This is a genomic window from Bacillus sp. MBGLi79, from assembly GCF_002953915.1.
On record NZ_CP026521.1, the window covers coordinates 3,545,493 to 3,603,163 of the forward strand.

Below are 57,671 nucleotides of genomic sequence, written 5' to 3' on the forward strand. Positions count from 1 at the left end.
AGCTCCCATCTGTCCGCTCGACTTGCATGTATTAGGCACGCCGCCAGCGTTCGTCCTGAGCCAGGATCAAACTCTCCGATAAAGTAGTTTGACTGACTACGCACATCGCTGTGCGATTTATAAAAATGAATTAACAGGTACGTTTTGTCTTGTTTAGTTTTCAAAGATCATTTCGTCACTTCTTAATGAAGCAGCTTTACTAATATAACATTCAGCTTCTTTTTTGTCAACAACTTTTTTGCGTTATTGTTGAAGTTTTTTGTTTGTGTCCGCTGTGCATCAGCGACGTTTAATAATATAACACCTGTGTTTATTTATTGCAATAGTTTTTTAAAAAAAATCTATAAAACAAATAAACTATAATCCTCGCCATGATTTCTAAAGCGTGTGTATCATATAATTTTCTTAAAAGAACATATATATCAGTCATGCGATCTTGTTGTTTTTTTCGTTTTCTTGTATAGTAGAAACGAACTAAATACTGATGACCACAAGGGGAGCATTAAAGCTGAGAGTGAGCGGTTTCGTTCTGACCCTTTGAACCTGTTAGTTAACGCTGGCGTAGGGATGTGGCAAAGTCAAATGAATTGCAGATCGTAAAGCAGTGCGTGGAACTTTTCTCATCCTTCCGCGTGCTGCTTTTTTGTTGTCCTTTTGGTTGTCTGTCAATGGAAGGAGATATTTATGGATCAATCTAAGCAACTGGTTCGCCTTATTGAAATTGCCATTATGACAGCAGCAGCCGTTATTTTAGACATTGTCTCAGGAATGTTTCTTAGCATGCCTCAAGGAGGCTCGGTCTCCATCATGATGATTCCGATCTTTTTGATTTCGTTTCGCTGGGGTGTCAAAGCGGGCCTTACTACCGGTTTGTTGACAGGCCTCGTACAAATAGCGATCGGAAACCTGTTTGCACAACATCCTGTACAGCTATTATTGGATTACATTGTCGCGTTCGCAGCAATCGGCATAAGCGGCTGTTTCGCTTCTTCTGTCCGTAAAGCCGCTGTAGCAAAAACAAAAGGGAAATTGATTGTTTCAGTGGTCAGTGCAGTTTTTATCGGCAGTTTCCTGCGCTATGCCGCGCATGTCATTTCAGGAGCTGTGTTTTTCGGCAGCTTCGCTCCAAAAGGAACGCCGGTATGGATTTATTCTTTAACTTATAATGCGACTTATATGGTTCCTTCATTCATTATTTGCGCCATTGTCCTATGTTTATTATTTATGACAGCACCACGTTTACTCAAAGCTGACAAAGCTTAAAAGTGACAATCCCCCAGCGAATTCCGCTGGGGGATTTTTGTTATCTGTTAAGGAGTGTTTTTAAAGCAGAAAGATCCGGCCAGCCAAGGCCCGCTTCTTTCAGCCTTACTCCGGCAATTTCAAAGCTGTCCTCCGATACTCTTTCAGGAGAATAGGACTGATAAAATATAATCGAGGGGTTCTGCTCAATGACCCAAACAAACATGCTCGAAAAGCCATGTTGAAGCAAAAACTCTGCTCCTTTTGTTAAGAGCGCCCTCCCTGCACCTTGCCGCTGGTGCTCTTCCAGAAGGTAAATAGCATATAGCTCGCCGTCATAGCCTTCTTGTTCAGAGCGAATAGGTCCAAATGAAGCAAAGCCGAATACTGAACCCTTTTCATCCTGGGCAACAAATACTCCCTTTAACGAGCGGCTTTTCCATTTGTCTTCAAATTCCTTATAGTTCAGGCTGTTTAAATAATCAGCCGGGATAATTTCGTGGTATGTTGTCCTCCAACTGTCTACATGCACCTTTGCAATGTCCTTTATATCATCTAACCTCGCTTCACGTACAGTTACCATCCGGTTATGTCCTTTCCTTACTCTGATTTTTGGACCGTTTTGGCTTCTTTGATTTCATTTGTTAATTCATTAATGCTTTGTTTTACGTTTCCTTTTCCTGAAAAGTTCTCAATCATTTCTTTTACGTCAATTCCTGAGGATGCTTTTAAACTTTCTTGCAGACTTGACATTAGGTTCGTCGCATAGCTGGTTACTTTGTTTGCGCCGCTTGATTCACCGCTTCCTCCTGTATCTACAACGGTGATTTTATCAATATTTGAAAGAGGAGCCGCTGCTTGTTTCGCGTATTCCGGAAGCATTTTGACGATCATATCGAAAATCGCCGCCTGCCCGTACTGTTCAAAGGCAGCCGCAATTTTCTCTTTTGCTTCCGCTTCCGCAAGACCTTTCAGGCGGATAACCTCAGCCTCTGTTTCTCCTTTTGCCTTTTCAGCTTCTGCTTTGGCTAGCCCGTCAATTCTTACTTTTTCCGCCTCAGCCTTTGCCATTGCTTCTATACTGTACTTCTTGGCATCGGCTTCCGCTAGCTGTTTGGCTTTCTCAGCTGCTGCGGACTGCTCAACAGAATAACGGTCTGCATCGGCTTTTTTCTTCACCTCTGAGTCGTATTGACGTTCACGGCGAAGAATTTCTTTTTCTTCTAGTTCTATTTGCTTTTGGCGTTCGATAATTTTAACCTGCATTTCCTGTTCTGTGACTTGCTGGCGCGCTCTGGCTGTCTCTAAATCATATGCTTGGTCAGCATTCGCTTTTGCCGTATCTTGGTCTCTGCGGAATTCAGCCATTTTGAGCTGATTGATTTTTTCAGCTTCAGCGATTTCCGTCGCCCGTTCAAGTTCAGATTTCTTTGCATCTTTATCGGCTTCTGCCCGCTTAATCCGGGTTTCTTTATCAGCCTCTGCTGTTGCGATATCAGCATCGCGTTTTACTTGGGCAATTCTCGGTTTCCCTAATGATTCAAGATAACCGTTTTTATCACGTACATCTTTAATGGTAAACGAGACGATTACAAGCCCCATTTTCGCGAGATCCTGTGAAGCGACACGCTGCACCTCTTGAGAGAATTTTTCTCTGTTTTTATAGATTTCTTCTACTGTCATTGAGCCGAGAATGGAACGAAGGTGGCCTTCTAAAACCTCTCGCGCTTCCTGCTCACGATCGTCTTTTGATTTCCCTAAAAATTGTTCAGCTGCTGTAGCTATTTCGCCTATAGAACCGCCGATTTTAATAATCGCAGTTCCATCGGCCATTACAGGCACTCCTTGCTCTGTATAGACTTCAGGTGTCGAAACATCAAGTTTGCTTGATAGTAAGCTTAGCGGCTCTGCCTGCTGGAAGACGGGAAAGACAAAGGTTCCTCCGCCGCGGACGATTTTGAGACGGTTGCCGCCTTCGTCGACATGAACATTTTTATTGCCCAGATAACTCCCCGTTACGATTAACGCTTCATCAGGCCCTGCTGTACGATACTTTGTAATAAACACAGCTATTAGTGCAATTAATAAAAAGAATACAACTCCGATGATCATTATAATCGGCATTGTCATATCAAATTCCTCCTTGTGTTTTAAATGGATTCATGCGGAGTAACAGAAAGAACTCCACTGCTAATATCTACGACCAACACTGTTGTCCCGTAACTGATCTGCTGATTATCAAAACTGACCGCTGACTTTGAAATGGTGCCGCCTATTCCTTCAATGACCACTTCGCCAAACCCGTCAACTGGAACAGCTGTAATGACTTTACCGACTCTCCCTTTTAGATCATCTTCTCTATATGCCAATGATTCTTCCGCGGATGATAATGGAACCAGCACAAAGATATGAAGCAATATCACCAGCATGATTGAAAGGATGCAAGATAAAAGCGCAATCAGCAAGCTTGACAGCGGCAATACGAGCTCGCCTATATATCCTCCTGCTGAAAAACATGTGAAAAATGAGAGCACTAATGTCGGATTTAGAAACGGAATACCTTCCGACAGTCCTGCAAATACATCTCCGAAAAACAGAAATAACAGCGTAAGACTGCCGGCAATCATAAGCGTATAAAGATAAATCGTTTGTATAGGTACACCAAATAACTCCAATTCCCTCATCCTTTCTTCATCAATGCATTGATGAACGGCTGCCGTTACCATTTATACGAGACAACGCAGGAAAGGTTTCAAAATTTTAAGACAAATAACCCATTTTGAAGTGCTTTATAAATGATAATTGCTTATATATATGGTAATGTCATTTTAGGAGGAGATATGATGAGTATCTTTAATGAAGCCAGATTAGAAACGTGGAACGAATTGAAAGGACTTTCTGACGAAAAGCTGAACCAAAAGCCTTCTACTGATGAATGGAGTATACGGGAAGTTCTTGACCATTTGAAAAAAATCGATATAACAGCACAAAAAATGCTGAAGGAACGTGTAAAGGACGCTCCGATCAAAGAAATTGAAGAAAAACCGCTTGAGGTGGCACAGAACAGAAATAATAAACGGAAAGCTCCGAGTCATCTTGAGCCTGCGCATGATTTTATTTCAGGCAGCCAAATGAAACGCGAGCTTGATGTGGTAAGAGAGCAGCTGACAGCCACGATCGCCTCTCTGAAAGAAGAAGATTTTGAAAGAGTGCTTCCGCATCCTGTGTTTCAAGAGCTGACTGTCAGACAGTGGATCGATTTTATCGGCCATCATGAAAAACGGCACCTCAGCCAAATGAAAGAAATTAAAGAAAAGATAGAAAGGGCCTGATTTGATCAGACCCTTTCTGCTTTTCGTTTAACTTTTCGCTGATAGGAATGAACTTCTATTTCATCACCTGCGTAAACAGCTCCGGGTCTTTCAACAATGCACACAATCCCTCTTATGCCCAGTGCGTGACGGACAAAAGCCGGCGCCAGCTTCGGTTGCTCCGGATAATAAGACTGAATGACTTCTCCCGGCTGAATGCACGGATCATTTTCGCCCTCGCACAGCAGAGCGGCTCCGCTCGGAAAAATAATCCGGCTTCCTTCTTTTAATGTAGTAAGATCTGGCATACCGCTAACTGCCACATTCGCCCCGAGCCATTCCGGCAAAATCCTCGGCACTCCCATTTTTAAAGCGATTTCGTTGCATTCCTCTATAGAAACAATTGAAATTTGTCTTCGGTTGAAAATTTCAGTCCCTCTTGAAAACATTGGTTCTCTGGCTCCCGCTTTTTTGGTCAGGCCAAAATGCAAGTCTCCAGGGATGCCGCCATAATCAAAATCAAGCTTGTCCATTTGCTTTGTTACGAAGCTTTCTGTATCTGCGATATATAAGCCTTCCGCTTTTGCGGTCATACGCTTCCACATCAGCTGGCACCTTCCTTCTCATATAAAATTTCCACCTATGCTTCATTATCCCAAAAAATCCCGCTCTGTAAAGGAGCGGGATTTTGATTATACCGTTTTAGGCGTAAGGTTAAAGCAGCGCTTGTAGATCCAGTTGTATGCTTTTTCATTTAAATCTCTAGGATTTCCGAAGGTTTGCGGGTCTTTCATTGCTTCTTTAGACAAGCGTTCGATCATGTCAGGTGACACTCCCTGCTCTTCTAAAGTCGGCACTTCTAATTCTTTGACCAGATCATACATCCAATTGACAGATGCTTTCGCAGCTTCTTCTGTTGTCATCTTGCTTGTATCGATACCGAAGGCTTTCGCAATCCGTGCAAACTTCTCAGGATAGCCCTTCCAGTTGTATTCCATGACAGGACCCATCATCGCCGCCACGCATTGGCCGTGAGCGACTGGGATAATCCCGCCAAGCGTTTGGCTCATCGCGTGAGCCGCGCCAGCTGATTCACTGCCGTAAGAAAGACCGGCAAGCATTGCAGCCTGCGCCATTCCGTATCTTGCTTCCAGATCCTCTCCGTCAGCAAATGCCCTTTTAATGTAATGAGCGGCATATTCAATTGCCATTAAGGCAACTGCATCCGTAATTGGCTGCGCAAACTTCATTGTATAGCACTCAATGGCATGAGCAAGCGCATCAATTCCCGTCATGGCTGTTACATGCGGAGGCATTGAAACATGAAGCTCAGGATCAATGATGGTCAAGTGCGCTGCAATCAGCGGACCGCCCGTGTTGAATTTGAATTCTCTTTCTTCATCTGTGATCACCGCCCATTGCGTTACTTCTGATCCTGTTCCAGCCGTAGTGGGAATTGTCGTCAGTGGAGGAATGCGGTTTTCCAGCGGTTTTTTCCCATCTGCTGCTTCATAATCAAGCACGCTTCCTTCGTGAGTTGCTTCTACTCCGATTGCTTTTGCTGTATCCATGGAGCTTCCGCCTCCAACTGCCACCAAGCCATTACAGTTCTCTTTTTTGTAAAGCTCAGATCCTTCATTCACCAGACGGACAGGCGGGTTTGGCTCCACTTTATTAAAGAGCACCACTTCAATGCCTGCTTCTTTAAGTGATTCGATAACAGGATCAGCTACGCCCGCTTTATAAATCCCTGGGTCTGTGACAAGGAGCGCTTTTGAAACGCCTAGTGCCGCTACTTCCTCCCCCGTATGCTTGATGGCTCCGATTCCGTGCTTAATGACAGTCGGAATTTCAAATGTGTGGAATTTCTGCATACTTTCTACCTTCATATTTAATGTCATCATCAATCTCCCCCTCTTATGAATTGAACCAATTAACCGCTGCTGGTTTTGTATTGCGATATACGTGCTTGACTTCTGTGTATTCTTCAAGGCCTATTTTTCCAAGCTCGCGTCCGAACCCGGATTGCTTATAGCCGCCCCATGGCGCCTGTGCAAAGTACGGATGAAAATCGTTGATCCAAACGGTTCCCATTCTCAAACGGGCTGCTACCCGTTCACATTTTTCAATATCTTTTGACCATACCGCTCCGGCCAAGCCGTAGATGGTATCATTCGCAAGCTCAATTACCTCTTCTTCAGAGCTAAAGGTTTCGACTGTCAAAACAGGACCGAAAACCTCTTCCTGAACGATTCTCATGTCAGATTTACAGTTTGAAAAAATAGTAGGTTCATAGAAAAAGCCATTTTGAAGCGCTGGGTCTTCCGGGCGTTTGCCTCCTGTCTCCAGCTTCGCGCCTTCTTCTATTCCGATTTCTACATATTTTTCTACCTTTGCCCTGTGCTCCGCCGAAATAAGCGGACCGCTTTCTGTCTCTGCGTGAAAACCGTTTCCGAGTTTTATGCGTTTTGCCCGTTTGACCAGCTCCGCCAAAAATTGATCATGAATGGCGTCCTCAACAAGCAAGCGGGAGCCTGCAGAGCATACTTGGCCAGCGTGGAAAAATACAGCGTTTAATGCCTGATCAACCGCAACTTCTAAATCCGCGTCCTTGAAAACGATATTTGGGTTTTTCCCGCCAAGCTCAAGGGCGATTTTTTTGACATTTCCGCTTGCCGCCCGCATGATTTTTTTGCCTGTTTCGATTCCGCCTGTAAACGAAATCAAATCGACGTCTTTGTTTGCGGCAAGCTCATCGCCCACTGTAGCTCCCGGTCCAAGGACAAGGTTCGCGACACCTTTTGGTACGCCGGCTTCTTCCATCAGCTTAAAGACTTTGATTGTCGTCAGCGGCGTAATCTCACTCGGCTTCATGACGATTGTGTTTCCTGCAGCCAGTGCAGGTGCGATTTTCCAGCTCGCTTGAAGAAGCGGATAATTCCATGGAGTGATCTGGCCGCAAACCCCGATCGGCTCCCTAATGATTTTGCTTTCTGAATCAGGAATCGGAGATGAAATGATTTCTCCGCCATCTTTGTCAGCCAAGCCGGCGTAATATTGAAAAACATTGGCGATATCGTCCATATCGGCTTTGCTTTCTTCGAGTGTTTTTCCTGTATCAAGAGATTCAAGCTCTGCCAGCTCCTCGAGATCGCGTCTGATTAATTCCGCAATTTTCAGAACAATCTTCCCGCGTTCAAGCCCGGATAATGAAGACCATTCTCCTTTGTCAAATGCTCTGCGCGCGGCTGCGATTGCCTTGATGGCGTCCTCTCGCCCTCCCTCGCTTACAGTTGCAATTTCTTCTTGATTAAATGGATTGATAATGCTCCGGATCTGTCCTTTTTCGGCACTGATCCATTCTCCGTCAATGTAAAATGTTTGACTCATATAAGCCTCCTTGACGTAAATAAAGTTTGTTAAATAAAAATTTAATGTTTTTAACAACCTTAATCTAACATACGGTTTTTAAACTGTCAAAGCCCCTTTTCAATTTTTCTTTTTGACTTTTCCTTATGTTTCGTTAAGATAAAGAACATAAAGAAATAACTTAACGAATTTAACTTTCTAAAGGAAAAGAGGGTCAGTATGGATGAAAATCCAGAATTTGCAGCTATAGAACAGGCTCGGGATCTTGTTATTGACTCCATTGCTGAAACGATGGATCTTTACGGAATTACCCGCAGTGTCGGGATTTTATATGGGACGATGTATATGAGGGATGAGATGACGCTTGACGAAATGCGCGAGGAGTTGCAAATGAGCAAACCAAGCATGAGCACAGGTGTCAAAAAGCTTCAAGACTTAAACGTAGTGAAAAAAACATTTCACCGGGGCATCCGCAAGCATACATTTGTAGCTGAAAAAGATTTCTTTAAATTTTTCACAAATTTCTTTCCCCCTAAATGGGAGCGGGAGGTTCAAGTGAATGTAGCAGCGATCGAAGAAGCACAGGCTGATTTACAAAAGGTTTTAAGCAAGGAAGATCTCGATGAGGATATCAAAAATGAAGCGCAGCAGTTATATGATCAGCTGGAAAGCTCTAAAGCTTACTACGACTGGCTGAAGCGGCTTGCTGAAGCGGTGCAGAGCGGAGAAATTTTTAAATTTATACCGATCGAAACAAAGTAAAACAGCAAACGCCTGGGAAACCAGGCGTTTTTTTAGTGTAACTACTACAAATTTGAAAAATACGGGAAAAACACCCCATTTACTTCCAAAATATTTGATGGTAATTTTATGTAGGTAAAATTTGTATTTGGCCTTTCAGAGGAGGTGAAAAGCGGGCAGGCCTTTAATTTATTAATTTTTAGGGGGAATTTTATTATGAAACGCAAATTATTATCTTCTTTGGCAATTAGTGCACTAAGTCTCGGGTTACTCGTTTCTGCACCAACAGCTTCTTTCGCGGCTGAATCTACATCAACTAAAGCTCATACTGAATCTACTATGAGAACACAGTCTACTGCTTCATTGTTCGCAACAATCACTGGCGCCAGCAAAACGGAATGGTCTTTCTCAGATATCGAATTGACTTACCGTCCAAATACGCTTCTCAGCCTTGGCGTGATGGAATTTACGTTACCAAGCGGATTTACTGCAAATACGAAGGACACAATGAACGGTAATGCCTTGCGTGAAACACAGATCCTCAATAATGGGAAAACAGTGAGAATTCCTTTGGCACTTGATTTGTTAGGAGCTGGCGAATTCAAATTAAAACTGAATAACAAAACACTTCCTGCCGCTGGTACATATACTTTCCGCGCGGAGAATAAATCATTGAGCATCGGAAATAAATTTTACGCAGAAGCCAGCATTGACGTGGCTAAGCGCAGTACTCCTCCGACTCAGCCATGCGGCTGCAACTAATGTAAAAGACCGGTTAACACCGGTCTTTTTTTGCGTTTTCCCCTACCCTTTTTTCTCTCATTTCCGTTATCTTTTTTCTGGTTTAAAATTTAAATTGACAAACACTAGAAACAGGAGTAAATTCTTGAGTGTTCAATTTCATAAAGTCTCTTTTACCGCTTAATCAAACACGAACGGGGGAACCAACGATTGGCTGTTTTATTAACAGCCTTGGGGTGAATCTTACTAAGTAAGAGGGGGTACTCTGAATCCCTAATCCGACAGCTAACCTCGTAGGCGTATACAGAGAGGAGGTCTATTGCGACCATTCTTTGAAATGGTCTTTTTTGCTTAAAAAACGTTAATTTTACTAAGGGAGTTATGAACAGTGGGAAGAATAAAAAATAAGCAATTTGCCGTGATCGGGCTGGGCCGGTTTGGCGGCAGCATTTGCAAAGAACTGCACAGAATGGGACACGAGGTCCTTGCAGTTGATATCAACGAAGAAAAGGTCAATGCATATGCTTCTTACGCCACTCATGCGGTAATTGCCAACGCCACCGAAGAAAACGAATTGCTTTCATTAGGAATACGCAATTTTGAATATGTAATTGTTGCCATCGGAGCGAATATTCAAGCGAGTACACTGACCACCCTATTATTAAAGGAATTTGATATCCCTAATATTTGGGTGAAAGCTCAAAACTATTATCATCACAAGGTGCTTGAAAAAATCGGCGCGGATCGTATTATCCACCCTGAAAAAGACATGGGAGTCAAGATCGCACAAAGCCTTTCTGACGAAAACGTTTTGAATTACATTGATTTATCTGATGATTACAGTATTGTCGAGCTGCTGGCAACGCGAAAGCTTGATTCAAAATCAATTATTGACCTGAATGTGAGAGCAAAGTACGGCTGCACGATCCTGGCCATTAAACATCATGGAGATATCCGTCTTTCTCCCGCACCTGAAGACATCATTCACGAGCAGGATTGCCTGGTGATCATGGGGCACAAAAAGGATATTAAACGTTTTGAAAACGAAGGGATGTAGACAAAGGTGACACTTCAAAAGGATAAAGTGATCAAATGGGTTCGGTTTACACCGCCTCAAGTGCTTGCAATTGGTTTTTTCCTAACCATTATCATCGGGGCTGTGCTGTTAAAGCTTCCGTTTTCTACACTGAAGCCATTGTCATGGATCGATGCCCTTTTTACTGCAGCTTCCGCTACAACCGTTACAGGGCTTGCAGTTGTCGATACCGGTACAGAATTTACACTTTTCGGGCAAACTGTCATCATGGGGCTGATTCAGATCGGTGGGCTTGGATTTATGACGTTTGCTGTTTTGATCGTCATGATATTAGGGAAAAAAATCGGGTTGAAAGAACGAATGCTGGTTCAGGAAGCCTTAAATCAGCCGACAATCGGCGGCGTCATTGGCCTTGTCAAAGTCCTGTTTCTGTTCTCGATCAGTATTGAATTGATAGCAGCACTCATCCTATCCATCCGGCTTGTGCCTCAGTATGGCTGGTCATCTGGCTTGTTTGCCAGTCTGTTTCACGCGATTTCTGCTTTTAACAATGCCGGGTTTTCGCTGTGGCCTGATAATTTGATGAGCTACGTTGGGGACCCTACAGTGAACCTTGTGATTACTTTCTTATTTATTACAGGAGGGATCGGATTTACGGTTCTGTTTGACATTATGAAAAATCGGCGTTTCAAAGCTTTTTCCTTACATACAAAGCTTATGCTTACAGGAACGCTGATGTTGAATGCGATTGCTATGCTTGTGATCTTTATTCTAGAGTACAGCAACCCTGGCACGCTTGGCCACCTGCATATAGGGGATAAACTATGGGCTTCCTATTTTCAGGCAGTGACGCCGAGAACCGCAGGCTTCAACTCCCTTGATTTTGGAAGTATGAGAGAAGGAACGATTGTATTTACTTTATTATTGATGTTTATCGGAGCAGGCAGCGCTTCTACGGCGAGCGGCATTAAGCTGACTACGTTCATCGTGATTTTAACATCTGTTATTGCTTACTTGAGAGGTAAAAAAGAAACGGTGATTTTCCGCCGCTCCATCAAATATCCGATAATCATTAAAGCTTTAGCTGTAAGCGTCACCGGTTTGTTCATCGTGTTTTTAGGGATATTCGCCCTGACGATCACAGAACAAGCGCCGTTTATTCAAATTGTGTTTGAAACCTTTTCCGCTTTCGGAACTGTCGGTCTATCGATGGGGCTTACTCCTGAACTGACAACAGCTGGAAAGTGTATCATCATTGTCATCATGTTCATCGGAAGAATTGGTCCTTTAACGTTCGTGTTTTCATTCGCAAAAACAGAGCAATCAAATATTCGATACCCTGACGGCGAAGTGTTTACAGGGTGATATCAAAAAAATCCGGCGTGCAATCGCCGGATTTTTTTATGATTCGATATGAGATTGATTTTGTCTTTTTTCTTGTTCTGCGATGATCTCGTTGTCCTCTGCGTTATCACGGGTCACTTTTTGTGTAAGAATCGCGCCAACAGCTACGAGTATCATAACAGCGATGTAATAACCTTTTTCATTGAGTTCCAGGTTATCAGCATTATAGAGTCCGATACTAAACAAAAATACTCCCGCAAAAAAAGTGAAATAAGCCAATACGGTAAAGGCAACCGTATTTCTGCGTCTATATTTCTGCACCTTTGTTCCCTCCCAAAAGCATAGTTAATTAGTGATAACTGTCGTGGAATATTATACCTCAAATTCCCCTGAATGGAACAAAGAATTAAAAATACCAGTAAAAAGGACTTAGGTTGCTTCCTTTATTTCAATAGCTGAATCATCAATCCAGCCGATGAGTTTATTATTGATTTGGAATTGGTACCATACAGACTGGCCTTTCTGTTTTTTAGACACAACCTTTATATCTTTGCCGACGTAAGATTGGGCAGAGGTAAGCCTTATAGACCGATCATCAGTAGAAGGCTTGGACCATACGTCTTGGACGGCACTATCTTTAATGGAAGCATGTAAATCCACTGATTTGAGGGATGGGTTTACCTTATCGTACTCATCCAAATTGTATTTTTCCACAATAGCGCTGATTTTATGAGCGTAGTCAGGGTCTGTAGCATATCCTGCTGTTTGCAGTGCAGTCGCAGCTTCCTTATAATCTCCAGCCTCAAGCACAGGTTTATACTTCTTTTTATTCCACGATGTGCCGCGGATGAACAATTGGGCATGATCATCCATCGATTCAAAAAACGTACTGTATTTTCGAAACTTCGCACGAATGGTTTTTCTTTTCCCTTTTTCAACTTCGTCCGTTTCCATCGTAACGTGATGGCCTTTATAATTTCCTTTCACGCCAAAAAGGTTGTTGGCCTTAGCAGCCAGTTCGCTGTTCCCCCAGTCGGATTCGAGAATGGCCTGAGCGATTGTGATGCTGGGGAGGACATGATATTTTTCATACAAAATTTGGGCATGCCCGGACAGGCTGTCTATAAATACTTGCTGTTCATCAACTTCTTCGGTTTCTTTAGATGTTTCAATCGGTTTTGATAAAGTTGTCGCTAAAACAAACAGAGCTAGCGGAATCGATACAATGAAAAATAGTGTAATGAAGAGTTTACGTTTGTTCAATTTTTTACGGGCCATGAAAACCTTCCTTCGAATTAAGAGATTACGAATGTAAAAGAATCTACCTTTTAGAATTTTACTTGCACTTCTAATATTTTTCAATTCTTTAGGGATAAAGTTGGGAAAAGATTGCATAATAAAAACCTTTTCGTGAAAGGAAAAGGTTTTTATCACGTTTCTACTTTTGCAAATTTCTGAGTGCATTCCGATATTCTGTATCATTGATTACTTGATGTGATTTGACAGTTGCATTCGACAATCCCTGTCCTGAAACGGCCGGTTCCGGAACTGTTTTTGCTTGGTCATGTGGTTTATGTGCAAGCTTGTGCCCCATTCCTGTAGCATTCATACAAAATGACAGGCAGACGAGCAGAACGCTGAGGATAAAAGAAATGAAAAAGAGATCATGATAAGCAGTCATCATAGAATCCTGTACCGAACCGTTTTGTCTGGCCGCATCTAATTTCGTGAAAAAACCGATGAGAATGGGAACTCCCATATAGACAAACAATCTTAAAAACTGGACAGCTGTCATTCTCTTGACCAAATCAGGCAGCGGGCCTCCCATGGCAGCTCCCATCAGCCCTGCGGCGACTGTCAGGCCTGTTCCCGCTGCCAGCATGATAAACAGTGCTGCGAACATATAGAGAGACGATTGATCCTGCATATGCAGCCATTGAAAATTTACAAAGACGAGAATAAGTCCGCCGATAATACCGAGCATCCCTGGTCCGACTTTATCATAAAACAGAGCGCTCAAAATGGCCGCGATCGCCACTCCGATTAAAAGAGTCAAGTTTAAAAGAATGAGCTGCTCCTGAGAAATATCATACATTTGACGGAGCAAGCCTTGAAAAGCAGACAGGCTGACAGCTACCATTATCGTCCCTGCAGCTATGATCAATAACCCCAGCACCGGTTTTGGCAGAAGCATTAGTTTAATTGAAATGAAGGGATTTTTCACTTTATATTCTACTATTAATAGAACAATGAACAAACATAACGTCATACCGAAACCTGTCCATACATAACCCGATGAAAGCCCCCATTTTTGCAGAAAAATGAATGAAACCGCTGAGGCTGCGGCAAGGAGAACAGATAAAAGAATTCCCGCACGATCAAGGGGCTGTTCTTGAGCCGCCGCTCCGTGATGTTCGTCATGGAGAAAGAAATAGCTCACCGCGACACCGATCAGTGACAATGTGCCAAAGGTGATAAACAGCCATCTCCAATGCCCATAGCTTGTTGCAATCGTTCCCAGGATCGTGCCGATCATAACAGAACCATAAAAGCCCCCAATCAGCACAAGCAGGGCATAGTTCCTGCGTTCAATCGGGAATGACAGTACAAGCATTGGAATCATAATCATCAGCATGACACCTGTTGCCGCTCCCTGTAAAAAACGTCCTGCCGCCATCCATGCAATATCGTTTGAAAATGCGATGAGCAGTGAGCCTAGTATAAAAACAGGTAATGAAGCAAGGTAGACGGGGCGAGCACCGAATTTTTTCCTCAGCAGCGGTCCTGTCGGAACTAACAAGGCAAAGGCCATATTTCCGATCAATATTGGATTTACTGATGTGAAGACACTTGTTCCAACCGCTTTCTGAACAAGGCTTTGAACTGACGACAATGCCGTGTTAGACATCAATCCCGGCCCGACCGCTAAAACAGCGAGCAGTGAAATCACCCAATAGTGTTTTGTCTTCATGTTGTCATTCCTTCCTATATGAATACATGCGAAATACACCATTTTTTGAAAACAAAAGAAGCTAATAGATTTTCGCATACCATTAGCTTTCATTCTAATATTCTCCCTTTCAGGGGAAATGATATTATTTTATTATAACTATGTGGACAAATGAGCATATATTCAAATATTATTTCAAACCGACTGTGTTTTGTCAATGGCGCAAATTTCAAGCTCCAACATAAACAGTTTTTGCCCCGATATTGTGTATAAGAGCCTAAAACTCCTCGCTTGTTCCTTCAAGTGAATCAAAAATCAAAGCAGGCAGCTTGAATCCTTTCATTCCCCTATTCCAACTAATAAGCTCGAATAGGTTGGTGATAAGCCAACGTGTTGACCGCACATTTTTTTGTGTTCACTGGGCGTTTGCCGCCTCTAATTTGTATATAGGTAAATACCATGAATTAATCTGTGAAATACCAATGTTAGGAAATTTTTATTTTTTCCGGGAGGCAAAACGAATGGAACTGTATGAGTGTATCCAAGATATTTTTGGCGGCTTGAAAAATCCATCGGTTAAAGATTTAGCAACATCATTAAAACAAATTCCAAACGCAGCACAATTGAGTCAACCGTATATTAAGGAGCCAGACCAGTACGCCTACGGCCGAAATGCCATCTATCGAAACAATGAGTTGGAGATTATCGTTATTCACATTCCGCCTAACGAGGAGACAGCCGTCCACGATCATGGCCAATCTATTGGTTGTGCAATGGTGCTAGAAGGGAAAACTCCTTAATTCTATCTATCGCTCAACCGGCGAACACGCAGAACTCTCCAATTCATACTTTGTCCACGAAGGAGAATGCCTTATTTCAACTAAAGGTTTAATTCACAAAATGTCCAATCCGACGTCCGAACGAATGGTATCTCTTCATGTCTACTCACCCCCTTTGAAAGACATGACGGTCTTTGAAGAACAAAGGGGTGTCTTGGAAAGTTCATGATAGACAGATGAACTGTTCAACTGGAGGATTCAGAGAATGAACCTTTTTCTCCAAACAAAAAAACCCTTATCGAATAAGGGTTTACAGGTATGGAGCCAAGGGGGCTCGAACCCCTGACCTCTACGCTGCCAGCGTAGCGCTCTCCCAGCTGAGCTATGGCCCCGTATGTAACGTCATGTTTATTATAGATGATTTTTTTTTGAAAAACAAGCTGTTTCCTCTTGAATTGACAGAAAAAATAAGGCTCGGGATGAGCCTTATTTTTCGACTTACATCATGATTAAAAGTAAAATCACACCGAGAATAATTCGATAGATTGCAAATGGGACGAGTTTGATTTTATTAATCAGTCTTAAGAAGAAACGGACGACAAACAACGCGACAACAAAGGCACAGATAAAGCCGACGATGAAAAACGGCATCAAATCCGAGCTTAAGCTGTCCCAATGTTTCACAAGGCTCAGAAAACTTGCTCCCATCATGATCGGCATCGCCATAATAAACGTAAAATCGGCTGCCGCTCGGTGGTTTAACCCGAGAATAACACCTCCGGAAATGGTTGAACCTGAACGTGAGAAACCCGGCCAAAGGGCAAGACATTGGAATAAGCCGACTGCTATCGCCTGTTTATAGGAAATGCGGTCGAGGGTGTCTGTCGCTGCTTTCCGCTTATTCACCCAGTCAGCAAAAAGCATCAGGACTGCCCCGGCGATTAAACCGAAGGCCACAGTTTTAACGGAAAATAAATATTCATCAATGTAATCTTCAAACAAAAAGCCGAGAACAGCAGCTGGAACGAGCCCGACAGCAATTTGGGCAATGCTTAATTTATGTCCCTGCTTCTGGTCGCTTGTAATATTTTTTTTCAAGCCGAGTAAATTTAAAATTCGGTCTTTAAACACGATAGCTACTGCTAAAATGGATCCTAGCTGAATAACTACTTTGAATGAATTAGCAGCTTCTTCTGACATCAGATTACTTGATTTAAGCCAGATGTCGTCTACTATGATCATATGTCCTGTCGAAGAAACCGGCGCGTACTCTGTTAATCCTTCTACGATTCCTAAAATGGCGGCTACAAACAATTCCCATAGAGTCATGATTTTGATTCTCCCCATTAGACATTTATTTTTTTACATAACGGGAGCTTCCCATAAATGGAAAGCCCGTCTTATATAACTATAAACGAAAATCACACTTTATGACCCGGCATATTTTCATTTTTTTCTTCGTCGTATAAATGTGACCGCATTTTAAACCAGTCAAATAAATGTGTTGTAATGACTTTGACGACTGCATAGCCCGGAATGGCAAGAATGATTCCAACAACACCAAACAGTTTGCCGGCTGTTAACAGCAGAAATATAATCGTGATCGGGTGGATGTGAAGGTTTTTCCCCATAATTTGCGGAGAGATCAGCTTCCCTTCAATCAGCTGAACAATGGTCCAAACGATCACCAGCTTAAGCAGCATGAGCGGCGATGTCACTATGGCGATGATAATTGCAGGCGTGATGGCAATCGTTGGCCCTAAATATGGAACAATGCTTGTACAAGCCGCAATGACTGCGAGCAATGAAGCATAATCAAGGCCGATAATCAAATAACCGATAAACAGCAAAAACCCGATACAGAAGCTGACAATGATCTGGCCTCTGATATAAGAACTTAACCGATGATTCATTTCACTTAAGACTGTATATGTCTGTTCTTTCAATCGAGTCGGCACAAACTTCAGTATGTAGACCGGTAATTTTTTTCCGTCTTTTAGCAAATAGAAAAGAATAAACGGAACCGTAACGATCGAAATGATAATCTCAGTCAGCGCGCCGATAAAATTCCCAACACCGGTAAAGGTGCTGTTTACGATTGTCGCTGCCTGGTCCGAAACCTTTGTCGCGAGATCAGATATATTAATGTTCATCGTTTGCTGGGCCTGATTGACGAAGTTGCTGCCAATCAGCTGTTTCGTTTGGTCTTCTACGACGTCGACATATCTCGGGATATTGTCAATCAAACTCATAATTTGTTCTTTTAAAAAGGGGATGATGGACACGATCGTGATCGTGATCAGCCCGATAATCAATAGATATAACAGCAATATAGAATAGATTCTTCTTATTCTTCTTCTCTCCAGGAAATCGACAACTGGATTTAACAGATAAAAAACAATGCCTGTCAAAATAATCGGAAGTGAAATTGTTTTGAGCAGAACAATAATCGGGGTGAAAATAAATGATGTTTTTGTAAATACAAGAATATTTAAACCAATCAGCAGCAGCACAAGCAAAAATAAAACAAACTTATTGTCCAAGAAGAATCGCTTGAATCTGCCGCTCCATGTTTGCAACGTCTCCACTATCGTTCCTCCGTCATACATAGTTTAGTTAAATTGTACACTATCGTCCCTATAATGAAAAATAATAACCGTTAATTGCTGGAAAAGCTTTCTCTGTTGTCACATTCTATTTACATCTATCATGTGATTTTGTTCTTTTTAAGCTATAATTTAGCTATATCATGCAAAAGGAGCGATACGAGTGATACGTTTTGCAATAATAGGAACCAACTGGATTACAGACCGCTTTCTTGAGTCAGCAGCGGATATAGAAGATTTTCAGCTGACTGCTGTTTATTCAAGATCGGCTGAACGCGCTGCTGAGTTTGCTGCTAAACACAACGCTGCGCATACCTTCTCAGACCTTCAGGAAATGGCGGAGAGCGATTGCTTTGATGCCGTATACATAGCCAGCCCGAACGCTCTTCACAAGGAACAAGCCGTACTCTTTATGAACCATGGCAAGCATGTGCTTTGTGAGAAGCCGTTTGCTTCGAATATAAGAGAAACAGAAGAGATGATCTCAGCGGCTAAGGCAAACGGCGTTGTCCTCATGGAAGCGATGAAGACCACTTTCCTGCCGAATTTCAAAGAGCTGAAAAAACACCTGCATAAAATCGGCACTGTCCGCAGATTTACCGCAAGCTACTGTCAATACTCCTCACGGTATGACGCGTTCAGAAACGGAACTATTTTGAATGCGTTTCAGCCTGAGCTTTCCAATGGGTCATTAATGGATATTGGCGTCTATTGTATTTATCCGGCTGTTGTGCTGTTTGGCGAGCCAAAGGATGTAAAAGCAAACGGATATGCTTTATCTTCCGGAGTGGACGGAGAGGGAACTGTCATTCTGTCTTACGATGGGTTCGAAGCTGTTCTGATGCATTCTAAAATCTCTACTTCCTATGCCCCGGCGGAAATCCAGGGTGAAGACGGAACGATTGTAATTGATACGATTCACCGGCCTGAACGTGTTGAAATCCGCTACCGCGACGGCCGCCTTGAAAACATTGCGATCCCTGACCCTAAACCGGCGATGTTCTACGAAGCAGAAGAATTTGTCACGCTCATAAAAGAGAATAAGCAGGAATCGGAAGAAAATACATTTGAACGGTCTTTGACCACTGCGAAAATTATGGAAGAAGCAAGAAAGCAAATGGGGATTGTGTACCCTGCTGATCATGCTTAAAAAAATCCGCCCGCGTACAAATGACGCGGCGGATTTTTTATTAGGCAATCGGAGAAGACGCCTTCCTTTTTAAAAGCACCTCTTGTTCATACTCTTTGATGTCATGCAGCCATGCCTCTTTTACCGGCACGCCCATTTGTTCACAGTAGGAATCCCAGATGGCTCCGAAAGGATATGTTTTGAATTCCTCCATCAGGGCCAGCCTTTCTGTATAGCGGCCCTCTTCCTGCAATTGTTTTAAATAGCCGGTCGGGAGGAGCAAGGCATACAATAAAGCTTTGATCATATTTCTCGTTCCGATGGTCCAAGCCGCTACACGGTTAATGCTGGCATCGAAAAAATCCAGGCCGATAGCGACCTTCTCAAGAGCCTGATTACGTACAATTTCAAGAGCGATTTCTCTCAATTCATCATCCAAAACCACTACATGGTCGCTGTCCCAGCGAACTGGCCGAGATACGTGCAAAGCAAGCTTGTCTGTAAAAAGCAGCATGGACGAGACCTTGTTTGATACCGTCTCAGTCGGATGAAAATGGCCTGTATCAAGTAAACAAAGCTTATGATTCGTCAAAGCATAAGCAAAATAAAATTCATGAGATCCGACAACATATGATTCAGAACCAAGCCCGAACAGCTTGCTTTCAACTGAATCGAGATTGTGTTGTTCACTGATCTCTTCTGCGAAAATCTGATCCAGTGATTCTTTTAATCTTTTACGCGGTGTCAGCCTGTCACTCGGGACATCCTTATAGCCGTCGGGAATCCAAATATTCGTCAAGCAAGGGGTGCCTAATTCTGTGCCGAAGTATTCTCCGATACGGCGGCACGCGATGCAATGCCTGATCCAAAATTCTCTGATATCCGGATCGGGGTGTGAAAGGGTGAGTCCATCAGCCGCTTTCTCATGCGAAAACAAGGTCGGATTGAAATCTAAACCTAGCCCTAAATCTTTTGCCCATTTTACCCAGTTTTCAAAATGCTGCGGCTTCAATTCGTCACGTTCTGTCTCTTCCCCGTTAGTTTCTGCGTAAATCGCATGCAGGTTCACACGGTGCTTTCCGGGAATGAGAGAAAGAGCCTTCTCCAAATCTCTTCTTAATTCTTCAGGCGTTTGCGCTTTTCCGGGATAATTGCCGGTCACATCAATTCCGCCTGAAAGCTCGCTCTTATTTACTTCAAAGCCCTCAATGTCGTCCCCCTGCCAGCAGTGGATTGAAATGGGCACTTGCTTTAATTGCCGAAGCGCCTCTTCAACATCAATTCCCCATTTTTCATATGCCTGTTTTGCACTGTCATAATTGGCTTTTATGGTCATGCAGCTCTCTCCCTTATTTCAGTTTTTTTAATCCAAATAAAAAACTTCCTTTAGATCTATCGAAACAGGACTGAAATCCGAATTTGTTTTCATTAAGGGCGCCATCGTTTTCCACCATCTCCGGCAAACTTCCGTGTCCGCCATCTTTCTCCATTTCCCTTCATCCTCTATTTCTAAATATGCAAAAAGCCGGCCTGTTTCCTCATCTAGAAAAATGGAATAATGGTGGGCTCCATGAGCTTTGAGTGCTTCTGCCATCTCAGGCCAAATGTCATCATGCCGCTGCTTGTATTCTTCGTACTTGTCTTGATGGACAAACATGATACTGGCTTTTCTTTTCAAGCTTTGTCACCTCTTCCTTATTTAGATAGCGCTTTCAAAACAGTTTGCTGAAATGACTGAATGATCGTGCTTCTGTCAATGTCTTTGGGTGTAAACACTTTGATCGGAAAGGAATTTCTGACGACTTGCCGGGCTTCTTTTATGTCTTTGACTTCTTTGGCAGCAATCATTTGCATCAGCAGATTTCCTATGGCGGTTGCCTCTACTGGTCCTGCGTATACCGCTTTTCCGCTCATGTCTGCCGTTAATTGATTTAAGAAATCGTTCCGGGCTCCGCCGCCGATGATATGAAACTGATCGATCGTTTTTTCTGTGATCGTTTCGAGTTCTTTGATGGCTATCGCATAGATGATGGCTAAATTGCTGTAGATGCAGCAGGCAAGTTCGCCTGCAGCGCGGGGAATCTTTTGGCGGGTTTCTCTGCAATAATGCTGTATTTCCATTATCATGTTTTCTGGATTGAGGAAGCGTTTATCATTTAAGTTTATAAATTGCTGGAATGGTTCTGTTTTTTCGGCTTCTTCTGCAAGCTGCTGGAAAGAGTAATCTGCTTGTAACTGCTGTCTTACTTCTTGTATCACCCACATGCCGATAATGTTTTTGAGAAAGCGAATGGTGTTGTTTGCGCCGCGTTCATTTGTATAGTTGTTTTTCAAAGCCAGATCAGTTATTATCGGTGTTTTGTTTTCAACACCGATTAACGACCATGTTCCGCTGCTGATATACGCCCAGCCATCACTTACACCAGGCGCCGCGATGACGGCCGAGGCCGTATCATGTGTTGCGACTGTCATCACCTTGCACGCCGGGAGATCATAATCCGGGAACCAGTCATTTCTTAGCTTCCCGAGCTCATACCCCGGTTCAGTCAACGGGGCAAATTGCTGTTCGTAAACAGACACGGCTTCAAGCAATTCAGGATCAAACTTTCCCGTTGAGACGTTTAAAAGCTGTGTTGTGGACGCATTCGTGATTTCTGTTACAGCTTTTCCGGTTAAACAATAGCCTAAATAATCAGGAACCATCACAATTTTATCTGTCTTTTTCAGCAGCTCACGGTCTTCTTCATACAATTGATAGATCGTGTTGAAAGGCTGAAATTGTATTCCTGTTTTTTGATAAATTTTAGCCTTCGAGAGGGTATGCTCCAGTTTGTCTATTGTATGATCTGTTCTTCTATCACGATAGGATATTGCTTCGCGCAACCGATTTCCTTTTTCATCCAGAAAGACGTAATCAACTGCCCATGTATCGATGCCAACGGTGCAGTGTTCATATCCAAGCGTTTTTACTTTTTGCAGTCCTTGCAGGATTTGTTTCAGCAGATGATCAATATCCCAAAAGCAATGCTCTTCTCTTTGACTAAAACCGTTAGCAAATCTGTGAATCTCTTGTATGTCAAGCTTCCCTTCCTTTAGTTCACCTACCATGATTCTCCCGCTTGATGCGCCTATATCAATGGCAGTATAAATCATTCTTTCACCCTCTCTTCGGAAGAGGAACAGCTGTCACTTTCACCTTTTTGTCCTCAAGAGCTTTTACCGATGCTGGATCAAGTCCAGAATCTGTAATAACGCGGCTGACATCTTGCAGCGAGGCGATATGTGAAAACTCGCGGTTCCCCCATTTGCTTGAATCGGCCATCAAAATGGTCTGGTCCGATCTTTCAATCATCCGTTTTTTGAGCAGCGCCTGCCACTCATTTGAGTCACTCATCCCGTTGTTTATATCAAATCCCTTACATGACAAAAAGGTTTTATTGACATGATAGGTTTCAAGTGAACGCTCTGCTAACGGGCCGGCAAATGATAATGATTTTTCCAGCAAAATGCCGCCTGTTGAAATGACTGATATACTTTTTTTATTGCTGAGTTCAATGGCTGCTTTCATGGAGTTTGTAATCACGGTGAGTTCAATGTCAGGGAGTATTTTCGCCATGTACCAGGCGGTTGTGCTTGCATCGAGAATAATTCGGTCTCCGCTTTTGACAAATTTGGCCGCCTCGTGAGCGATGGCTTTTTTTTCGATGACATTTGTGATTTCCCGTTCAGAAAAATGAATTTCTGATTCCTTCTGCTGAATACTGATCGCTCCTCCATGACTCCGGCTCAGTTTATGTTCTTTTTCAAGCTTCTCAAGATCACGCCGAATGGTTTCCTCTGTGACTGAAAATATGTCACTTAATTCGGCAACGCGGATGCTTGAACGCGTATTCACTATTTCCACTATTTTTTGCTGCCGTTCTGCTACTAGCATCAGTAACGCCCTTCCTCATATCGTAGTCCGTCTTATATTTTTATCATAGCATATATCTAACGCGTAAAAGCAGCAGGGACGCCGCCGTCTACCGTGATCATGCAGCCCGTTGTTTTTTCGGCTTTGGAAGAAGCGAAGAATGCAATGGCTTCGGCAATATCCTCCGGGTAAATATTGACGAGCAATGCAGTCCGTTTCCGGTAATGTTCTTCCAGCTGATCCGGTTCAATCCCGTACGCCGCGGCTCGTTCCTCGCGCCAGCTTGAACCCCAGATTGCCGATCCTTGAAGAACCGCGTCCGGCAAAACGGAGTTGACCCTAATGCCGAATTCTCCGCCTTCTGCAGCAATGCATCTTGCTAAATGGGTTTCAAGCGCCTTAACCGAGCTGTAGGCAGAGGCGTTTTTCCCCGCATAAACCGAATTTTTCGATCCGACAAATACCATGCTTCCGCCTCTATTTTGCTGTTTCATCTGTTTAAACGCTTCACGGGCTACAAGGAAATAGCCTGTTCCTAAAACATTCATATTAAGATTCCATTCTTTTAGACTTGTTTCGTCAAATGGGCTTGATGTGGCCAGCCCGGCATTATTGATGACGATATCAATGCCGCCGTAAGCAAGTGCCGCTTGTTCAAAAGCTGACTGTACGTCTTTTTCCTTTGTCACATCCATTTTGATAGCCATTGCACGCCCTTCTCCGTACGCATCGTTTATTTCCCCGGCAATTTTCTGTGCACCTTCTATATTCAGATCAGCTGCGATTACGTGCCCTCCCTCAGCTGCAAATCGGCGGCATGCTGCACTGCCGATTCCGCCAGCCCCTCCGGTTATCAGCGCTACTTTACGGGAAAATTCTGCTTCCGGCGGGGCAAGCGTAAGTTTATATAGTTCGAGCGGCCAATATTCGACATGGTAGGATTCATTTTCATTTAAAGAAACAAATTGCCCCAGAGCTGTTGCTCCTTTCATAACGGCGATGGCCCTCCGATATAAGGCCCCGCTTACTTTAGACATGGTATAGCTTTTTCCTGTATTCACCATTCCGATTCCAGGAATCAATATCACCCGCGGAGCGGATTCAAAGATTTGATCCCCATCCTGCTGATTGCGTGTAAAGTAAGCCTGATACTCTGACGTAAAGCGCTCGACTCCTGACTTGATCAGATCCGCAAGCTTGTGAACATCTTGAGTTTCCGGATTCCAATCAATGTACAGCGGAACCCTTTTTGTGTGAACAAGGTGATCCGGGCATGCCGCACCGATTTGCGAAAGTGCTGGCGCTTGAACACTGTTTACAAATTCCAAGACGTCGTCATGATCATCATAGGAAAGGATCTGTTTCTTTTCTTTACTTACAGTTCCTCTGATCACAGGCATGATCTCAGCCAATATTTGTTTTCTGTGATCTTCCGGCAGCGGCTGATATCTTTTGCCTCCGAATACCTCATGCTGATTGATACGGTCGTTAATATACTGCTCGGCTTCTTGAATGATGGATATCGTTTTTTGATAACATGTTTCAGACGTCTCTCCCCAAGTGACTAAGCCATGTTTCTCCATTAACACAAGCTCGGCGTGAGGGTTGTTCGCTACGCCTTCAGCGATTATTTTAGACAAAGCAAATCCAGGGCGGACGTATGGCACCCATACAAACCGGTTTCCGTAAATGTCTTCAGCGACCTGTTTTCCATTATCTGCGCAGCATATGCTGATAATCGCATCTGGATGGGTATGGTCAACATGCTTGTATGGCAGAAAAGCGTGTAATAGTGTTTCAATTGAAGGGCGGGGATGTTTGCTGTCAATCATACAATGAGACAGGTAATCTACCATTTCTTCATCTGACATTTTGTCCCTTTCAATCAGCGGGCGGATATCATCTAATTTCAAACCGGTAAAGTTATGCGCTTTCATTGTTGCCAAATCTGAACCGCTTCCTTTTACCCACATGACTTCTATTTCACGGCCTCTAAAATCCTTTTCCATTGTTTTCATAGATGTATTCCCCCCGCCCCAGTTGCAAACAGTGCGGTCTGATCCGATCAGATTGGACCTGTACACCAATTCCTCTACACCTTTAGGCAGCTTTGCAGCTCGGTCTGAATCCCATATATGCTTCACCATATTTGATATTCCTCCATACCCTTTTATTTGTATCCGTTTTCATTATATATGATCTTCGTTTGTTTTTGAATTATTTTTGTTTATTTTTGTTTTCATTAAAAAAAAGAAAGCAGCAGAATATGCCGCTTTCTCGTTTCATTATGATTCAATTTTAAATTTTTTCGTAATGTCCTGAAGTTCTTCCGCCATGTTTGCCAACGTTTCCGCTGAAGAGCTGATTTCTTCCATGGACGCAAGCTGTTCTTCCGCCGAAGCTGCGATATCCTGAATGCCTGCTGAGCTTTCTTTCGCCACTGCAGAAATGTCTTCAACAGCACTTGACACTTCATGTGATCCGGCTGATAGTTGTTCAACCGTCGCGTTCAAGTTTTGCAATTCGCCGGAAATTTGGGTTGTCATTTCATAGATCTGTTTAAAGCTTTCCGCTGTTTTGTCAGTAATCTGCAAGCCTTCCTTCACTTCATGATTCACAGATTGGAACATCGAAAGGGAAGTGCTGATTTCTCTGACAATCTCTTGGATTAATCCTTCAATTTCCTTGGCGGAGTCTGCTGATTGCACGGCAAGTTTTCTGACCTCTTCCGCAACTACTGAGAAGCCTCTTCCGTATTCTCCCGCTCTTGCCGCCTCAATCGCAGCATTTAATGCCAGCAGGTTGGTTTGATCAGCGATGCCATTAATCACATTCAAGATGCTGTTGATGTCTTGCGATTTTGTTTCAAGGCCCTTCACAACCGCTTCCGCTTGTTGAACCGATTGGTCGATTGTTTTCATTTGGCCGACTGTGTGTTCCACCAGTTTCTCGCCGCTGCCCGCTGCCTCAGAGGACTGAATCGATGATTTCGTAATGGTTGAAGAGGCTTGTGCCACTTTTGAAATCCCGTGATTCATTTGAGAAAGGTGGTTTGAGCTCGTTTCCAGTTTCTCGCTTTGCGCCTCGTTGCCATCTGAGAACTGTTCGATGGCGAGTGTAATATGTTCAGTTGCCTTACTCGTTTGGGCCGCGCTTGCCGTCAGTTCCTCAGAAGATGAGGCGACGTTTTCGACAGACGTTTGAATAACGCCGATTACAGAACGCAATGATGCAGACATTTCATTAAAGCTCTCGCCAAGCTGGCCAAACTCGTTTTTCGAATGAATATCAATGATTTCTGTGAGATCACCGCTGCTGATTTTTGCAGACGTCGAGACAAGTTTTCTTAATGGCTTGGTGATGGCACGAATAATATAGAGTATGAGTATGCCGCCGATTACAATAGACACGCATAGAATGATAATCGCAGTGTTCAGCACCGGGCTTGAAGCATCTTGCAATTCACTGACAAAATAAGTGCCCGCGATTTTCCAGCCAGTTAATTTATTTGTCGTAAAGGCCATTTTCTTTTCTTTGCCTTCGAATGTATATTCAAAGGAGCCGTCATTTTTGGAATATACTTGGTTTGTCCAATCGCCGGAGCCGGCTGTCCCAGGCTTAATCGTCGGATGGGCGATATATTTTTTGTTGCCTGTCGTAATAAATGCATAGCCTTCTTTACCGATTTTGATTCTCTGTGATGCAGTAAGCACCTCATCCAGGTTTAAATCAAGCGCTATAACCCCTGACCCGTCTTGTAATTGTTTTGAAATTGTGACAACGGTATTCCCTGTTGCTTCATCAGTATACGGTTCTGAGAAAACAGCCTGTCCTTTTTCCGCAACGGCCTGTTTGTACCAGTCACGTCCTGTCGGATCGAAGCCTTTCGGAACACCGCTGTCCGGATATTTGTAAAGCTTCTTATCTTCTGAAGCAGCATAGATCGCGCCTACATCGTCGTTAAGTGTCGTGTACTGCTTAAATTTCTCTTTCAGTAAGGTTTTGTTTTTGCCTAGCAATAGGTCTTTATCGATTGTCTCACTATAATAATCTATTGCTTTCACTTTATTATTCAATTTGTTTTGCAGGGTGCTATTGAGTTCTTCAACGTTTCCCACTGCACTATTGGTTAGTTCCCTGTCCAGTGCGTTCCAAGCTGATTGATAACTGAAATATGCTAGAACCCCAACCGGCAAAATAAGCACTGCCAGAAACGCAGCGATTAGCGGTTTGCTGATCGATGGCTGTTTGATCCATTGTATGAATTTTCCCATTCCTGTTGACTCCTCCTTTAAGCTAAATCTAATATCGTCAACTAGGATAAAAGGTTTAATAAAAAAACTAAAAAAAACACCCAAGCGCAACATGCTTGGGTGTTAAGGCTTATTATTCGATTTTGAATCGGTTAGTCATATCGCGAAGCTCTTCCGCCATAGACGAAAGGGTTTCTGCAGACGAGCTGATTTCTTCCATGGAAGCAAGCTGCTCTTCAGCTGACGCAGCGATATCTTGAATATGTGCTGAGCTTTCTTTGGAAATCGATGCAATATGCTCAGACGCTCCCGATACTTCCTCGGAGCTGGCAGAAAGCTGCTGAACCGTCGCACTCATATTTTGCAGTTCGCCGGCGATTTGGTTCGTCATTTCAGAAATGCGCTTAAAGCTCATTTCTGTTTTATCTGTGATATCAAGTCCTGTCTGCACCTCTTGATTGACAGACTGGAACATGCCGAGAGATGTATTAATTTCCTTCACAATTTCGATGATTAATCCTTCAATCTCTTTTGCTGAATCTGCTGACTGTACTGCCAGTTTTCTTACTTCTTCCGCTACAACAGAGAAGCCTCGGCCGTACTCGCCTGCACGGGCTGCTTCAATTGCCGCATTTAAAGCAAGCAGGTTTGTCTGGTCTGCGATGCCGTTAATCACACGCAAAATGTTTGTAATGTCTTTCGATTTCGTTTCCAATCCGCGTACAACTTGCTCCGCTTCTTTAACGGACTTGTCAATGACGTTCATTTGGCCGACGGTTTGGTGAACAAGCTTGCCGCCTTCACTTGCAATTTCTGTCGATTGAACAGATGAATCTGTGATGACTTCAGAAGCTTGAGCCATATTCGTCAACCCGTCATTCATTTGATAAATATGCTCTGCTGCCGTTTCAATATTTTCGTTTTGTTTTTCATTGCCGTTAGAAAATTGTTCAATCGCCAATGTAATATGCTCTGTTGCCTTGCTCGTTTGCGCAGCTGATGCGGTCAGCTCCTCAGAGGAAGCAGCAACATTGTCTACCGAATCCTGGATGGCGTGTATGAGAGAACGAAGTGACGACGCCATATTGTTAAAGCTTTTGCCGAGCTCGCCCAATTCATCTTTTGAACGAATATCAATGGTTTCTGTCAAATCTCCCTCGCTGATCCGCTTAGAGGAACCGACAAGCTGTTTCAGCGGTGTTGTAATCGACCGAATGATCAAAGTCATGACGATAATTCCTATGATAATAGCTGCGGCCAAGACAATTAAAGCAAGGTGAAGAACAGGCTGGGCCGCCTCGTGGATTTCGTCTAAATACATGGTGCCGCCGATCTTCCATCCCGTTAACTTGTTTGTATCAAAGGCCATTTTTTTCTTATCGCCGTCCATGGTGTATTGAAAATCGCCTTTATCAGCATTCAGCATCTTATCAAGCCAGTCGCCTTTTAATTCAGTTCCTGATTTTTCATTTGGATGAGCGACAACTTTTTTGTCCTTCGTCATGATAAATGCATAGCCTTGTGTGCCGATGTTGACTTTTTTGGTTGTTTTCAACAGATTTTCAATGGTCATGTTGATTGCGATAACGCCTGAACCATCTTTTGTCTGCTGGGCGATTGTCACAACCATCGTATTTGTAGACGCGGTTTTATAAGGATCTGTCACAACGACTTTTCCTTTATTCGCAACCGCTTTTTTGTACCAGTCGCGTTCAACCGGATTGTAGCCGCTCGGCATCGGGAGATCCGGGTAACGGGTAAATCGCCCGTTTTCGTCACTAGTATAAATGGACTCTACATCTTTATTAATGCTGATATATTGTGAGAATTTCTCTTCAATGCTTGCATTGCTTTTTGCTTTATATCTCTCTTTTGTCAGCCATTCGCTGAAGTAAGCAGCGCTGTTTTCTTTTTCGCCGATGCTGGTGTTAATGATTTCGTTTAATTGCTGTACATTTTCTAATGCGCTCCCCATCATCTGTCTGTCGAGCGAGCTGCTAGCCGATTGATACGCAAAGATCGCCAATATGACAACCGGTATGATGAGGATCGACAGAAAGGAAACGAGAAGCTTCCGTGTAATTGATCTTTGTTTTATGAGTTGGAGTATTTTTTTCATCATTCATTTCTCCTTTTTTATGCTACCCTTCATATCGGCTGGAAATGGGTAAATATATACAGCAAAAAAGAAGAAATTCAACAAAAGTAACTAATTTCCCATAAATAGATAGTCTTTTAGACCTATTCTTTATCTGCATCTACCTTAAATCGTTTTGTCAGATCACGGAGTTCTTCAGACATTCTTTCAAGCGTCAGTGCTGATGAGCTGATCTCCTCCATGGATGCCAGCTGTTCCTCAGCTGAAGCGGCGATATCTTGGATACCGTCCGAGCTTGCCTTAGAAATGGCTGTGATATCATTTGAAGCTGCGGAAATTTCTTGTGCTCCCGCCGACAGCTCCTCAACCGTCGCATTCATGTTTTGCAGCTCGGAAGCAATCTGATTGGTCATTTGCGAGATATGTTTGAAGCTCTGCTTTGTTTCGTCCGTCATGACAAGCCCTGTTTCAACTTCTTTGTTTACGGACTGAAGCACGTTCAATGATGTGTGGACTTCTTTTACTATTTCACTGATCAGCGATTCAATTTCTTTTGCCGAGTCAGCCGACTGTACCGCGAGCTTTCTCACTTCCTCAGCGACGACTGAGAAGCCCCGGCCATATTCACCCGCTCTGGCAGCTTCAATAGCGGCATTTAAGGCCAAAAGATTGGTTTGATCCGCAATACCGTTGATAACACGCAAAATATTTGTGATATCCTTTGATTTGATCTCCAGCCCTTTCACCACTTGTTCCGCTGCTTTTACAGAATGGTCAATTGTGTTCATTTGGCCGGCTGTTTTCTGGACGAGTGTCTCCCCTTTACTTGACACTTCGGTTGAATCTGCTGATGTCTCTGTAATCACTGCGGCCGCCCGCGCCAGCTCTGCCAATCCGTCATTCATTTCATTAATTTGTTCAGTTGTCGTTTCTATTTTCTCGCTTTGGCTTTCGCTCCCGTTTGAAAATTGCTCGATAGCCATCGTAATGTGCTCAGTGGCTTTGCTTGTCTGGTCTGCCGATGCAGTCAGCTCTTCGGACGATGAGGCAACGTGTTCTACTGAGTCTTTGATTCCGTGAATGAGCGAGCGAAGCGAGTGTGCCATATGATTGAAGCTCTCGCTCAGAACGCCGAGTTCATCTTTTGAATTGATTTCAATCGTTTCGGTTAGATCACCTTCACTAATTTTTTCAGCGGATGCGACAATGCGTCTCAATGGCTTTGTGATGGATCGAATCACAAAATAAATCGCCGTCATTCCAGCTCCGATAGCAATCGCCAGAACGATTGAAGCCATGATCAGAACCCTGCTTGCAGCATCGTGAATCTCGTTTGCATACATCGTGCCGCTGATTTTCCAGCCTGTTGTTTCGCTTGTTGCAAATGCCATTTTTTTCTTTTTGCCTTTGTACGTATATTCAAAGTCCCCGCTTTTATCCTTGTAGAGCTTATCAACCCAGTCCCCTTTTAGCTCTGTTCCCGCTTTTTCTCCGGAGTAGGCGATGACTTTCTTGTTTTGGTTCAAAATAAAAGCATAGCCTTCTTTTCCGATATTGATTCCTTTCGCGGTAGTGACTAAGTCATCAATTTTCATATCAATGGCGACAACGCCTGATCCATCCACTGTTTGACGGGCGATGGTGACGACCATTTTTCCTGATGAAATCGATTCATAAGGCTCAGTGACAATTGTTTTGCCTTTATTGGCCATTGCTTCTTTGTACCAATCTCTTTCCAAAGCATTAAAGTCACTTGGCATGTCAGCGTACGGATAACGTGTGAATTCCCCGTCTTTGCTGCTGGAAAATACCGCAGCGACATTATCATTCATTTGGATAAATTGTTTAAATTCCTGTTTCAGCTCTGTTTTCTTTTTATCCTGAAACTTATCTGCCGTCGCCCAATCGCTAAAATACGCGAGGCTCTTTTCAGTCGTTCTGATTTTATCATCAATAATGTGATCTAATATTTGAACATTTTCCTTGGCGCTTTGCGTCATCTGTACATCAAGTGAGGAAACTGCTGATTGATAAGCGCTTACCGAAAGGGCGGTTATCGGGACAATTAAGATCAGCATGAAAGAAATGATAAGTCTCCTTGCAATTGATGATCTGCGAATAGTGGTAAGTGTTTTTTTCATTTCCTTTTGAACCTTCTTTCAATAATTTACAAATTATATCGACATAAATTCCTTTAAATTACATTGGAAATAGAGGTAAAAATGAAAAATAGTTCAAAACTCACCGAATAAACTAGGACTTTGTTAATGTTTCCCATATAAAAAAACAGCGCCTTCATCAGCGCTGTTTTTCGGCTTTACTCAATTTTAAATTGTTTCGTCAGATCGCGAAGCTCTTCTGCCATCTGCGCAAGAGTGGTCGCTGAGGAACTGATTTCTTCCATGGAAGCAAGCTGTTCCTCAGCTGATGCGGCAATGTCCTGGATGCTTGCCGAGCTTTCTTTCGACACGTCTGCAATGCCGCTGACTGCTGCTGAAACGTGCTGTGAACGGCCTGACAGCTGCTCGACGGTGGAATTCATCGTCTGCAGCTTGCCCGCGATTTCGTTTGTCATGCTGAAAATGCTCTTGAAGCTTTCTTTTGTATTGTCTGTGACAACAAGTCCGGATTGCACTTCTTGATTAACCTCTTTAAACATGTGAAGGGAGGTTTCAATCTCTGCGACGATTTCTTGGATCAGCTTTTCGATTTCTTTTGCTGAATCGGCTGATTGAACAGCCAGCTTGCGCACTTCCTCCGCTACGACAGAGAAACCGCGGCCTGACTCTCCGGCACGCGCCGCTTCAATAGCCGCGTTTAGTGCAAGCAAATTTGTTTGGTCAGCGATGCCGTTGATGACTCTCAAAATGCTTGTAATGTCTTTTGATTTTCCTTCTAAGCCTTTGACTACAGCTTCAGCCTGCTGAACAGATTGATTAATCGAGTTCATTTGGCCGACTGTCTGCTGCACAAACTTTTCACCTGTTCCGGCGATTTCCGTTGATTGGATAGACGCCTTTGTAATATCTGACGATGTTTGCGAGACTTGCTGGAGTCCTTCATTCATTAAGTTCAACTGATGAGAGCTGGATTCAACCTTTTCGCTTTGCTCTTCGTTTCCGTTTGAGAACTGCTCAATCGCCATCGTAATATGCTCGGTGGCTTTACTCGTCTGTCCGGCAGATGCGGTAAGCTGTTCGGAAGATGCGGCCACATTGTTCACCGAGTCCTGAATTGCGCTGATTAGAGAGCGGAGGGAATGTCCCATTTCGTTGAAGCTTTCTCCTAGCTCCCCTAGCTCATCCTTTGAATGAATTTCGATCGTTTCGGTCAGATCCCCTCTGCTGATCGTTTTCGATGATTGAACAAGACGTTTTAACGGTTTTGTAATCGAACGAACAATAAACAGAATTAAAATCCCGCCTGCCACAATGGAGGCAATCAGCACGATCATGCCCGTTACCAGCACAGACTTTGAGGCATCCTTAATTTCATCCATATACATAGTGCCGGCTATTTTCCAACCAGTCAGTTCATTTGTAGTATAGGTCAGCTTTTTATCTTCGTTATTCAGAGTGTACTTGAGCTCACCGCTGTCATTCGCATACATTTTGGCTACCCAGTCGCCTGACAGCTTTTCTCCAGCCTTATGGTTCTTGTGTGCGACGTAGGTTTTGTTTTTTGTTGCAATGAAAGCATAGCCTTCTTTTCCGACCTTGATTTGTTTCATCTGTTCTAACAATTTATCAATGGTAATATCCATGGCGACAACGCCTGATCCGTCCTTCAGCTCTTGTGCAATGGTAATGACCATGCTTCCGTCACTCGCAGCCACGTAAGGATCTGTCACGACAATTTCACCGCCGGCCTTCATCGCATCCTGGTACCAAGGGCGTTGTCTAGGGTCGTATCCGTCCGGCAATGTCTCTTTTGGCGCTTGTACGTAAGTGCCGTTATCTGCGCCTCCATAAATTCTGGCTACGCCCTGATTAATAGATACGTATTGTGAAAATTTAGCTTTGATCTCTTCTTGATTCGATTTTCCTTTGAATGCGGATCTTTTAAGAGATTCACTGAAAAAGGTAACTGCTTTCGCTTTTTCTCCCAGATCATTTGTAACGGTTGTATTAAATGTATCGACACTGTTTTTCGCATTCCCCATCATTTCCTCATCCAGCTTTCCGCTGGCGCTTCGATAAGAACTAAATTCTAATATAAGAATAGGGATAATGAGAATCGCAATAAATGAGACGATTAATTTCTTTGAAATAGACGGTTTCTTCAGCCAATTGATAAAAGTCTTCATGTCACTTGCTCCTTCAGGTTTGATACAGTATATATCGGCTGCTTAAAAAAGTTTTAAAATAAAAAATGGAAGAAGTTCTTTTTGCCAGTCTTCAGTCTTTTTAGCTTTCATTGCCCAAGCCTTTTGCATATCTTATAAAAAACAAGGGGGGCTAAACATGATTATTGTATCAGGACAATTGCTCCGTCCCCAGGATATTGAAAATTGGCAGATTGATCAAAATCTGAATCCGCTCTTAAAAGAGATGATTGAGACGCCTGTTCAGTTTGATTATCATTCAATTGCTGAACTGATGTTTGAGCTGAAACTGCGGATGAATATTGTCGCAGCGGCAAAGACGCTGCACAAAAGCGGGGCAAAGTTTGCCACTTTTTTGAAAACATACGGGAATACAGCGTATTGGAGGGTTTCACCAGAGGGCGCCTTGGAGCTGAAATACAGAATGCCGCCTTCAAAAGCGATTCGGGACATTGCAGAGAACGGCCCTTTTTACGCGTTTGAATGCGCAACCGCAATCGTTGTTATTTATTACTTGGCCTTAATCGATACAATCGGGGAAGACAAATTCGATGCCAGCTTTGACAGAATTATTTTATATGATTGGCATTATGAGAAACTGCCGATATATACAGAAACAGGACATCATTTTTTCCTTGGTGATTGTTTGTATTTTAAGAATCCTGAATTTGATCCACAAAAAGCCCAATGGAGAGGCGAAAATGTGATTTTACTGGGGGAGGATAAATATTTTGCCCATGGTCTTGGAATCTTAAACGGACAGCAAATTATTGATAAGCTGAATTCATTTAGGAGAAGAGGAGCCTTACAGTCAGCCTATCTTCTGTCTCAGGCGACCAGACTGGATGTTCCGTCTCTTTTCCGCATCGTCCGCTAAAAAGCCCCATCGCCTATTTTCGGGACGATGGGTTTCAAATGCCTTCCGTTTTCGATAGAAAGGGGCTGTGCCTAAATATTGGTTCGCAGCCCACTCCATTTTTTCAAGGTCATTTCTTGTCACGATTGGATCTAGGCTGCTCCATTTGATAAAGCGGACAAAATAGTAGCCTTTGATTGGAGCCATTGTAACTTTTGAGTGAGGCCAGCCTTCAAATACAAACTCAATTTTCCCTCTTTTTTTATAAGAGTATTGAAGAATGTTCATATCTGTCACCTCAGTTTTATCAAGTTACATTCGCAAAACAGTGTCTTCACGTCAGCAGGCCCGTAAAGCATCCGTGTCTGCTCCCTTCAATTTTTTAAATCTAAAACTGGATTTGTTTTTTGAGATGCCGGGACTGAGATATTCGAATGTCAAGCGCGCCTTCATTACGTGAGACGAGCCCGCCGGCTTACGGCGCTTATGTCAGCGAAAATGTTTCGTCATAAAAAACAACCTGCTACCCCATGATTTTGATATAACATGTCCGGGTGCGAGGGCCATCAAATTCGCAGAAATAAATGCCCTGCCACGTTCCAAGAATGAGCCGGCCGTTTTCCACAATGACATGCTGTGAAGCGCCGACCGTACTCGACTTCATGTGTGCAGCTGTATTGCCCTCCATGTGGCGGTCCAGCTCATGTTCCCACGGATATACCTCATCAAACCTTCTGAGCATATCTTTTTTGACGTCCGGGTCGGCATTTTCATTAATTGTAATGCCCGCCGTCGTATGTGGACAGTAAATCAGCGCTGCGCCGCTCGTTACACCTGTTTCTTGAAGAAACGCATCCACCTCACGGGTGATATCAATCATTTCATCTCGTTTGGAAGTCTTGATTTGCAGTGTTTTCAGCATTTGTTTCTCCTTTCGTTTGTCCGCTCTATTTGCTTAATTCGTTCTGTGTTCTTTTTTTCCTGTTAAACCGCTCTCATAAACCTGATAAAACAAAAAACTCCAGTCTAAGGCTGGAGTTTAGCGCCATAGATATATTCTTGCCTCATACGGCTTTAAGAGTATTGATGTCATATGCTTATGCGGCTCTGTTTCAATATTTGACAAGACAAGGGCATCTGATGACAATGGCAATCCAGAGTGCTTGAATAACGCCGGTGTTCTAGTCAGATTGGCTGCAATCAGTGCAGTGTGGCTCTCGTTTTTTCGAAGATATGCAAAGATTTGCTGATCTTCCGGTAAAATGAGCTCGTATGTCCCGTTGATAAAAACATCATATGTTTGGCGCAGCTTGATCAAGCTTTTGTAAAAATGGTAAACGGATGTATTATCGTTTTTTTGCGCCTCAGCATTCAGCCATTTGTAATTCTCATTGACTCCGATCCACGGCTTGGCCTCAGAAAATCCGGCGTATGGATCTGCGTTCCATTGCATAGGCGTTCGTGAATTGTCTCTTCCCTTTTTCCAGACAACCTTCATCGCGTCCTCGTGTGATGCGCCTTTCGCTATTTTTGTTTCATAGAGGCGTTTCATTGCGACATCATCATAGTCCTCAATAGACGGAAATGCCACGTTCGTCATTCCGAGTTCCTGTCCTTGATAAATAAACGGCGTGCCTTTCATAAGAAAATAAACAGCAGCCAGCGCTTTTGCACTTTCTTTCAGGTACACTCCGTCGTCTCCCCAGACAGAAACTGAACGGGGCTGGTCGTGATTCTCCATAAACAAAGCATTCCAGCCAATTCCTTCAAGACTGTCCTGCCAGTCAGTTAAAATTCGTTTAAATGAGGCAATATCAATGCTTTCATCGATCTCTACATCCCACAGGCCAAGATGCTCAAATTGAAAAATCATGTTGAATATGCCGTTTTTTTCTCCAGCCCAATCAGCAGCTTCCTTTGCAGAGACGCCGTTTGCCTCGCCGACCGTCATAATCGGATAGCGGGAAAATGTGTTTTCCTTCAGCTCTGTTAACAAATCCATAATGCCGTCAGCATTCATATGATAAGGAAAGGAAGGAACATAGTCCAGTCCCTTTGGATTCGGCATGTCGGGAAGCCCTTCTTTTTTCTTAATATGCGTAATGGCATCCACCCGAAATCCGTCAATTCCTTTATCAAGCCACCAATTGATCATGTTATAAACGGCATTCCTCACCTTTTCATTTTCCCAATTCAAATCAGGCTGTTTTTTATCAAAAAGGTGAAGATAGTACTGGCCTGTCTTTTGATCATACTCCCAAGCCGGCCCGCCGAAAATGCTTTCCCAATTGTTCGGTGCTTTTCCGTTTTTGCCGTCTTTCCAAATATACCAGTCGCGCTTTTCCGAGTGTATAGATGAACGGGATTCTATGAACCATGGATGTTCGTCGCTTGTATGGTTCACAACGAGATCCATAATCAGCTTCATGCCCAGATCATGAATGTCACCAAGAAGCTCGTCAAAATCTGTCATGGTGCCAAAATCGCTTAATATGTTTTGATAATCTCTAATATCATAGCCATTATCGGCATTCGGTGAATCATACAGGGGGCAAATCCAAAGGACGTCAGCGCCCAGCTCTTTTATGTAAGAAAGTTTAGATCTGATTCCTTGAATATCCCCGATTCCGTCGCCATTTGAATCTTTAAAACTGCGGGGATAAATTTGGTAAACAACCGCTTCCTTCCACCAAGCCTTTTTCATACAGCCACTCCTTCCCAGTGTACCGGTCTTATATATCCTATGTAGAAAAAAGGCTTCACAGCATTGCTTTTTAAGAAATGACTTGATCACACAAAAAACAGCCGTTCGTTCCCGGCTGTTTTTTATCAAAAATCGGTTTTTTTTATTTCGACAAAACGGATGTGATGATCTTCGGCGTCGAGGATTGTAAATTCACAGCCTTCCGCGTGTATGACGTCTCCTGCTTTCAGCTCCATTTTTTGCGTTAAGAGCCAGCCTGCAATCGTATCAATCTCTTCATTTTCAATCGCAATGTCGAGCAGGTCATTTACTTCGTCTATTAACGCCTTTCCATCCATCACATAATGGTGTTCGCCCTTTTTCAGGATGTGCGGTGTTTCATCCTGATCATACTCATCGCGAATTTCCCCGACGATTTCCTCGATAATATCCTCGACAGTGACAAGCCCCGCCGTTCCCCCATATTCATCCACGAGAATCGCCATGTGAATCCGCTCCTTCTGCATGCGGATTAACAGCTGCTGAACAGGAATGCTTTCAATGACCCTGATAACGGGCCTCATGATTTGCTCCAGCTTTATCGGCTGGCCGAGAAAATAAGCTTTAAACATATCTTTGCTGTTGATGATCCCTAAAATATGATCCTTGTCATCTTTGATGACAGGGTAGCGTGTATATCGTTCATTAATGATGTGATGAATCGCCTCTTCAAGCGACTGCTCAAGAGAGATGACGGCAATTTCCGTCCGCGGAATCATAATCTCTCTCGCTACCCGGTTGTCGAATTCAAAAATTTTATTTACATAGCGGAATTCAGACTGATTGATTTCTCCCTTTTCATAGCTTTCTGAAAGGATCAGCCTTAGTTCCTCTTCGCTGATGACAACCTCATGCTCCTTTACTGAATGAAAGCCAAACAACTTCACAAGAAAGCTTGCAGAGCCGTTTAATGCCTTAATAAACGGGTACGTGATTTTATAAAACCAGATGAGCGGCTTTGCAATCCATAAGCTTACAGCTTCAGCTTTTTGAATAGAAACCGTTTTCGGGGCAAGCTCCCCCATCACCACATGCAAAAAAGTGACGATAATAAATGCAACTACAAATGTGACAATGTGATTAAACGGTTCCGGCATGCCTGTCATTGTAAATAAGGGATGAAGAAAACGTTCAAATGTAGGTTCACCTAACCATCCAAGGCCGAGTGCTGTAATCGTAATCCCGAGCTGGCAGGCTGATAAATACTCGTCAAGATTGGAGATGATTTTATGTGCGGCCAGCGCCCGGCTGTCACCGCTTTCGATGAGCTGATTGATTTTTGAACCTCTGATTTTGACGATCGCAAATTCCGCTGCAACGAAAACAGCCGTAATGCCAATCAAAACAAAAATGGCGATCAATTGTAAAATAAGCAAAAAAAGCCCTTACCATAAATGGTAAGGGGCCACCTCCTTAACGTTAATTCTCATCACGACCGTTTAAGAAGATCATCACAAAACGAAGCAGTTCAAACAGGGAAACCAGGGCCGCGGCCACATACGTTAAGGCAGCAGCGCTCAGCACTTTATTTACCCCATTTTCTTCATTGTTTCGGATGAATCCTTCTGACACAATAATCTGCTTCGCGCGTGAGCTTGCATTGAATTCGACAGGCAATGTAATCAGCTGGAAAAAGACAGCGGTTGAAAATAATATGATGCCAAGCCCGATCAAATTCAAGCTTCCGAGAAGCATGCCTCCTAAGAAAAGCAAAGGAGCTACACCGGATGCAAAATTCACGACTGGGAAGATTTTATGTCTTATCACAAGCGCACCATATGACTCCTGATGCTGCAAGGCATGTCCGACTTCATGGGAAGCTACGGATATGGCGGAAATTGAGCGGCCGTAATAGACCGGCTCAGATAAACGCACCACCCGTCTTGTCGGGTCGTAATGGTCTGTTAAAGTGCCTCTTACCGGTTCGACCGGCACGTCGTAAAGACCGTTTATATCTAAAATCCGTCTTGCTGTTTCTGCCCCTGTACGTCCGCTTGAGGCTTCCACTTTTGAATATTTTTCAAAGTTGCTCTTCACTTTAAATTGTGCCCAAAACGACAATCCCAATGCGGCTATTGTTAAAAATATAAACAGCATTTTTCATCATCCTTTTTCCATGATCATTTCTCTATTACGATTATTTTAATGAGTTTTCTTTCCCGTGTACAGAAATGCGCTTTTTCTTCCGGCTCGGGGCACACAATCCAATCAGCAAAAAGAACAGACCTGCCGAAAACAAATAAAAGGCGAAACTGCCGGCCAGTTCTTTCAGAAAATGAAGCCAGGAGAAGCTGCCGGAAAAGTGATTATATGAGTTTAAATCGAAAATAAACAAAATCACCGCGGATGCCGCCAGCTGCGTACCGATCAAAACCACGATCGTTCTTTGAAAGATCGTCATCTTTTTCATCCTTTTTGTTTTAGTTTATGGAGAAATCCGTTTTTATATGTTTTGTTCATTTTTTGAAAAACATCATCGGAAGTGGGACATACTGTTAGAAAAAAGCACGGGTGTGATGGAAGCTATGAAAGTGACGAGTGAGGAAAAGGAACAGCTGAGCACAGCAATCGACCGGATGAACGAAGGATTGGACGCGTTTATTCAGCTTTATAATGAATCAGAAATTGATGAGCCGCTTATTCAGCTTGATGATGATACAGCCGAGTTAATGAAGCAGGCCCGAGATATGTACGGCCAGGAAAAGCTAAATGAGAAATTAAATACAATCATTAAACAAATTTTATCCATTTCAGTATCTGAAGAAGGAGAAAAAGAATGAAATCAAATCGGATATTTATTTCATGGCTTAGATGGCCGTTATTTATCCGAATCGGGGTTATTATTTTATGTCTGATTCTTTTGTTCGGCCAAATCATTTATATACTTGAGCCGAAGCAGTTTACTTCGGTATTTGAAGGCATTTGGTGGGCTGTCGTTACGGTTTCGACAGTCGGTTACGGAGACTATGTGCCGCACACGCCGCTGGGTCAGGCAGCTGGAATTCTGCTGATTTTGAGCGGCGCAAGCTTTGTCACTGCATATTTCGCAACGTTATCAGCGGCCGCATTCAGCAGACAGCACCGCTATATCGAAGGAAAAGTTGCTTACAAAGGCCGGGGCCACATCATTCTGATCGGGTGGAATGAAAAAACAAACCGGCTTTTGAAGGACCTTCAGCTTGCGGCCCCTTCCAAAACAGTCGTGCTAATCGATGAATCTTTAACAGAAGGCCCGCTGATCGAAAACGTCCATTTCATACGCGGGCACGCTGCCGATGATGGGACACTGAAACGGGCCAATATTACTGAAGCGGAATCAGTGATGATTACTGCCGATCAGTATAAAAGTGAAACTGATGCTGATATGCTGTCAGTGCTGACTCTTTTATCTGTTAAAGGGCTTAATCCCCTTGCTTACTGCATCGTCGAGATTTTGACTGACCGTTTTGTCACCAATGCGGAGCGGGCAGGCGCAAACCAAATCATCGGAACATCAGAGTTTATCAGCCGGGCGATGCTGCAGCATTACCAAGTCAAATTACGGCCGCCGAAACAGCAGAACGGTATTAAGCTGCCGCTTGACCAGCATGTAGAGCTTCTTGCTATTCCTGACGAACTAAAGGGAGCGGCTTACAAAACCTGCGTTCTCTATTTCCTGGATCACAACAAAACAATTATAGGTGTACAAAAAGAGGAGGGGCCGATGATTTCCCCTCCTCTTACATACACGGTACTCGAAACAGACCAATTCCTTGCCATCTAATGCAGCAGAACATCCTCCAATTCTTTTACGAGAGAGGCGCCGATATCCAAAAATGCCGGATCAATTTCCGCGTCCCGCCTTTCCGGTTCGGAAAATTGATTAAACAGTGATTGGAAAGGCCCTCCCTCGGCTTGATCATCAACATCCGTCTGAAACACCTGTCTCAGCATAAACGGCGTTCCGATCCGGACGGCCGCCCCGCGTTCATCGAGACTGCCCTGTACCGCATTGACAGGAATTCTCAAAAATAAATAGCCGTCTCTATCATCAATTTTATAATCAAAGTAGCCATGATCGTATTCCCAGCCGCCGTTTATCACATAACCGAGCGGCTTCATCACTTGTTCCAGTTCTTGAAGCAGAAAAGACTGCCCATCTATCGCTGAAGGTATCGGTATCATCAAAATGCCCCTTTTTTCACTTATCCTGTCCTGCCGAACAAGACTTCATTCAGAGGCGCCTACATGGAAATCGTTGTTTCTTTCGCGCGTCCAACAAAAAAGAAAGCGCATTCAATTAAGAAGTAAACAGCCATTGCCGCAGCAAGCCCTGCAGCTGAATCCCAAGACACATAAACAACCGTTGCATAGAGTCCTAATTTAGTGAAAAGAGTATGGGTTCGTTTTAAATGCAAAATCCGATGTACCGCATCGGTAAAAAGCGCAAGCGGCAAACCAGTGAGAAGAAAGGCGTGGATGAAAAAATGTGACAGCGTGCCGCCAAAGCTTGAAGAAAAATCTGTATACACTGCATTAAAGGAGATAAGGATACTCAAAAGAGCTGCAGAAAAGCCGGCAATGATGAGATGTTTAACCACTTGTTTCATGAACATCAGCACCTTTCTGATTTTATAAAAAGCCGACCGGCAATTGCCAGTCAGCTTTCTCACATTAATCTTCCAGACGTTTTTCAAGCTCTGCTTTTTTCTCTTCAAAGCCAGGTTTGCCAAGCAATGCAAACATATTGACTTTGTACGCTTCTACACCAGGCTGGTCAAACGGATTGACGCCAAGGAGGTAACCGCTCATCGCGCAGGCTTTTTCGAAGAAATATACAAGGTATCCAAAAGTATATGCATTCAGCTCAGGAATGTTAACGATTAAGTTCGGAACATTTCCGTCAGTATGGGCAAGCATTGTGCCTTGGAATGCTTTCTTGTTAACGAAATCAACCGTTTTACCAGCTAAATAGTTCAAGCCGTCAAGATCGTTATCCGCTTCCTCGATTGTCAGTTCATGTTTAGGTTTCTCTACGTTCAGCACCGTTTCGAATAAATCTCTGCGGCCTTCTTGTACATACTGGCCTAAAGAATGAAGGTCTGTTGAATAGTTGGCTGAAGAAGGATAAATGCCCTTCTCATCTTTCCCTTCACTTTCTCCGAACAGCTGCTTCCACCATTCCGCAAAATATTGAAGCGCTGGTTCGTAGTTGATGAGCATTTCGATCGTTTTGCCCTTGTTATAAAGGACATTGCGAACAACCGCATATTGGTATGCAGGGTTATCTTCCAGTTCAGATGTTGCAAAATCTTTGCTCGCATCCAAGGCGCCTTTCATCATGTCATCAATGTTGACGCCGCTGACAGCAATCGGCAAGAGGCCTACAGCTGTTAAGACTGAATAACGGCCGCCGACATCGTCAGGGATAACGAATGATTCGAAGCCTTCTTCGTTAGAAAGCGTTTTTAATGCGCCGCGCTCTTTATCAGTTGTTGCATAAATCCGCGCTTTCGCTTCTTCTTTACCGTATTTCTCTTCAAGAAGCTTGCGGAAAATACGGAAAGCGATTGCAGGTTCAGTTGTCGTACCTGATTTAGAAATGACATTAATAGAGAAGTCAACATCTTCAAGAAGATCCATAACGTCTCTCATATAAGATGAACTAATGTTGTTTCCGATAAAAATGACTTGCGGATTGCCGCGTTTTGCTTTTGGCAAAGTGTTATAAAACGCGTGATTCAGCGCTTCAATCGCTGCCCGCGCCCCAAGGTAAGAACCGCCGATGCCGACAACAAGCAATACATCAGAGTCAGATTTGATTTTTTCCGCGCTTTTTTTGATGCGCGCGAATTCTTCTTTATCATAATGTTCAGGGAGGTCCACCCAGCCTAGAAAATCGCTGCCCGCGCCTGTTTTTTCATGGATATTATGGTGTGCAGTTTTTACAAAGTCCCGCAGGTATGTAAGTTCATGTTCGTTGAAGAAAGTCAACGCTTTTGAGTAGTCAAAGCGTACATGCGTCATTGCTTGTCCCTCCATAACGGTATAATGTTTTCATCTTTCACTTTATATGAACTTATCTGTGAAATCAAGTCAAGAAGAAAGGCGGAATGACTGGATTCCGCCCTTTGGGGTTATAGAGACGCGCGAAGGATGGCAAGCACGTCATCTTTGTTCAGTTTTTGGAAGTTGCCGAAGCCGCCGTGTTCCATTTCCTTGGCTGCGATATCAGCAATCAGCTCAAGCTTTTCTTCTCCGATATTGTAATCAGCAAGACGGGAAGGCGCGCCAAGGCTTGTCCAGAAAGCAGACAGTTTATCGATTCCTTCAAGCGCAATTTCTTTATCTGTTTTGCCTTCCGTATCAATGTCAAACATGTTGAGCATGAGGTTTTTGAAGCGGCCTACGTTTGTATCAAGCGTATATCTCATCCAGTTCGGGAACAGTATTGCCAAACCGCCCGCATGCGGAATATCATACACAGCTGAAACGGCGTGTTCCATTGTATGAGAAGCCCAGTCACCAAAGTAGCCCATTTGGAGCGTGCCGTTTAAAGCGATTGTACCAGCATACAAAATCGTTTCACGAAGCTCGTAGTTTTCCAGATCTTCAAGAAGCTTAGGAGCTGTTTCGATGACCGTCTGCAAAACAGCAAAACACATTCTATCCTGAAGCGGCGTGTTTTCAACATTGTGGAAGTATTGTTCGAATACATGGCTCATCATGTCAACCATGCCGTATACTGTTTGATTTTCAGGAACCGTGAACGTATTTTCAGGATCTAAAATTGAGAAACGCGGATGAGTCACATTGCTGCCCCACACATATTTCTCGTTTGTTTCCCAGTTTGTAATCACGGAATCAGGGTTCATTTCAGAGCCTGTTGCAGCAAGCGTTAAAACAGTGCCAAATGGCAGCGCATCCTCCGCTGTTACTTTTTTGCTGAAAATATCCCAAGCGTCGCCGTCATATTTGACGCCCGCTGCAATTGCTTTTGTACAGTCAATGACACTGCCTCCGCCGACAGCAAGCAGAAAATCAATGCCATGTTCTCTGCAAAGGCCTATGCCTTTTTCCACTGTCGCAAGTCGCGGGTTCGGCTCAACACCTGACAGCTCATGAATAACAGCGCCCTCTTCTTTTAAAATGCCTGTGACTTGATCATAAAGGCCGTTGCGTTTAATGCTGCCGCCCCCGTAAACAAGCAGTACATTCTTGCCGTATCGTTTTAATTCTTTTCTTAACTGTTCAAGCTGACCTTTTCCAAAAATCAGCTTTGTCGGATTATAATAAGTGAAATTTTCCATAGTAAAACCTCCAATAATGCTGGCTTAAAAAACAGATTTCCCATTGTAACATAAGTTTGACAAAAAGAAAAAGGGAAGCAGCCAAACGGCTATTTCCCCTTTTTTTATAGAGATGCCTTCAGAATTGACAGCACATCTTCTTTGTTGAGTGATTTAAATTGGCCGAATGTACCGTTAGCCATTGCCTTGTCAGCGATTGTGTCAAGCTGCTCATCATTAATATCATAATCAGCAAGACGGTTCGGAGCGCCAAGGCTTGTCCAGAACGCAGACAGTTTATCGATACCTTCACGTGCGATTTCTTCATCTGTTTTACCTGCTTCTTCAACACCAAACACACGAACTGCAAGCTGTTTCATGCGGGCAGGGTTTTCAGACAATGTGTGTCTCATCCAGTTCGGGAACAGAATTGCCAGTCCCCCGGCATGCGGAATATCATAAACGGCTGATACTGCATGTTCAATATTATGAGTAGCCCAATCCCCTCTTGCACCCATAGAAAGCATGCCGTTTAATGCGATTGTTCCTGTGTACAGAATCGTCTCACGCAATTCGTAATTTTCGAGGTCATTGATCAGCTTAGGCGCTGTTTCAATCACTGTACGAAGAAGTGATTCACACATGCGGTCCTGATACGGTGTGTTTGATACATGATGGAAGTATTGTTCGAATACATGGCTCATCATGTCAACCATCCCGTAGATCGTGTGGTTTTTAGGTACAGTGAATGTATTCACCGGATCAAGAATCGAGAATTTAGGGAATACGAGCGGGCTTCCCCAGCCATATTTTTCTTTTGTTTCCCAGTTTGTAATAACAGAGCCTGAGTTCATTTCAGAACCAGTCGCAGCGAGAGTCAATACCGTTCCAAATGGCAAAGCATCTTTTGGCTGATGTTTTTTCGTGACGATATCCCACGCATCACCATCATACTTTGCTCCTGCGGCAATCGCTTTTGTACAGTCGATGACGCTTCCGCCTCCGACAGCCAGTAAGAAATCAATGTTGTGTTCTTTACAGATGGCAACACCCTTATTAACAGTCGACACACGCGGATTCGGTTCCACACCTGCTAGTTCATGCACGGTCGCTCCGGCTTTATTCAGCTGTTCGATCACTTGATCATACAGGCCGCTGCGTTTAATGCTGCCGCCTCCGTACACAAGCAATATGTTTTTCCCGTAAGGTTTGAGTTCCTCCGGAAGTCTTTCCACTTCGCCGCGCCCGAAAATTAATTTGGTCGGATTCCAGTATGTAAAGTTTTGCATGACATCTCCTCCTTAGATTTTTTATTATGCAGAATGTCCTCACCACATGTAAAGCAATCAGCTCTCGCCTCTCAGCATATCTGATGGTTTTATCTTGCAAAATGCTGGGAAAGAAGCTGATATAAGCGAGGGCAGGCCAGTTTCCCTCATATGGAGAAAGCATGTATAGATTCTCCAATATGTCACAATCTATAACTGTTTTAATAATTCATGGAGGAGGTTGCAAAACATGAGTACCATTCAGAGAATTTGTCTTGTATTAACCATCATTGGCGCTATTAACTGGGGACTGATCGGATTTTTCCAATTTGACTTAGTTGCGGCTATTTTCGGCGGCCAAGGGTCAGCCCTTTCCCGAATCATTTACGGACTTGTCGGAATCGCCGGCTTAATCAACCTCGGTCTGCTATTTAAGCCAAACGAGGAAAGATCACGTGAAGAAGCAGCAAATCCTGAAATGCGATAGGATATCAATACGCTGAAATAGGATTTTGCATGAAAGCAAAAGCACCGAACATTCCTGTCCGGTGCTTTTTTCATACTTATTTTTTGATAAGGTCTTTGCGGTTGGACATTTCGATCCACTCTTCAAGCTTATCTTTTAATGTGTTGAAACCTTGTGGTGTAGAAGCTTCTTCGCTTACTTGCGCAGCTTTAGGTTTTCTTGGTTTGCTTTCTTTTTTCTCAGGCGCAGCTTGTGTCGCACGAATTGAAAGGCTGATTTTGCCTTTTTCTTCATCAACAGCAAGTACCTTTACTTGTACTTCGTCGCCAACTGAAAGGTGCTCGTTGATATCTTTTACGAAACCGTGAGTCACTTCAGAAATGTGTACTAAACCTTGAGTTTCTTCATCTAATGCAACAAACGCACCATACGCTTGTAATCCTGTAACTTTACCAGTGTAAACACTGCCCACTTCAAATTTTGCTGCCATTCATAACAACTCCTAAGTTAAATTAAATATCTGTTTATACGCAATTTAAAATTATATCACACATGTCTTATTTTCGCAAAGAAATCTTTTTTTATAAAAAATCAGGTTTGTGCACGGCAAAAAGGGGGTAAACTGAAAATACCAAAGGCTTTCTAGTATTCCCCCCTTTTATTGGATGCGAACAAAAGGTTCGTATCTTTTTTTATGTTGTTTTGTGGAGGAAGCGTTTCATTCTGACTAACGCTTCTTGAAGCTGTTCAATCGAGGTTGCGTATGAACAGCGGATATATCCTTCACCGCTCGGGCCAAACACGCTTCCCGGAACAACTGCCACTTTTTCCTGCGTCAGAAGCTCTTCTGCAAACTGTTCTGAGCTCATTCCCGTGCTTTTAATGGATGGAAAAGCATAGAAAGCGCCGCCCGGGTGATGGCAGCTGAGACCGATTTCATTGAGAGATTCTACAAACAAATTCCGTCTTCTTCGATAGCTTTTTTTCATTTTTTCTACGTCTTCCATGCCGTTCTTCAGTCCTTCAAGGGCGGCAAACTGCGCCATTGCGGGCGCGCACATCATCGCATATTGATGGATTTTAAGCATTGCATCCCGAAGCATGGATGGTGCTGCAGCAAAACCAAGCCTCCAGCCCGTCATCGCAAATGCTTTTGAAAAGCCTGAAATGACGACCGTCCGTTCCTTCATTCCCGGTAATGCCGCTATACTTGTAAATTCCTCATCATATGTCAGCTCCGCGTAGATCTCGTCGGCTAAGACAATGACATCATGTTTTTTGGCAAACTCAGCAATCGCATTCAGCTCTTCCTTCGAATAAACCGAACCTGTCGGATTCGATGGTGAGCAGATGAGAATGGCCTTTGTTTTTTCAGTGACTGCCGCTTCAAAATCAGCGGCCGTTGCTTTAAACCCTTTGTCTGCTGTTGTATGAACATGAACCGGGATACCGCCTGCCAAAGAAACAAGCGCATCGTATGCCACAAAACATGGCTCAGGTATGATGACTTCCTCACCTGGATTCACAAGGGCACGGATCGCAATATCCAAAGCCTGACTTGCCCCTACTGTCACAATCAGCTCATTATCTGGCGAGTAGCTAAGGTCAAACCTGTTGCTCAAATAACGGCTGATTTCCTCTCGCAATGAGTATAAACCGGCATTGGCCGTGTATGACGTATATCCTTGTTCAAGAGAGAGAATGCTTGCTTCACGGACATTCCACGCGGTAACAAAATCAGGCTCTCCGACACCTAAAGAAATGACGCCTTCCATCGTTGCCGCCAAATCAAAGAATTTGCGGATGCCTGATGGTTTTATTTGTTGTACATAGTCTGATAAATACGAAGTCATTTACGGGGACACCACGATTCTTTTGTCGTCGTCTCCTGTTTCAAACACTTTGCCGTCATGCTTGTATTTTTTCAGGATAAAATGGGTTGTCGTAGATACAACTGAATCAAGCGTTGACAGTTTATCTGAAACAAAACGCGCTACGTCAGACATCGAATTGCCGCGAATCACGACAGACAAATCGTACACGCCTGACATCAGGTAAACTGATTCAACCTCTTGGAATCGGTAAATCCGTTCCGCCACTTCATCAAAACCGACTCCCCGCTTCGGCGTTACTTTGACGTCAATCATGGCCGTAACGCCCTCATGTCCGTCAACTTTTCGCCAGTCAATCATAGCGGAATAATCGATAATAACCTTTTCTTTCTCCAGTTTGTCAATAATCGTTTTTACTTCATTTACAGGGATGCCCGCCATCTTCGCAATGGTTTCTAAATCGGCGCGGCTGTTTTCGTCTAAAATTTCTAATATTTCTGTTTCTTTTTCTGTCAACTTCATTTGATTCACACCTTTGCAATGTCAAGAAATCTCATGACATTATATCACGTTTTTTGACGAATGCTAACAAAAAACGAGGAGAAACTTCCGCTAGAATTGACAATTTCAGGGCACAATACAAACATCAAAAAAAGGGAGTGACACAGAATGGAGGCGGTTTCATCAATAAGGCGGTTTACGGTCGATGGAGTCAATGTATACTACGAACATTATCAAAATCCTGGCAGGCAAACGCTGGTCTGTGTACACGGTTTTTTATCATCTGCTTTCAGCTTCAGAAAAGTAATCCCTCTCCTTCGGGACAAGTACGATATCATCGCGCTTGATTTGCCTCCTTTCGGCCAATCTGAAAAATCAAGAACGTTTATCTATACCTATCAAAACCTCGCAAAGCTTGTCATTGGGATTTTGGAGCACTTGCAAGTGAAACAAGCTGTGCTTATCGGACATTCTATGGGCGGACAAATATCATTGTCTGCTGCTCTCCAAAAACCAGAGCTTTTTTCAAAGGTTGTGCTGCTTTGCAGTTCAGGATATTTAAAACGCTCACATCCAACGATCATTTTCGGGACCCATATTCCGTATTTTCATCTATATATCAAGCGCTGGCTCTCGAAAGAAGGCGTGATGAAAAATTTATTAAATGTTGTGCATGACAAATCGCTGATTGATGAGGATATGATTGACGGCTATGGCAGACCGTTTCAGGACGAGCAGATTTTCAAAGCCATGACAAGGTTTATCCGCCACAGAGAAGGAGATTTAGAAGCCGAACAATTGAAGAGAATGAACAAGCCTGCATTATTGATTTGGGGCGAGGAGGATCGAATTGTCCCAATGGAGATCGGTAAACGGCTGCACGCGGATTTGCCTAATTCCGTGCTATACTCATTTAGCCAAACCGGACATCTGGTGCCTGAAGAACGGCCTGAGCTTGTTTCCGAACACATTGCTGATTTTATCAAATAGAAAAAAACCGGTGCTGAACCGGTTTTTTAAAGTGTGCAGGAGCTGCTGTTTTTAATGTATAAAAGCTGGCCAGCCACTTCCCGGCAGCTGTCGATCGGCAGCGTTTGTTCAAAAGAAGTTTCAAATATATGCTGAATGCGTTTCGCCAGCAGGGCGGGGTCGTCTTCATCATAGACCGCCTGCACGACATCAACTGCCTCCGTTTCGTAAAACTCTTCACCATATTTAAACGGGTCCCATTTGGCAATGATCTTGATCATTTCCCCCACCGCTTGACTTTCTTCCATATTCATCACCGCTTATAATAAAATTTGCAGTTCTATCTTATCATAGTGAAGCTTAGAAGAATAAACATACATGTGGAGGTAACAGAATGAACTTTGATAAACGAGAAGAACGCCTTGGCACCCAATCGGTCAAATGGGACAAAACAGGCGAATTATTCGGCGTGACAGACGCACTCCCGATGTGGGTGGCGGATATGGATTTTCGCGCGCCGGAAGCGATAACTGAAGCATTAAAAGAGCGCCTTGAACACGGTATTTTCGGTTATACGGCTCCGGATCAAAAAACGAAGGAAGCGGTGTGCGCATGGATGCAAAACAGGCACGGCTGGAAGGTGAATCCGGAAAGCATCACATTCAGCCCGGGCATTGTAACGGCTTTGAGCATGGCGGTACAAGCTTTCACGGAGCCTGGCGATCAAGTCGTTGTACAGCCTCCAGTTTATACGCCTTTTTACCATATGGTTGAGAAAAACGGCCGGCACATTTTACATAATCCTTTGCTAGAAAAAGACGGCTCATATGCAATGGATTTTGACGATTTGGAAACGAAGCTTAGTGACCCAAGCGTTACATTGTTTATTTTATGCAATCCTCATAACCCTTCAGGTCGTTCATGGAGCCGTGAAGATTTACTGAAGCTGGGCGAATTGTGTCTTAAGCATGGCGTCACAGTTGTATCCGATGAAATCCATTCCGATTTAATGCTGTACGGACACAAACACACGCCGTTCGCTTCGCTCTCTGACGATTTCGCTGATCTTTCCGTGACATGTGTTGCGCCAAGCAAAACATTCAATATCGCCGGATTGCAGGCTTCGGCAATCATGATTCCCGATCGCCTGAAGCGCGCCAAGTTTTCTGCAAGCCTGCAGCGCAATGGTTTAGGCGGATTAAACGCGTTTGCCGTCACTGCAATCGAAGCCGCATACTCAAAAGGCGGGCCGTGGCTTGATGAATTGATCTCTTACCTTGAGAAAAACATGACCGAAGCGGAAGCCTTTTTGAGCTCCGAGATGCCGAAGGTCAAAATGATGAAACCGGATGCATCATACCTGATCTGGCTCGACTTTAGCGCTTACGGCTTGTCCGACACAGAGCTTCAGCAAAGAATGCTAAAAAAGGGAAAGGTTATTCTAGAGCCCGGGACGAAATACGGGCCTGGCGGAGAAGGATTTATGCGCCTAAACGCGGGATGTTCTCTCGCAACCCTGCAGGACGGCCTGCGCCGCATCAAAACCGCATTATCATAAATATAGCTCTGAAACGCCTTTACGTCTTCATTCGTAAAGGCGTTCTTAATAAAGGAATTTTATATTTTACATCTAATATTTAGTGTTATAATAGATTCATATTTTATACGAAAGGATTTCACACGAATGGAAATTCTAAAAGACTATCTCCTGCATATCTGCTTTATTTTGTTTCCTATTCTTCTTTACCAAGTGTTTTGGCTTGGAAAACCTGCGATTCTTGTGCCAAAAATAAACAGCGGTTTGGTCACGCTCTTCGCCTGCGGCGCCTCCGTTTTATGCATTCTTTTCCCGATTCATGAAATGGACTACATACAATACGGCCTTCAGATGATTCCCGTTATCATTTGTTTATTTTACATTAGCACCGCTTCCGGACTCACAGTCGCCGCATCTGTCCTATGTTTTGAACTGCTTTTTTACGAACCTTCCGCAATATTTGTTTTCACTTTGCTGCCTTTTCTTATCATTATCCCAATCCTATTTCAGAAAAAATGGCCATTTATGTCCAAAGCGAAAAAACTGCTGCTGTCATTATCGATCAGCTGCTTGGAGATTTTCCTATTTTTCGCCTCCAGCTGGATTCTTTCCGCCTTAAATATTTTAAATTTTCAAAAATCAGGAATTTTCGTTTACGAGGCGGTAGTCTCAGGGCTTTTCCGCTCCAGTGTTCTTCTATTAAGCATCTATATTATCGAAAGCATCGCCGAAAATATCGCCTTGCGCTCACAGCTTATCCATTCTGAAAAAATGACGATTGTGAGCGAACTGGCAGCGAGCGTCGCTCATGAGGTCAGGAATCCTTTGACAGTTGTCCGCGGGTTTATCCAGCTGCTTTTTAATGACGAAACCCTGCAAAACAAGTCGAGTGCGGATTACAAACAGCTTGTACTGTCAGAGCTTGACCGGGCACAAGGCATTATTACAAACTATCTCGATATGGCGAAACAGCAATTATATGAAAAAGAGGTTTTTGATTTATCTGCCCTTATTAAAGAGACAAGCAACCTTATGGTGTCGTATGCCAATTACAAGTCAGTAACCGTCGAGGCTGAAACAGAACCGGACCTTTTGATATACGGGGACGCAACAAAGCTAAAGCAAGCTGTCATCAACATGATGAAAAACAGTATTGAAGCGGTTCCTCACGGGAAGGGGATGATCCGCATATCGGCCAAAAGAAACGGCCATACGATCATGATTAACATCACAGATAATGGGGTCGGGATGACAGACCATCAAATGCAAAAACTCGGCGAACCTTATTATTCCTTAAAAACGAACGGAACGGGACTCGGCCTTACCGTAACCTTTTCCATTATTGAACATCATCACGGGACCATTTCATTTAACAGCAGCTTTCAAAAAGGCACTACGGTGACAATTAAGCTTCCCGCTGATCTTCCTCACTAGCAAATCGCTTGGAACTTTAATAGAATAAATGCGAGGTGATGACAGATGAGCACGTTTGAGACAGGCTCTATTGTTAAAGGATTTTACAAAACAGGTGTATACATAGGAGAAATCACGGCTTGCAGGCCGCAGCATTATTTAGTGAAAGTGAAAGCTGTTCTTACCCACCCCGCCCAAGGAGACCTTCATCATCCAAAACAGGCGGATGTGCCGTTTTTTCATGAGAGAAAAGCGCTCGCATACGGTGAACAGACAAATATCCCCCACCATATGGTGAAGCCTTATGACGGTGAAGTGCCGGATTATACCGAATCTCTGCGGGAGGCGACAGCACAGCTGAGAGCCAAATTGAATGAGGATGGTTCGGAGTGGGCAAAGCGCTCCCTACATAATCTGGATATTTTAGAAAAAGAATATTTCAATCGGCCATAACCCAGTCTGACAAAAGATTGGGTTTTTTACGTCGCGCGCTTGAACAGTTCGGTTAAATCGATTCTTTCGCCAATTGTGGGCGGTTTTGGCTTTTCGAGATACTGCTTATCCTGCTCAACAAGCTTAAAAAGTTTATATGCTGTGAGAGCATCATCAAGCGCTTTATGATGGGTGCCGGTTCCGGAATCTCCATACTCTTCAGCAGCTTTCCATAAACCCGTCAATGTCCGGTCTCCAAAAAAGTTTTTGTATTCAAGCGATAAATCTCTCATTTCTCCCTTAAACGGGAATGGGATATGGTTAAACATACAGTTTTGCTTCAGCACTTTCATATCCATGTTTCCCCACGTAATAATTGTGCTGTTTTTCTCAGGATCAAGCTCGTTTAGTTTACGGATGAGATCCTCGAATCTTATTCCTTCGTCTACCTGTTTTTGGGTGATTTTTAAAAATGTCTTGCAGCGTTTCGTAAGCTTCGGGAACTTTTTCGGTCTCACATAGCTAGAAAACGTCTCAACTACTTCATCATCAATCGACTTTACAATTCCGGCTTCAATGATTTCCGGGAAGAAGTTTTGCGGACTGTACTTTCCGTCGGGCATTGTAAATTCGAAATCAATAATGAGTAAGCTGTTTGTCGTCACCTTTTTACACCTGCCTTTCCTCCGATCAGAAAATGCTATCTTTATAGTATATCAATTCCCCTTCTCGACATTTCTTCATTTTCTAAAAATAATGAATTTTCCCAGCCGCTTTGTTTCTTTTAAATTGTGAATTGTTTCTTTATAATTAGTAAGGAACCCGAAATAATAAGAAGGTGATGTTATTTCTACCCGCAAGAAAAACTTTGTCATTGTATGGCTGGCGAACTTTTTTGTCTCCGCTAGCACAACGATGATCGTTCCTTTTCTCTCCTTATACATTGAGTCGCTCAGCTCTTTTTCAAACGGCTTTGTGCAAAGATGGAGCGGCTATGTGTTCGGCATTACATTTCTCATGGCGTTTTTGGTATCCCCGTTTTGGGGACGGTTCGGAGACAAACGCGGATACAAGAAAATCCTTATGGCAACCGGAACGGGCATTGCCCTCAGCATTTTCTTCATGGGCTTTGTTACATCGGTGTACCAATTGTTTTTTCTGCGTATGGCAATGGGTCTTGTAACCGGATTCATCCCGACATCTCTTGCGATGATTTCGGCACAGACTCCGAAGAGCTCAGCCGGCAAAACACTTGGCACGCTGCAAATGGGGCAAGTGTCCGGAAGCTTGTTCGGCCCGCTTTTGGGAGGCATGCTTGCTGATCGTTTCGGCTTTACGTATACCTTTTTTATCACATCCTTTGTGATTTTCTCGTCTGTTCTTCTCGTGTTATTTGGTGTCAAAGAAAAGCCTCTTGCAGAGAAAACAGCCAAACGTACGTCTTACTCGAGAAAAGAAGTGCTCTCCTATATTTTTCACCAGCCGGCGCTATGGGTCATGATGCTGTTAACCATGCTGATTCAAACAGGCAATTTCAGTATCCAGCCCCTGCTCGCTTTATATGTAAATGAGCTGCACGGACCTGTCAATCTTGCCTTTTTCTCCGGCATGGCATTTTCAGCAACGGGACTCGGAAGTTTGCTGCTGGCTAGAAAATGGGGTGATCTTGGCGACCGCTACGGCCACCGCCGCATTTTAATCGGACTTTTGCTCGCCGCTTCTTTCTTTTTTATTCCGCAGGCGCTCGCGTCCTCACTCAGCGTTCTCCTTGTTTTCAGATTTTTGTTCGGAATGGCGATGGGCGGTTTGCTGCCATGCATCACGGCAGCGATCCGCGTTCAGGCTCCCGGCAGCATTCAAGGAGAAGTTCTCGGCTACAATGTCAGCTTTCGCTTTTTAGGAAACGTGCTCGGGCCTCTTCTCGGCGGAATCATATCGAGCCATTTTACGATTTCGGCCACCTTTTATGTCACAGCGTTTCTCTTTTTTGCCGGCGCCTGTATGCTTTGGATCATGCCGAAACTCCAGAAGGATTCCTATGCCAAAGCAAGCTGATTCCGATAAAAAACTGAGGAATCTTCTAAATTTAACCTTCTCGTAATCTCAAAAGAATGGTACGATATGGCTAGAATTTAGGAGAAAAGAGAGTGACCATGTTACGAAAAATAATCGGATGGATTTTGCTCCTTTGCATAATCCCATTGTTTGCATTTACAGTTATCGCTTCCGGAAAAGAAGTCAAACAAATGAAGTCCCTGGATCAGGTGCTTGATAAAAATATTAATCTGAAAGATATCAGCCTTGTTCAGAACAGCTACATGTATGACAGGGACGGCTCCCTTGTCTCGGAAATCGTCAGCGACCACGAAAACCGCGTGCTCGTTCCATTTGACAAGATTCCCGAGGAAGTCAAACAGATTTTCTTAACATCTGAGGACAAACATTTTTACGAGCATAAAGGCTTTGACTTTATGGGAATGGTGCGGGCAACCGCTTCTAACGTAAAAGACAAGAAAATTGACCAGGGCGCCAGCACTATCACACAGCAGCTTTCAAGAAACTTGTATTTGAGCCACGAACGCTCCTTCAGCCGTAAGCTGACAGAGCTCGCGTATTCCTATCAGCTTGAGAAAAAGTATACGAAAAATGAAATTCTTGAAGCTTACTTAAATACTATTTATTTCAACAATGGTGTTTACGGCGTCGGTTCAGCGGCTCAATTCTATTTCAGCAAACCGTTGAAATCTCTCACAGTGGGAGAAATGGCTTTTATCTGTGCTATACCTAATAACCCTACATTATATGATCCTCTCAAGCATTTTGACTACACGAAAAGCCGTCAAGAACGTTTGCTTAAAGGGCTAAAAGATGCCGGGGTCATTACAGACAAAGAGCTGAAAAAAGCCGTCAAACAAAAAATCAAACTGGATGTTGAAAAAAGAGAAGACAAATATCCTGACTACGTTTCCTACGTTAACGATGAATTCACTCAGCTGGTGTCTGAATCAGAAGGCTTTGATAAACGCCTTCAGAAAGCGTCAGGAAAACAAAAAGAAAAAATCGAGAATGAGCTGTCCGCAAGAGTCAGCACTCTGATGAAAGACGGCGTGAAAATTTATACTGCACTTAATCCGTACATGCAAAATCAAGTTGTGGCACAAATGAATTCTAAGCTCCCGTATGCGGGCGTGCAGGGCGGAGCGGCTGTGATTAATCACCAGACGCATCAAATCATTGCTCTGTCCGGCGGGAAAAACTATCAAAAATATGATTTTAACCGTGCCTACCAGGCATACAGACAGCCGGGTTCATCCATTAAGCCGCTTCTTGATTACGGACCTTATATTGAACAGACCGGAGCGACAGCAAGCAGCACCATTGATGCCAGCAAGTTTTGCAGCAAAGATTACTGTCCGCAAAACTACAATAACCGCACGTACGGCACAGTGACGCTTGATACGGCGTTTAAAAATTCTTATAATACACCGGCCATTAGAATGCTCGACCGCGTCGGCATCCAAAAGGCATTCAGTTATATTGAGCCGTATCATTTTGCCAAACTTGTCAACAGCGACTATCTTCTTCCGGCGGCGCTTGGCGGATTTACAAACGGCATGACGCCTCTTGAGATGACAAAGGCTTATACGACATTTGGCAACAGCGGAAGCTATACGCCGAGCCATGCGATTACAAAGGTGACAGACCTTAAAGGAAAAACGCTTTATAAATGGAATGATAAAGCGACTCAAATATTCAGCGTACGCACGAACATGCAGCTGAAAAAACTGATGTCTTCCGTTGTGAAAAGCGGAACAGGGAAAAAAGCATATTTCAATGCGCCTTACATCGGCGGTAAAACCGGTACATCAAATGATTATCACGATATGTGGTTTGTCGGCCTGACAGATACGTATACAATGGGGGTTTGGGTCGGAAAGGATACACCGACCAGCGTTGAATATCTTCACAGCATCAGCCCTCAGCTTTCCATCTGGAAAGGAACGCTGCAAGCTGCTTATTAAAGGATCGGAGGGGATCTCGGGTGACTTCAGAACAAATTCCAAATCGCGTTTTGCTGTTTGACGGCGTCTGCAATTTATGCAATGGCGCCGTGCAATTTATCATCAAACGCGATCCGGACGGATTGATTTCTTTCACATCGCTGCAGTCGGAAACAGGACAAAGCCTGCTGAAAAAAAGCGGGCTTCCGACTGATCGGTTTGACAGCTTTGTCTTTATTGAAGATGGCCAAGTGTACACAAAGTCAACTGCAGCCATTAAGGTTTTCAGGCATCTGCGGGGCCCATGGCGGCTCTTCGTCCTGTTTTTCGCCGTGCCGAAGCCTGTCAGAGATATGGTCTATTCTTTCATTGCCAAAAACCGCTATAAGTGGTTTGGCAAAAAAAATGAATGTATGCTCCCCTCCCCTTCTATTAAAAAAAGATTTTTACCATAAAAAAGTGGCTAGGAAGCTAGCCATCACAGAGTGTCGACAAAATCCTAAAACGGCTTCGTTTTAGGATTTTGTCATCTTATCAGCGTGAGCGGAG

The 57,671-nt window shown here is 43.6% G+C and carries 54 protein-coding genes, 1 tRNA gene, 3 pseudogenes and 2 riboswitches; of the genes and pseudogenes, 19 read left to right on the forward strand and 39 right to left on the reverse strand.

Translation table 11 applies throughout. The features are described from left to right. The first annotated feature begins 483 nt into the window (after positions 1–483). A riboswitch (TPP riboswitch) is annotated at positions 484–585 on the forward strand. Between the two features lie 99 nt (positions 586–684). Next, positions 685–1,263, forward strand: coding sequence for an energy-coupled thiamine transporter ThiT (gene thiT / locus C1T29_RS18120; protein WP_014665124.1), 579 nt, complete (start codon positions 685–687; stop codon positions 1,261–1,263). Positions 1,264–1,303: 40 nt separating this feature from the next. Here the strand turns inward: thiT and C1T29_RS18125 are convergent, their stop codons facing one another. From C1T29_RS18125 to C1T29_RS18135, 3 genes are read right to left on the reverse strand one after another with little or no spacing between them, the layout of a single operon-like run. Further along, entirely contained in the window at positions 1,304–1,825 is a 522-nt protein-coding gene (locus C1T29_RS18125) for a GNAT family N-acetyltransferase (RefSeq protein WP_071582515.1), read from the reverse strand. 17 nt (positions 1,826–1,842) lie between these two features. Continuing rightward, the gene (gene floT, locus C1T29_RS18130; RefSeq protein WP_095431771.1) at positions 1,843–3,372 is read right to left on the reverse strand and encodes a flotillin lipid rafts scaffold protein FloT; all 1,530 of its coding nucleotides are present in this window, start codon (positions 3,370–3,372) and stop codon (positions 1,843–1,845) included. A gap of 20 nt (positions 3,373–3,392) precedes the next feature. Further along, on the reverse strand, positions 3,393–3,917 hold the full coding sequence (locus C1T29_RS18135; protein ID WP_095431772.1) for an NfeD family protein: 525 nt from the start codon (positions 3,915–3,917) through the stop codon (positions 3,393–3,395). Between the two features lie 168 nt (positions 3,918–4,085). Between C1T29_RS18135 and C1T29_RS18140 the strand changes: the two genes are divergently transcribed. Next, a complete protein-coding gene (locus C1T29_RS18140) occupies positions 4,086–4,574 on the forward strand; it encodes a DinB family protein (protein ID WP_095431773.1) in 489 nt (162 codons plus the stop codon). 5 nt (positions 4,575–4,579) lie between these two features. On the opposite strand, the gene C1T29_RS18145 is transcribed toward C1T29_RS18140, so the two are convergent. The 3 genes from C1T29_RS18145 to betB all read right to left on the reverse strand — a co-directional run bounded on the left by C1T29_RS18145 (position 4,580) and on the right by betB (position 7,943). Continuing rightward, positions 4,580–5,158: an MOSC domain-containing protein gene (locus C1T29_RS18145; RefSeq protein ID WP_095431774.1), complete on the reverse strand. Its 579-nt coding sequence runs from the start codon at positions 5,156–5,158 to the stop codon at positions 4,580–4,582. Positions 5,159–5,245: 87 nt separating this feature from the next. Then, entirely contained in the window at positions 5,246–6,454 is a 1,209-nt protein-coding gene (gene gbsB, locus C1T29_RS18150; RefSeq protein WP_040082527.1) for a choline dehydrogenase, read from the reverse strand. Positions 6,455–6,470: 16 nt separating this feature from the next. Beyond that, complete coding sequence (betB, locus tag C1T29_RS18155; RefSeq protein ID WP_069840211.1) at positions 6,471–7,943, reverse strand: betaine-aldehyde dehydrogenase; 1,473 nt, start codon at positions 7,941–7,943, stop codon at positions 6,471–6,473. 198 nt (positions 7,944–8,141) lie between these two features. Here betB and gbsR point away from each other — a divergent pair, with 198 nt between their 5' ends. The 4 genes from gbsR (at position 8,142) to ktrB (ending at position 11,805) form a co-directional block, all read left to right on the forward strand. Next, positions 8,142–8,684, forward strand: a complete 543-nt coding sequence (gene gbsR, locus C1T29_RS18160) for a transcriptional regulator GbsR (RefSeq protein WP_095431775.1) — start codon at positions 8,142–8,144, stop codon at positions 8,682–8,684. Positions 8,685–8,879: 195 nt separating this feature from the next. Further along, on the forward strand, positions 8,880–9,425 hold the full coding sequence (gene bslA / locus C1T29_RS18165) for a biofilm surface layer hydrophobin BslA (protein ID WP_014665133.1): 546 nt from the start codon (positions 8,880–8,882) through the stop codon (positions 9,423–9,425). Positions 9,426–9,571: 146 nt separating this feature from the next. Continuing rightward, positions 9,572–9,720: riboswitch (cyclic di-AMP (ydaO/yuaA leader) on the forward strand. Positions 9,721–9,792: 72 nt separating this feature from the next. After that, positions 9,793–10,461, forward strand: a complete 669-nt coding sequence (gene ktrA, locus C1T29_RS18170) for a potassium uptake protein KtrA (RefSeq protein WP_014665134.1) — start codon at positions 9,793–9,795, stop codon at positions 10,459–10,461. A gap of 6 nt (positions 10,462–10,467) precedes the next feature. Beyond that, positions 10,468–11,805 carry a Ktr system potassium transporter KtrB gene (gene ktrB, locus C1T29_RS18175; RefSeq protein WP_095431776.1) on the forward strand — a complete coding sequence of 446 codons (1,338 nt, stop codon included), beginning with the start codon at positions 10,468–10,470 and terminating at the stop codon, positions 11,803–11,805. Between the two features lie 36 nt (positions 11,806–11,841). Here ktrB and C1T29_RS18180 read toward each other — a convergent pair whose 3' ends face one another. The 3 genes from C1T29_RS18180 to C1T29_RS18190 all read right to left on the reverse strand — a co-directional run bounded on the left by C1T29_RS18180 (position 11,842) and on the right by C1T29_RS18190 (position 14,755). Continuing rightward, on the reverse strand, positions 11,842–12,105 hold the full coding sequence (locus tag C1T29_RS18180) for a YiaA/YiaB family inner membrane protein (RefSeq protein ID WP_003222348.1): 264 nt from the start codon (positions 12,103–12,105) through the stop codon (positions 11,842–11,844). A gap of 108 nt (positions 12,106–12,213) precedes the next feature. Further along, positions 12,214–13,062 carry an exo-glucosaminidase LytG gene (lytG, locus tag C1T29_RS18185; RefSeq protein WP_103750136.1) on the reverse strand — a complete coding sequence of 283 codons (849 nt, stop codon included), beginning with the start codon at positions 13,060–13,062 and terminating at the stop codon, positions 12,214–12,216. A 160-nt stretch (positions 13,063–13,222) separates the two neighbouring features. Next, a complete protein-coding gene (locus C1T29_RS18190; RefSeq protein WP_103750137.1) occupies positions 13,223–14,755 on the reverse strand; it encodes an MFS transporter in 1,533 nt (510 codons plus the stop codon). Between the two features lie 500 nt (positions 14,756–15,255). On the opposite strand from C1T29_RS18190, the pseudogene cdoA reads away from it, so the two are divergent. After that, positions 15,256–15,742, forward strand: a pseudogene (cdoA, locus tag C1T29_RS18195) (cysteine dioxygenase). 90 nt (positions 15,743–15,832) lie between these two features. Here cdoA and C1T29_RS18200 read toward each other — a convergent pair. The 3 genes from C1T29_RS18200 to C1T29_RS18210 form a co-directional block, all read right to left on the reverse strand. Continuing rightward, a tRNA-Ala gene (locus C1T29_RS18200) sits at positions 15,833–15,905 on the reverse strand. A gap of 106 nt (positions 15,906–16,011) precedes the next feature. Beyond that, positions 16,012–16,842: an undecaprenyl-diphosphate phosphatase gene (locus C1T29_RS18205; RefSeq protein ID WP_095431780.1), complete on the reverse strand. Its 831-nt coding sequence runs from the start codon at positions 16,840–16,842 to the stop codon at positions 16,012–16,014. A 92-nt stretch (positions 16,843–16,934) separates the two neighbouring features. Further along, positions 16,935–18,101, reverse strand: a complete 1,167-nt coding sequence (locus C1T29_RS18210) for an AI-2E family transporter (protein WP_095431781.1) — start codon at positions 18,099–18,101, stop codon at positions 16,935–16,937. 181 nt (positions 18,102–18,282) lie between these two features. On the opposite strand from C1T29_RS18210, the gene iolU reads away from it, so the two are divergent. Continuing rightward, positions 18,283–19,269, forward strand: a complete 987-nt coding sequence (gene iolU, locus C1T29_RS18215; RefSeq protein ID WP_103750138.1) for a scyllo-inositol 2-dehydrogenase — start codon at positions 18,283–18,285, stop codon at positions 19,267–19,269. Positions 19,270–19,309: 40 nt separating this feature from the next. Here the strand turns inward: iolU and rhaA are convergent, their stop codons facing one another. From rhaA to mcpB, 9 genes are all read right to left on the reverse strand, one after another. Beyond that, the gene (gene rhaA / locus C1T29_RS18220; protein WP_103750139.1) at positions 19,310–20,584 is read right to left on the reverse strand and encodes an L-rhamnose isomerase; all 1,275 of its coding nucleotides are present in this window, start codon (positions 20,582–20,584) and stop codon (positions 19,310–19,312) included. 27 nt (positions 20,585–20,611) lie between these two features. Further along, a complete protein-coding gene (rhaM, locus tag C1T29_RS18225; protein ID WP_041521411.1) occupies positions 20,612–20,926 on the reverse strand; it encodes an L-rhamnose mutarotase in 315 nt (104 codons plus the stop codon). A gap of 17 nt (positions 20,927–20,943) precedes the next feature. Next, entirely contained in the window at positions 20,944–22,401 is a 1,458-nt protein-coding gene (gene rhaB / locus C1T29_RS18230) for a rhamnulokinase (protein ID WP_103750140.1), read from the reverse strand. A gap of 4 nt (positions 22,402–22,405) precedes the next feature. Continuing rightward, positions 22,406–23,182: a rhamnose catabolism operon transcriptional regulator RhaR gene (gene rhaR, locus C1T29_RS18235; RefSeq protein WP_103750141.1), complete on the reverse strand. Its 777-nt coding sequence runs from the start codon at positions 23,180–23,182 to the stop codon at positions 22,406–22,408. A 56-nt stretch (positions 23,183–23,238) separates the two neighbouring features. Continuing rightward, positions 23,239–25,308 (reverse strand): bifunctional aldolase/short-chain dehydrogenase, encoded by a 2,070-nt coding sequence (locus tag C1T29_RS18240; RefSeq protein ID WP_103750142.1) that lies wholly within the window; start codon positions 25,306–25,308, stop codon positions 23,239–23,241. 138 nt (positions 25,309–25,446) lie between these two features. After that, positions 25,447–27,435 (reverse strand): methyl-accepting chemotaxis protein, encoded by a 1,989-nt coding sequence (tlpB, locus tag C1T29_RS18245; protein WP_103750143.1) that lies wholly within the window; start codon positions 27,433–27,435, stop codon positions 25,447–25,449. A gap of 112 nt (positions 27,436–27,547) precedes the next feature. Next, entirely contained in the window at positions 27,548–29,533 is a 1,986-nt protein-coding gene (gene mcpA / locus C1T29_RS18250) for a methyl-accepting chemotaxis protein (protein ID WP_041521412.1), read from the reverse strand. A 122-nt stretch (positions 29,534–29,655) separates the two neighbouring features. Next, the gene (gene tlpA / locus C1T29_RS18255) at positions 29,656–31,653 is read right to left on the reverse strand and encodes a methyl-accepting chemotaxis protein TlpA (RefSeq protein WP_103750144.1); all 1,998 of its coding nucleotides are present in this window, start codon (positions 31,651–31,653) and stop codon (positions 29,656–29,658) included. Positions 31,654–31,829: 176 nt separating this feature from the next. Next, entirely contained in the window at positions 31,830–33,818 is a 1,989-nt protein-coding gene (mcpB, locus tag C1T29_RS18260; protein WP_103750145.1) for a methyl-accepting chemotaxis protein McpB, read from the reverse strand. Between the two features lie 157 nt (positions 33,819–33,975). Between mcpB and C1T29_RS18265 the strand changes: the two genes are divergently transcribed. Further along, complete coding sequence (locus C1T29_RS18265; RefSeq protein WP_014665152.1) at positions 33,976–34,713, forward strand: protein-glutamine gamma-glutamyltransferase; 738 nt, start codon at positions 33,976–33,978, stop codon at positions 34,711–34,713. A 30-nt stretch (positions 34,714–34,743) separates the two neighbouring features. On the opposite strand, the pseudogene C1T29_RS18270 reads toward C1T29_RS18265, so the two are convergent. The 7 genes and pseudogenes from C1T29_RS18270 to C1T29_RS18300 form a co-directional block, all read right to left on the reverse strand. Next, positions 34,744–34,980 (reverse strand): annotated as a pseudogene (locus C1T29_RS18270) (hypothetical protein); the annotation flags it as partial. Between the two features lie 235 nt (positions 34,981–35,215). After that, positions 35,216–35,614 carry a secondary thiamine-phosphate synthase enzyme YjbQ gene (locus C1T29_RS18275; protein ID WP_014665154.1) on the reverse strand — a complete coding sequence of 133 codons (399 nt, stop codon included), beginning with the start codon at positions 35,612–35,614 and terminating at the stop codon, positions 35,216–35,218. Next, positions 35,574–35,707 (reverse strand): annotated as a pseudogene (locus C1T29_RS18280) (hypothetical protein). Before C1T29_RS18280 ends, C1T29_RS18275 begins: the two are co-directional and overlap by 41 nt. Positions 35,708–35,731: 24 nt before the next feature. Continuing rightward, positions 35,732–37,396, reverse strand: coding sequence for a glycoside hydrolase family 13 protein (locus tag C1T29_RS18285; RefSeq protein ID WP_103750146.1), 1,665 nt, complete (start codon positions 37,394–37,396; stop codon positions 35,732–35,734). Positions 37,397–37,521: 125 nt separating this feature from the next. Next, positions 37,522–38,811 (reverse strand): hemolysin family protein, encoded by a 1,290-nt coding sequence (locus tag C1T29_RS18290; RefSeq protein ID WP_069840226.1) that lies wholly within the window; start codon positions 38,809–38,811, stop codon positions 37,522–37,524. A 43-nt stretch (positions 38,812–38,854) separates the two neighbouring features. Next, entirely contained in the window at positions 38,855–39,532 is a 678-nt protein-coding gene (locus C1T29_RS18295; protein WP_103750147.1) for a zinc metallopeptidase, read from the reverse strand. A 40-nt stretch (positions 39,533–39,572) separates the two neighbouring features. Continuing rightward, positions 39,573–39,836: a YuzI family membrane protein gene (locus C1T29_RS18300; protein WP_015483620.1), complete on the reverse strand. Its 264-nt coding sequence runs from the start codon at positions 39,834–39,836 to the stop codon at positions 39,573–39,575. A 46-nt stretch (positions 39,837–39,882) separates the two neighbouring features. On the opposite strand from C1T29_RS18300, the gene mstX reads away from it, so the two are divergent. Continuing rightward, a complete protein-coding gene (gene mstX / locus C1T29_RS18305) occupies positions 39,883–40,215 on the forward strand; it encodes a biofilm formation protein MstX (protein WP_014665158.1) in 333 nt (110 codons plus the stop codon). After that, positions 40,212–41,198: a potassium channel protein KbfO gene (kbfO, locus tag C1T29_RS18310; RefSeq protein ID WP_095431792.1), complete on the forward strand. Its 987-nt coding sequence runs from the start codon at positions 40,212–40,214 to the stop codon at positions 41,196–41,198. Before mstX ends, kbfO begins: the two co-directional genes overlap by 4 nt. Here kbfO and C1T29_RS18315 read toward each other — a convergent pair. From C1T29_RS18315 to C1T29_RS18335, 5 genes are all read right to left on the reverse strand, one after another. Beyond that, entirely contained in the window at positions 41,195–41,599 is a 405-nt protein-coding gene (locus tag C1T29_RS18315) for a YugN-like family protein (protein WP_069150206.1), read from the reverse strand. The genes kbfO and C1T29_RS18315 overlap by 4 nt on opposite strands. 59 nt (positions 41,600–41,658) lie before the next feature. Further along, positions 41,659–42,030 (reverse strand): hypothetical protein, encoded by a 372-nt coding sequence (locus C1T29_RS18320; RefSeq protein WP_095432019.1) that lies wholly within the window; start codon positions 42,028–42,030, stop codon positions 41,659–41,661. Between the two features lie 58 nt (positions 42,031–42,088). Next, entirely contained in the window at positions 42,089–43,441 is a 1,353-nt protein-coding gene (locus C1T29_RS18325; RefSeq protein WP_003243401.1) for a glucose-6-phosphate isomerase, read from the reverse strand. Positions 43,442–43,551: 110 nt separating this feature from the next. Continuing rightward, the gene (locus C1T29_RS18330) at positions 43,552–44,724 is read right to left on the reverse strand and encodes an iron-containing alcohol dehydrogenase (RefSeq protein ID WP_095431793.1); all 1,173 of its coding nucleotides are present in this window, start codon (positions 44,722–44,724) and stop codon (positions 43,552–43,554) included. Between the two features lie 104 nt (positions 44,725–44,828). Then, positions 44,829–45,992, reverse strand: coding sequence for an iron-containing alcohol dehydrogenase (locus C1T29_RS18335; RefSeq protein WP_103030918.1), 1,164 nt, complete (start codon positions 45,990–45,992; stop codon positions 44,829–44,831). Between the two features lie 229 nt (positions 45,993–46,221). Here C1T29_RS18335 and C1T29_RS18340 point away from each other — a divergent pair, with 229 nt between their 5' ends. Further along, a complete protein-coding gene (locus C1T29_RS18340; protein ID WP_003220771.1) occupies positions 46,222–46,458 on the forward strand; it encodes a DUF378 domain-containing protein in 237 nt (78 codons plus the stop codon). A gap of 76 nt (positions 46,459–46,534) precedes the next feature. Here the strand turns inward: C1T29_RS18340 and yugI are convergent, their stop codons facing one another. The 3 genes from yugI to C1T29_RS18355 all read right to left on the reverse strand — a co-directional run bounded on the left by yugI (position 46,535) and on the right by C1T29_RS18355 (position 48,791). Further along, on the reverse strand, positions 46,535–46,927 hold the full coding sequence (yugI, locus tag C1T29_RS18345) for a S1 domain-containing post-transcriptional regulator GSP13 (RefSeq protein ID WP_003228864.1): 393 nt from the start codon (positions 46,925–46,927) through the stop codon (positions 46,535–46,537). Positions 46,928–47,129: 202 nt separating this feature from the next. Continuing rightward, entirely contained in the window at positions 47,130–48,290 is a 1,161-nt protein-coding gene (locus tag C1T29_RS18350) for an aminotransferase (RefSeq protein ID WP_014665165.1), read from the reverse strand. Beyond that, a complete protein-coding gene (locus C1T29_RS18355; protein ID WP_009968070.1) occupies positions 48,291–48,791 on the reverse strand; it encodes an Lrp/AsnC family transcriptional regulator in 501 nt (166 codons plus the stop codon). Between the two features lie 147 nt (positions 48,792–48,938). Between C1T29_RS18355 and C1T29_RS18360 the strand changes: the two genes are divergently transcribed. Continuing rightward, positions 48,939–49,760 (forward strand): alpha/beta fold hydrolase, encoded by an 822-nt coding sequence (locus tag C1T29_RS18360; RefSeq protein ID WP_103750148.1) that lies wholly within the window; start codon positions 48,939–48,941, stop codon positions 49,758–49,760. A gap of 26 nt (positions 49,761–49,786) precedes the next feature. Here C1T29_RS18360 and C1T29_RS18365 read toward each other — a convergent pair whose 3' ends face one another. Further along, the gene (locus C1T29_RS18365) at positions 49,787–50,047 is read right to left on the reverse strand and encodes a YugE family protein (protein WP_014665167.1); all 261 of its coding nucleotides are present in this window, start codon (positions 50,045–50,047) and stop codon (positions 49,787–49,789) included. Positions 50,048–50,133: 86 nt separating this feature from the next. On the opposite strand from C1T29_RS18365, the gene patB reads away from it, so the two are divergent. From patB to kapB, 3 genes are all read left to right on the forward strand, one after another. Further along, complete coding sequence (patB, locus tag C1T29_RS18370) at positions 50,134–51,297, forward strand: cystathionine beta-lyase PatB (RefSeq protein WP_103750149.1); 1,164 nt, start codon at positions 50,134–50,136, stop codon at positions 51,295–51,297. 126 nt (positions 51,298–51,423) lie between these two features. Continuing rightward, entirely contained in the window at positions 51,424–52,710 is a 1,287-nt protein-coding gene (gene kinB / locus C1T29_RS18375; RefSeq protein ID WP_103750150.1) for a sporulation sensor histidine kinase KinB, read from the forward strand. Positions 52,711–52,755: 45 nt separating this feature from the next. Continuing rightward, positions 52,756–53,142 carry a kinase-associated lipoprotein KapB gene (gene kapB, locus C1T29_RS18380; RefSeq protein WP_015384502.1) on the forward strand — a complete coding sequence of 129 codons (387 nt, stop codon included), beginning with the start codon at positions 52,756–52,758 and terminating at the stop codon, positions 53,140–53,142. 26 nt (positions 53,143–53,168) lie between these two features. On the opposite strand, the gene kapD is transcribed toward kapB, so the two are convergent. Together kapD and C1T29_RS24900 are read right to left on the reverse strand one after the other, a co-directional pair. Further along, entirely contained in the window at positions 53,169–53,786 is a 618-nt protein-coding gene (kapD, locus tag C1T29_RS18385) for a 3'-5' exonuclease KapD (RefSeq protein WP_014665171.1), read from the reverse strand. A 75-nt stretch (positions 53,787–53,861) separates the two neighbouring features. Then, positions 53,862–54,065, reverse strand: coding sequence for a hypothetical protein (locus tag C1T29_RS24900; RefSeq protein ID WP_014665172.1), 204 nt, complete (start codon positions 54,063–54,065; stop codon positions 53,862–53,864). Here C1T29_RS24900 and C1T29_RS18390 point away from each other — a divergent pair. The 3 genes from C1T29_RS18390 to C1T29_RS18400 all read left to right on the forward strand — a co-directional run bounded on the left by C1T29_RS18390 (position 53,968) and on the right by C1T29_RS18400 (position 57,577). Next, positions 53,968–55,176 (forward strand): multidrug efflux MFS transporter, encoded by a 1,209-nt coding sequence (locus C1T29_RS18390; RefSeq protein WP_095431798.1) that lies wholly within the window; start codon positions 53,968–53,970, stop codon positions 55,174–55,176. The genes C1T29_RS24900 and C1T29_RS18390 overlap by 98 nt on opposite strands. A gap of 92 nt (positions 55,177–55,268) precedes the next feature. Further along, positions 55,269–57,143 carry a transglycosylase domain-containing protein gene (locus C1T29_RS18395; protein ID WP_080478269.1) on the forward strand — a complete coding sequence of 625 codons (1,875 nt, stop codon included), beginning with the start codon at positions 55,269–55,271 and terminating at the stop codon, positions 57,141–57,143. A gap of 20 nt (positions 57,144–57,163) precedes the next feature. Further along, positions 57,164–57,577 (forward strand): thiol-disulfide oxidoreductase DCC family protein, encoded by a 414-nt coding sequence (locus tag C1T29_RS18400; RefSeq protein ID WP_003228839.1) that lies wholly within the window; start codon positions 57,164–57,166, stop codon positions 57,575–57,577. Positions 57,578–57,671 lie beyond the last annotated feature (94 nt).

Excerpts from the sequence above, each read along its gene's own strand:
- floT (WP_095431771.1), bottom strand. The coding sequence starts at position 3,372 with ATGACAATGCCGATTATAATGATCATCGGAGTTGTATTCTTTTTATTA.
- C1T29_RS18365 (WP_014665167.1), bottom strand. The coding sequence starts at position 50,047 with ATGGAAGAAAGTCAAGCGGTGGGGGAAATGATCAAGATCATTGCCAAA.
- C1T29_RS18315 (WP_069150206.1), bottom strand. The coding sequence starts at position 41,599 with ATGATACCGATACCTTCAGCGATAGATGGGCAGTCTTTTCTGCTTCAA.
- C1T29_RS18205 (WP_095431780.1), bottom strand. The coding sequence starts at position 16,842 with ATGACTCTATGGGAATTGTTTGTAGCCGCCATTTTAGGAATCGTAGAA.
- kbfO (WP_095431792.1), top strand. The coding sequence starts at position 40,212 with ATGAAATCAAATCGGATATTTATTTCATGGCTTAGATGGCCGTTATTT.
- tlpB (WP_103750143.1), bottom strand. The coding sequence starts at position 27,435 with ATGGGAAAATTCATACAATGGATCAAACAGCCATCGATCAGCAAACCG.
- rhaB (WP_103750140.1), bottom strand. The coding sequence starts at position 22,401 with ATGATTTATACTGCCATTGATATAGGCGCATCAAGCGGGAGAATCATG.
- mstX (WP_014665158.1), top strand. The coding sequence starts at position 39,883 with ATGTTTTGTTCATTTTTTGAAAAACATCATCGGAAGTGGGACATACTG.
- C1T29_RS18275 (WP_014665154.1), bottom strand. The coding sequence starts at position 35,614 with ATGCTGAAAACACTGCAAATCAAGACTTCCAAACGAGATGAAATGATT.
- rhaR (WP_103750141.1), bottom strand. The coding sequence starts at position 23,182 with ATGCTAGTAGCAGAACGGCAGCAAAAAATAGTGGAAATAGTGAATACG.
- C1T29_RS18295 (WP_103750147.1), bottom strand. The coding sequence starts at position 39,532 with ATGCTGTTTATATTTTTAACAATAGCCGCATTGGGATTGTCGTTTTGG.
- C1T29_RS18320 (WP_095432019.1), bottom strand. The coding sequence starts at position 42,030 with ATGTTCATGAAACAAGTGGTTAAACATCTCATCATTGCCGGCTTTTCT.
- C1T29_RS18355 (WP_009968070.1), bottom strand. The coding sequence starts at position 48,791 with ATGAAGTTGACAGAAAAAGAAACAGAAATATTAGAAATTTTAGACGAA.
- C1T29_RS18340 (WP_003220771.1), top strand. The coding sequence starts at position 46,222 with ATGAGTACCATTCAGAGAATTTGTCTTGTATTAACCATCATTGGCGCT.
- rhaA (WP_103750139.1), bottom strand. The coding sequence starts at position 20,584 with ATGACCATAAAAGCCAATTATGACAGTGCAAAACAGGCATATGAAAAA.
- mcpA (WP_041521412.1), bottom strand. The coding sequence starts at position 29,533 with ATGAAAAAAATACTCCAACTCATAAAACAAAGATCAATTACACGGAAG.
- C1T29_RS18125 (WP_071582515.1), bottom strand. The coding sequence starts at position 1,825 with ATGGTAACTGTACGTGAAGCGAGGTTAGATGATATAAAGGACATTGCA.
- betB (WP_069840211.1), bottom strand. The coding sequence starts at position 7,943 with ATGAGTCAAACATTTTACATTGACGGAGAATGGATCAGTGCCGAAAAA.
- C1T29_RS18360 (WP_103750148.1), top strand. The coding sequence starts at position 48,939 with ATGGAGGCGGTTTCATCAATAAGGCGGTTTACGGTCGATGGAGTCAAT.
- gbsR (WP_095431775.1), top strand. The coding sequence starts at position 8,142 with ATGGATGAAAATCCAGAATTTGCAGCTATAGAACAGGCTCGGGATCTT.
- C1T29_RS18145 (WP_095431774.1), bottom strand. The coding sequence starts at position 5,158 with ATGTGGAAGCGTATGACCGCAAAAGCGGAAGGCTTATATATCGCAGAT.
- lytG (WP_103750136.1), bottom strand. The coding sequence starts at position 13,062 with ATGGCCCGTAAAAAATTGAACAAACGTAAACTCTTCATTACACTATTT.
- C1T29_RS18350 (WP_014665165.1), bottom strand. The coding sequence starts at position 48,290 with ATGACTTCGTATTTATCAGACTATGTACAACAAATAAAACCATCAGGC.
- yugI (WP_003228864.1), bottom strand. The coding sequence starts at position 46,927 with ATGGCAGCAAAATTTGAAGTGGGCAGTGTTTACACTGGTAAAGTTACA.
- C1T29_RS18335 (WP_103030918.1), bottom strand. The coding sequence starts at position 45,992 with ATGCAAAACTTTACATACTGGAATCCGACCAAATTAATTTTCGGGCGC.
- C1T29_RS18240 (WP_103750142.1), bottom strand. The coding sequence starts at position 25,308 with ATGGTGAAGCATATATGGGATTCAGACCGAGCTGCAAAGCTGCCTAAA.
- gbsB (WP_040082527.1), bottom strand. The coding sequence starts at position 6,454 with ATGACATTAAATATGAAGGTAGAAAGTATGCAGAAATTCCACACATTT.
- mcpB (WP_103750145.1), bottom strand. The coding sequence starts at position 33,818 with ATGAAGACTTTTATCAATTGGCTGAAGAAACCGTCTATTTCAAAGAAA.
- kapB (WP_015384502.1), top strand. The coding sequence starts at position 52,756 with ATGAGCACGTTTGAGACAGGCTCTATTGTTAAAGGATTTTACAAAACA.
- C1T29_RS18330 (WP_095431793.1), bottom strand. The coding sequence starts at position 44,724 with ATGGAAAATTTCACTTATTATAATCCGACAAAGCTGATTTTTGGAAAA.
- C1T29_RS18140 (WP_095431773.1), top strand. The coding sequence starts at position 4,086 with ATGAGTATCTTTAATGAAGCCAGATTAGAAACGTGGAACGAATTGAAA.
- C1T29_RS18300 (WP_015483620.1), bottom strand. The coding sequence starts at position 39,836 with ATGACGATCTTTCAAAGAACGATCGTGGTTTTGATCGGTACGCAGCTG.
- C1T29_RS18190 (WP_103750137.1), bottom strand. The coding sequence starts at position 14,755 with ATGAAGACAAAACACTATTGGGTGATTTCACTGCTCGCTGTTTTAGCG.
- C1T29_RS18325 (WP_003243401.1), bottom strand. The coding sequence starts at position 43,441 with ATGACGCATGTACGCTTTGACTACTCAAAAGCGTTGACTTTCTTCAAC.
- C1T29_RS24900 (WP_014665172.1), bottom strand. The coding sequence starts at position 54,065 with ATGTATAAGGAGAGAAAAGGAACGATCATCGTTGTGCTAGCGGAGACA.
- thiT (WP_014665124.1), top strand. The coding sequence starts at position 685 with ATGGATCAATCTAAGCAACTGGTTCGCCTTATTGAAATTGCCATTATG.
- patB (WP_103750149.1), top strand. The coding sequence starts at position 50,134 with ATGAACTTTGATAAACGAGAAGAACGCCTTGGCACCCAATCGGTCAAA.
- C1T29_RS18285 (WP_103750146.1), bottom strand. The coding sequence starts at position 37,396 with ATGAAAAAGGCTTGGTGGAAGGAAGCGGTTGTTTACCAAATTTATCCC.
- bslA (WP_014665133.1), top strand. The coding sequence starts at position 8,880 with ATGAAACGCAAATTATTATCTTCTTTGGCAATTAGTGCACTAAGTCTC.
- C1T29_RS18265 (WP_014665152.1), top strand. The coding sequence starts at position 33,976 with ATGATTATTGTATCAGGACAATTGCTCCGTCCCCAGGATATTGAAAAT.
- kinB (WP_103750150.1), top strand. The coding sequence starts at position 51,424 with ATGGAAATTCTAAAAGACTATCTCCTGCATATCTGCTTTATTTTGTTT.
- tlpA (WP_103750144.1), bottom strand. The coding sequence starts at position 31,653 with ATGAAAAAAACACTTACCACTATTCGCAGATCATCAATTGCAAGGAGA.